The organism is Pseudobacillus wudalianchiensis, assembly GCF_001685015.1.
Taxonomy (GTDB): Bacteria; Bacillota; Bacilli; order Bacillales; family Domibacillaceae; genus Pseudobacillus; species Pseudobacillus wudalianchiensis.
Map to the genome: position 1 here is coordinate 396,474 of NZ_MAYT01000023.1, position 57,671 is coordinate 454,144.

General features: G+C 41.6%; 56 protein-coding genes (2 of these 56 cut by a window edge). 18 read left to right on the forward strand and 38 right to left on the reverse strand.

The window, feature by feature from the left end:
• The 4 genes from fabF to A8F95_RS12605 form a co-directional block, all read right to left on the reverse strand.
• Window positions 1-923, reverse strand: the 5' portion of a protein-coding gene (gene fabF / locus A8F95_RS12590) for a beta-ketoacyl-ACP synthase II (RefSeq protein ID WP_065410815.1). Its footprint begins 322 nt before the window's first position; only the first 923 of its 1,245 coding nucleotides appear in the window; the start codon lies at window positions 921-923; its stop codon lies off the left edge, out of view.
• 40 nt (window positions 924-963) lie between these two features.
• On the reverse strand, window positions 964-1,896 hold the full coding sequence (locus A8F95_RS12595; protein ID WP_049660697.1) for a beta-ketoacyl-ACP synthase III: 933 nt from the start codon (window positions 1,894-1,896) through the stop codon (window positions 964-966).
• Between the two features lie 179 nt (window positions 1,897-2,075).
• Window positions 2,076-2,261 (reverse strand): ComZ family protein, encoded by a 186-nt coding sequence (locus A8F95_RS12600; protein WP_049660696.1) that lies wholly within the window; start codon window positions 2,259-2,261, stop codon window positions 2,076-2,078.
• Window positions 2,262-2,263: 2 nt separating this feature from the next.
• Window positions 2,264-3,232 carry a BMP family ABC transporter substrate-binding protein gene (locus A8F95_RS12605; protein WP_065410816.1) on the reverse strand — a complete coding sequence of 323 codons (969 nt, stop codon included), beginning with the start codon at window positions 3,230-3,232 and terminating at the stop codon, window positions 2,264-2,266.
• Between the two features lie 195 nt (window positions 3,233-3,427).
• On the opposite strand from A8F95_RS12605, the gene A8F95_RS12610 reads away from it, so the two are divergent.
• The gene (locus tag A8F95_RS12610) at window positions 3,428-3,610 is read left to right on the forward strand and encodes a YjzD family protein (protein ID WP_049660693.1); all 183 of its coding nucleotides are present in this window, start codon (window positions 3,428-3,430) and stop codon (window positions 3,608-3,610) included.
• A gap of 36 nt (window positions 3,611-3,646) precedes the next feature.
• On the opposite strand, the gene clpB is transcribed toward A8F95_RS12610, so the two are convergent.
• Window positions 3,647-6,244, reverse strand: a complete 2,598-nt coding sequence (gene clpB, locus A8F95_RS12615) for an ATP-dependent chaperone ClpB (RefSeq protein ID WP_065410817.1) — start codon at window positions 6,242-6,244, stop codon at window positions 3,647-3,649.
• A 356-nt stretch (window positions 6,245-6,600) separates the two neighbouring features.
• A complete protein-coding gene (locus A8F95_RS12620; RefSeq protein WP_065410818.1) occupies window positions 6,601-6,909 on the reverse strand; it encodes a metal-sulfur cluster assembly factor in 309 nt (102 codons plus the stop codon).
• A gap of 189 nt (window positions 6,910-7,098) precedes the next feature.
• On the opposite strand from A8F95_RS12620, the gene A8F95_RS12625 reads away from it, so the two are divergent.
• Window positions 7,099-7,932 carry a Cof-type HAD-IIB family hydrolase gene (locus A8F95_RS12625; RefSeq protein WP_065410819.1) on the forward strand — a complete coding sequence of 278 codons (834 nt, stop codon included), beginning with the start codon at window positions 7,099-7,101 and terminating at the stop codon, window positions 7,930-7,932.
• Between the two features lie 52 nt (window positions 7,933-7,984).
• Here the strand turns inward: A8F95_RS12625 and A8F95_RS12630 are convergent, their stop codons facing one another.
• On the reverse strand, window positions 7,985-8,800 hold the full coding sequence (locus A8F95_RS12630) for a YitT family protein (RefSeq protein WP_065410928.1): 816 nt from the start codon (window positions 8,798-8,800) through the stop codon (window positions 7,985-7,987).
• Between the two features lie 143 nt (window positions 8,801-8,943).
• Between A8F95_RS12630 and A8F95_RS12635 the strand changes: the two genes are divergently transcribed.
• The 3 genes from A8F95_RS12635 to A8F95_RS12645 all read left to right on the forward strand — a co-directional run bounded on the left by A8F95_RS12635 (window position 8,944) and on the right by A8F95_RS12645 (window position 11,296).
• Window positions 8,944-9,801 (forward strand): DegV family protein, encoded by an 858-nt coding sequence (locus tag A8F95_RS12635; protein ID WP_065410929.1) that lies wholly within the window; start codon window positions 8,944-8,946, stop codon window positions 9,799-9,801.
• 28 nt (window positions 9,802-9,829) lie between these two features.
• The gene (locus A8F95_RS12640; protein WP_065410820.1) at window positions 9,830-10,321 is read left to right on the forward strand and encodes a YajQ family cyclic di-GMP-binding protein; all 492 of its coding nucleotides are present in this window, start codon (window positions 9,830-9,832) and stop codon (window positions 10,319-10,321) included.
• 108 nt (window positions 10,322-10,429) lie between these two features.
• Window positions 10,430-11,296, forward strand: a complete 867-nt coding sequence (locus A8F95_RS12645) for an SDR family oxidoreductase (protein ID WP_065410821.1) — start codon at window positions 10,430-10,432, stop codon at window positions 11,294-11,296.
• 49 nt (window positions 11,297-11,345) lie between these two features.
• Here A8F95_RS12645 and A8F95_RS12650 read toward each other — a convergent pair whose 3' ends face one another.
• Together A8F95_RS12650 and A8F95_RS12655 are read right to left on the reverse strand one after the other, a co-directional pair.
• Window positions 11,346-12,845 carry an alpha-amylase family glycosyl hydrolase gene (locus tag A8F95_RS12650; RefSeq protein WP_065410822.1) on the reverse strand — a complete coding sequence of 500 codons (1,500 nt, stop codon included), beginning with the start codon at window positions 12,843-12,845 and terminating at the stop codon, window positions 11,346-11,348.
• Window positions 12,846-13,079: 234 nt separating this feature from the next.
• Window positions 13,080-14,531: an alanine/glycine:cation symporter family protein gene (locus tag A8F95_RS12655; protein WP_065410823.1), complete on the reverse strand. Its 1,452-nt coding sequence runs from the start codon at window positions 14,529-14,531 to the stop codon at window positions 13,080-13,082.
• An 879-nt stretch (window positions 14,532-15,410) separates the two neighbouring features.
• Here A8F95_RS12655 and A8F95_RS12660 point away from each other — a divergent pair.
• Both A8F95_RS12660 and aspA read left to right on the forward strand, forming a co-directional pair.
• On the forward strand, window positions 15,411-16,724 hold the full coding sequence (locus A8F95_RS12660; RefSeq protein ID WP_065410824.1) for an anaerobic C4-dicarboxylate transporter family protein: 1,314 nt from the start codon (window positions 15,411-15,413) through the stop codon (window positions 16,722-16,724).
• A gap of 35 nt (window positions 16,725-16,759) precedes the next feature.
• Window positions 16,760-18,247 (forward strand): aspartate ammonia-lyase, encoded by a 1,488-nt coding sequence (aspA, locus tag A8F95_RS12665; RefSeq protein WP_065410825.1) that lies wholly within the window; start codon window positions 16,760-16,762, stop codon window positions 18,245-18,247.
• A 71-nt stretch (window positions 18,248-18,318) separates the two neighbouring features.
• Here the strand turns inward: aspA and A8F95_RS12670 are convergent, their stop codons facing one another.
• From A8F95_RS12670 to A8F95_RS12695, 6 genes are all read right to left on the reverse strand, one after another.
• Window positions 18,319-18,681 carry a YisL family protein gene (locus A8F95_RS12670; protein ID WP_065410826.1) on the reverse strand — a complete coding sequence of 121 codons (363 nt, stop codon included), beginning with the start codon at window positions 18,679-18,681 and terminating at the stop codon, window positions 18,319-18,321.
• Window positions 18,682-18,756: 75 nt separating this feature from the next.
• The gene (locus A8F95_RS12675; RefSeq protein ID WP_065410827.1) at window positions 18,757-19,659 is read right to left on the reverse strand and encodes a fumarylacetoacetate hydrolase family protein; all 903 of its coding nucleotides are present in this window, start codon (window positions 19,657-19,659) and stop codon (window positions 18,757-18,759) included.
• Window positions 19,660-19,663: 4 nt separating this feature from the next.
• Window positions 19,664-20,857, reverse strand: coding sequence for a DUF418 domain-containing protein (locus A8F95_RS12680; RefSeq protein ID WP_065410828.1), 1,194 nt, complete (start codon window positions 20,855-20,857; stop codon window positions 19,664-19,666).
• A 146-nt stretch (window positions 20,858-21,003) separates the two neighbouring features.
• Entirely contained in the window at window positions 21,004-24,708 is a 3,705-nt protein-coding gene (addA, locus tag A8F95_RS12685) for a helicase-exonuclease AddAB subunit AddA (protein WP_065410829.1), read from the reverse strand.
• Between the two features lie 2 nt (window positions 24,709-24,710).
• On the reverse strand, window positions 24,711-28,190 hold the full coding sequence (addB, locus tag A8F95_RS12690) for a helicase-exonuclease AddAB subunit AddB (RefSeq protein ID WP_065410830.1): 3,480 nt from the start codon (window positions 28,188-28,190) through the stop codon (window positions 24,711-24,713).
• Between the two features lie 139 nt (window positions 28,191-28,329).
• Window positions 28,330-28,947, reverse strand: coding sequence for a TVP38/TMEM64 family protein (locus tag A8F95_RS12695; RefSeq protein ID WP_065410831.1), 618 nt, complete (start codon window positions 28,945-28,947; stop codon window positions 28,330-28,332).
• A 213-nt stretch (window positions 28,948-29,160) separates the two neighbouring features.
• Here A8F95_RS12695 and A8F95_RS12700 point away from each other — a divergent pair, with 213 nt between their 5' ends.
• The gene (locus tag A8F95_RS12700) at window positions 29,161-29,391 is read left to right on the forward strand and encodes an IDEAL domain-containing protein (RefSeq protein WP_049660658.1); all 231 of its coding nucleotides are present in this window, start codon (window positions 29,161-29,163) and stop codon (window positions 29,389-29,391) included.
• A 133-nt stretch (window positions 29,392-29,524) separates the two neighbouring features.
• On the opposite strand, the gene A8F95_RS12705 is transcribed toward A8F95_RS12700, so the two are convergent.
• From A8F95_RS12705 to A8F95_RS12720, 4 genes are all read right to left on the reverse strand, one after another.
• Entirely contained in the window at window positions 29,525-30,841 is a 1,317-nt protein-coding gene (locus A8F95_RS12705; protein WP_065410832.1) for a M48 family metallopeptidase, read from the reverse strand.
• 250 nt (window positions 30,842-31,091) lie between these two features.
• Window positions 31,092-32,645, reverse strand: a complete 1,554-nt coding sequence (locus tag A8F95_RS12710) for a fatty acid--CoA ligase family protein (RefSeq protein WP_065410833.1) — start codon at window positions 32,643-32,645, stop codon at window positions 31,092-31,094.
• A gap of 135 nt (window positions 32,646-32,780) precedes the next feature.
• The gene (gene lplA, locus A8F95_RS12715) at window positions 32,781-33,770 is read right to left on the reverse strand and encodes a lipoate--protein ligase (protein WP_065410834.1); all 990 of its coding nucleotides are present in this window, start codon (window positions 33,768-33,770) and stop codon (window positions 32,781-32,783) included.
• Window positions 33,771-33,783: 13 nt separating this feature from the next.
• Window positions 33,784-34,518, reverse strand: a complete 735-nt coding sequence (locus A8F95_RS12720; RefSeq protein WP_065410835.1) for an MBL fold metallo-hydrolase — start codon at window positions 34,516-34,518, stop codon at window positions 33,784-33,786.
• Window positions 34,519-34,714: 196 nt separating this feature from the next.
• Here A8F95_RS12720 and yhfH point away from each other — a divergent pair, with 196 nt between their 5' ends.
• On the forward strand, window positions 34,715-34,849 hold the full coding sequence (gene yhfH / locus A8F95_RS12725) for a protein YhfH (protein ID WP_065410836.1): 135 nt from the start codon (window positions 34,715-34,717) through the stop codon (window positions 34,847-34,849).
• Between the two features lie 87 nt (window positions 34,850-34,936).
• Here the strand turns inward: yhfH and A8F95_RS12730 are convergent, their stop codons facing one another.
• From A8F95_RS12730 to hemE, 8 genes are all read right to left on the reverse strand, one after another.
• Window positions 34,937-37,234, reverse strand: a complete 2,298-nt coding sequence (locus A8F95_RS12730; RefSeq protein WP_065410930.1) for a YhgE/Pip domain-containing protein — start codon at window positions 37,232-37,234, stop codon at window positions 34,937-34,939.
• 73 nt (window positions 37,235-37,307) lie between these two features.
• Window positions 37,308-37,880 carry a TetR/AcrR family transcriptional regulator gene (locus A8F95_RS12735; protein WP_065410837.1) on the reverse strand — a complete coding sequence of 191 codons (573 nt, stop codon included), beginning with the start codon at window positions 37,878-37,880 and terminating at the stop codon, window positions 37,308-37,310.
• Between the two features lie 213 nt (window positions 37,881-38,093).
• Window positions 38,094-38,258, reverse strand: coding sequence for a hypothetical protein (locus A8F95_RS22510; RefSeq protein WP_176713688.1), 165 nt, complete (start codon window positions 38,256-38,258; stop codon window positions 38,094-38,096).
• A 42-nt stretch (window positions 38,259-38,300) separates the two neighbouring features.
• Window positions 38,301-38,693 carry a hypothetical protein gene (locus A8F95_RS12740; RefSeq protein WP_065410931.1) on the reverse strand — a complete coding sequence of 131 codons (393 nt, stop codon included), beginning with the start codon at window positions 38,691-38,693 and terminating at the stop codon, window positions 38,301-38,303.
• Entirely contained in the window at window positions 38,686-38,883 is a 198-nt protein-coding gene (locus A8F95_RS12745; protein ID WP_065410838.1) for a hypothetical protein, read from the reverse strand. The genes A8F95_RS12740 and A8F95_RS12745 overlap by 8 nt, the downstream gene beginning before the upstream one ends.
• 134 nt (window positions 38,884-39,017) lie before the next feature.
• Window positions 39,018-40,418 carry a protoporphyrinogen oxidase gene (gene hemY, locus A8F95_RS12750; RefSeq protein ID WP_065410839.1) on the reverse strand — a complete coding sequence of 467 codons (1,401 nt, stop codon included), beginning with the start codon at window positions 40,416-40,418 and terminating at the stop codon, window positions 39,018-39,020.
• Window positions 40,419-40,439: 21 nt separating this feature from the next.
• The gene (gene hemH / locus A8F95_RS12755; protein ID WP_065410840.1) at window positions 40,440-41,381 is read right to left on the reverse strand and encodes a ferrochelatase; all 942 of its coding nucleotides are present in this window, start codon (window positions 41,379-41,381) and stop codon (window positions 40,440-40,442) included.
• Window positions 41,382-41,400: 19 nt separating this feature from the next.
• The gene (hemE, locus tag A8F95_RS12760; RefSeq protein WP_065410841.1) at window positions 41,401-42,441 is read right to left on the reverse strand and encodes a uroporphyrinogen decarboxylase; all 1,041 of its coding nucleotides are present in this window, start codon (window positions 42,439-42,441) and stop codon (window positions 41,401-41,403) included.
• 299 nt (window positions 42,442-42,740) lie between these two features.
• Between hemE and A8F95_RS12765 the strand changes: the two genes are divergently transcribed.
• Window positions 42,741-43,256, forward strand: coding sequence for an antibiotic biosynthesis monooxygenase family protein (locus tag A8F95_RS12765; RefSeq protein ID WP_065410842.1), 516 nt, complete (start codon window positions 42,741-42,743; stop codon window positions 43,254-43,256).
• Window positions 43,257-43,359: 103 nt separating this feature from the next.
• On the opposite strand, the gene A8F95_RS12770 is transcribed toward A8F95_RS12765, so the two are convergent.
• Window positions 43,360-44,583 (reverse strand): ABC transporter permease, encoded by a 1,224-nt coding sequence (locus A8F95_RS12770; RefSeq protein WP_065410843.1) that lies wholly within the window; start codon window positions 44,581-44,583, stop codon window positions 43,360-43,362.
• Window positions 44,580-45,317, reverse strand: a complete 738-nt coding sequence (locus A8F95_RS12775; RefSeq protein WP_065410844.1) for an ABC transporter ATP-binding protein — start codon at window positions 45,315-45,317, stop codon at window positions 44,580-44,582. The genes A8F95_RS12770 and A8F95_RS12775 overlap by 4 nt, the downstream gene beginning before the upstream one ends.
• A 153-nt stretch (window positions 45,318-45,470) precedes the next feature.
• Between A8F95_RS12775 and A8F95_RS12780 the strand changes: the two genes are divergently transcribed.
• Entirely contained in the window at window positions 45,471-45,890 is a 420-nt protein-coding gene (locus A8F95_RS12780) for an HIT family protein (RefSeq protein ID WP_065410845.1), read from the forward strand.
• 141 nt (window positions 45,891-46,031) lie between these two features.
• The gene (locus A8F95_RS12785) at window positions 46,032-46,550 is read left to right on the forward strand and encodes a tryptophan transporter (RefSeq protein WP_065410846.1); all 519 of its coding nucleotides are present in this window, start codon (window positions 46,032-46,034) and stop codon (window positions 46,548-46,550) included.
• Between the two features lie 49 nt (window positions 46,551-46,599).
• Here A8F95_RS12785 and yhzF read toward each other — a convergent pair whose 3' ends face one another.
• Window positions 46,600-46,788, reverse strand: a complete 189-nt coding sequence (gene yhzF, locus A8F95_RS23470; protein WP_065410847.1) for a membrane protein YhzF — start codon at window positions 46,786-46,788, stop codon at window positions 46,600-46,602.
• Window positions 46,789-46,964: 176 nt separating this feature from the next.
• On the opposite strand from yhzF, the gene A8F95_RS12795 reads away from it, so the two are divergent.
• From A8F95_RS12795 to A8F95_RS12815, 5 genes are all read left to right on the forward strand, one after another.
• Window positions 46,965-47,324 carry a YtxH domain-containing protein gene (locus A8F95_RS12795; RefSeq protein ID WP_065410848.1) on the forward strand — a complete coding sequence of 120 codons (360 nt, stop codon included), beginning with the start codon at window positions 46,965-46,967 and terminating at the stop codon, window positions 47,322-47,324.
• Window positions 47,325-47,474: 150 nt separating this feature from the next.
• Window positions 47,475-48,044, forward strand: coding sequence for an HTH-type transcriptional regulator Hpr (locus A8F95_RS12800; protein WP_049660621.1), 570 nt, complete (start codon window positions 47,475-47,477; stop codon window positions 48,042-48,044).
• Window positions 48,045-48,214: 170 nt separating this feature from the next.
• Complete coding sequence (locus A8F95_RS12805; RefSeq protein ID WP_065410849.1) at window positions 48,215-48,751, forward strand: DUF3267 domain-containing protein; 537 nt, start codon at window positions 48,215-48,217, stop codon at window positions 48,749-48,751.
• Window positions 48,752-48,890: 139 nt separating this feature from the next.
• Window positions 48,891-49,076, forward strand: a complete 186-nt coding sequence (locus A8F95_RS12810) for a hypothetical protein (protein ID WP_041100212.1) — start codon at window positions 48,891-48,893, stop codon at window positions 49,074-49,076.
• 197 nt (window positions 49,077-49,273) lie between these two features.
• Window positions 49,274-50,167: a peptidylprolyl isomerase gene (locus tag A8F95_RS12815; protein WP_049660616.1), complete on the forward strand. Its 894-nt coding sequence runs from the start codon at window positions 49,274-49,276 to the stop codon at window positions 50,165-50,167.
• Window positions 50,168-50,226: 59 nt separating this feature from the next.
• Here A8F95_RS12815 and A8F95_RS12820 read toward each other — a convergent pair whose 3' ends face one another.
• The 4 genes from A8F95_RS12820 to A8F95_RS12835 all read right to left on the reverse strand — a co-directional run bounded on the left by A8F95_RS12820 (window position 50,227) and on the right by A8F95_RS12835 (window position 53,633).
• Window positions 50,227-50,400, reverse strand: a complete 174-nt coding sequence (locus tag A8F95_RS12820; RefSeq protein WP_049660615.1) for a sporulation YhaL family protein — start codon at window positions 50,398-50,400, stop codon at window positions 50,227-50,229.
• Between the two features lie 77 nt (window positions 50,401-50,477).
• Complete coding sequence (gene yhaM / locus A8F95_RS12825; protein WP_049660613.1) at window positions 50,478-51,419, reverse strand: 3'-5' exoribonuclease YhaM; 942 nt, start codon at window positions 51,417-51,419, stop codon at window positions 50,478-50,480.
• A gap of 80 nt (window positions 51,420-51,499) precedes the next feature.
• Window positions 51,500-52,744 (reverse strand): ABC transporter permease, encoded by a 1,245-nt coding sequence (locus A8F95_RS12830; RefSeq protein ID WP_065410850.1) that lies wholly within the window; start codon window positions 52,742-52,744, stop codon window positions 51,500-51,502.
• Window positions 52,737-53,633: an ABC transporter ATP-binding protein gene (locus A8F95_RS12835; protein ID WP_065410851.1), complete on the reverse strand. Its 897-nt coding sequence runs from the start codon at window positions 53,631-53,633 to the stop codon at window positions 52,737-52,739. The genes A8F95_RS12830 and A8F95_RS12835 overlap by 8 nt, the downstream gene beginning before the upstream one ends.
• Before the next feature lie 138 nt (window positions 53,634-53,771).
• Here A8F95_RS12835 and A8F95_RS12840 point away from each other — a divergent pair, with 138 nt between their 5' ends.
• Window positions 53,772-53,954 carry a YhzD family protein gene (locus A8F95_RS12840; protein WP_065410852.1) on the forward strand — a complete coding sequence of 61 codons (183 nt, stop codon included), beginning with the start codon at window positions 53,772-53,774 and terminating at the stop codon, window positions 53,952-53,954.
• A gap of 164 nt (window positions 53,955-54,118) precedes the next feature.
• On the opposite strand, the gene A8F95_RS12845 is transcribed toward A8F95_RS12840, so the two are convergent.
• The 4 genes from A8F95_RS12845 to A8F95_RS12860 all read right to left on the reverse strand — a co-directional run.
• Window positions 54,119-55,609: a coproporphyrinogen III oxidase gene (locus A8F95_RS12845; protein WP_065410853.1), complete on the reverse strand. Its 1,491-nt coding sequence runs from the start codon at window positions 55,607-55,609 to the stop codon at window positions 54,119-54,121.
• A 112-nt stretch (window positions 55,610-55,721) separates the two neighbouring features.
• Window positions 55,722-56,585, reverse strand: coding sequence for an HAD hydrolase family protein (locus A8F95_RS12850; RefSeq protein WP_065410854.1), 864 nt, complete (start codon window positions 56,583-56,585; stop codon window positions 55,722-55,724).
• A gap of 176 nt (window positions 56,586-56,761) precedes the next feature.
• The gene (locus A8F95_RS12855; protein WP_065410855.1) at window positions 56,762-57,115 is read right to left on the reverse strand and encodes a YlbF/YmcA family competence regulator; all 354 of its coding nucleotides are present in this window, start codon (window positions 57,113-57,115) and stop codon (window positions 56,762-56,764) included.
• 67 nt (window positions 57,116-57,182) lie between these two features.
• Window positions 57,183-57,671, reverse strand: the 3' portion of a protein-coding gene (locus A8F95_RS12860) for a DUF445 domain-containing protein (RefSeq protein ID WP_065410856.1). 645 nt of this gene lie beyond the right edge of the window; the window shows 489 of its 1,134 coding nt (coding positions 646-1,134); the start codon falls outside the window, past its right edge — the gene reads right to left on this strand; its stop codon occupies window positions 57,183-57,185.

Sequence of the window (57,671 nt, forward strand, 5' to 3'; positions counted from 1 at the left end):
GGTGTACTTGTTCCATGAGCGTTAATATAGTCTACGTCTTCCGGCTTAATTCCACCGTCTTCAAGCGCTATGCTCATCGCTCTCGCTCCACCTTCTCCATCTGGTGCTGGTGCTGTAATATGATGGGCATCACCTGTGGAACCGTAACCGACAATCTCTGCATAAATGTGGGCTCCGCGCTTTTTAGCATGTTCAAGTTCTTCCAGAACAACGATACCTGCTCCTTCTCCCATAACGAAGCCATCACGATTCGCATCAAACGGACGGCTTGCTGTTTTTGGATCAGGATTTGTCGATAAAGCGGTATTCGCACAGAAACCAGCTACAGACATTTGGGTAATTGGCGCTTCACTTCCTCCTGTGATCATTGCATCTGCATCTCCGCGTTGAATCACTTTGAAGGCATCACCAATCGAGTTCGTACCAGTTGCACATGCTGTTACTGTACAAGAGTTAACGCCTTTCGCTCCTAAGAAAATAGATACTTGTCCAGCCGCCATATCTGGTATCATCATTGGCACAAAGAATGGACTGACACGGCGGTAACCGCGATCAAGGAAGGTTTTGAATTGGGTTTCGAACGTTTCCATACCGCCGATTCCAGAACCAACCCAAACACCGATGCGGTCAGCATTTGATTCATCAATTGTCAAATCAGCGTTTTTCACAGCCATCTTCGCTGCTGCAACCGCATATTGTGTAAAACGGTCCATTTTGCGGGCATCTCTTTTATCCATAAAATCTTCCGGGTTGAAATCTGTGATTTCTGCCGCTACCTTTACTGGATAGTCATCCGGATTTACTCTTGTTAACGGCTTAATGCCACTAACACCACTTAAAATATTAGCCCATGCTTCTTCTACTGTACTTCCAACGGGCGAAACAATTCCAAGCCCGGTAATTACTACTCTGCGTTTTTCCACTTTTTCCACTCCTTAGCATTGATTCAATAACTATACGAGTCTAGCGTCCCCATCTCATTGCAATCGCACCCCATGTGAGTCCGCCGCCAAAACCAACCATAATTAACAAATCATCGTCTTTAATTTTTCCTGATTGAAGCTCTTCCATTAACGTGATCGGTATAGAAGCAGATGATGTGTTTCCGTACTTGTTAATTGTGACTGACATCTTTTCTTGAGGCAAATCTAATCGCTGGCGAGCTGCCTCCATAATGCGAATATTTGCCTGATGTGGCAGTAAGAAGTCAACGTCTTCCTTTTGAAGACCTGCTTTTTCTAATACGTTTACGCAAGACTCTCCCATTTGGCGCACAGCAAATTTGAACACTTCCCGGCCGTTCATTTTAATATAATCCTTTTGATATAAATGCTTTAGACCAGAACCATCCGCACCAAGTTCAAAAGATAAAATACCGCGTCCTTCTGATACCTGGCCAAGAACAGCCGCTCCGGCGCCGTCACCGAATAAAACAGCTGTATTCCGGTCTGACCAATCCACTGCTTTTGTTAGTTTCTCCACACCTACAACAAGGACATACTTATAATCATTCGTTTCAATGAATTGCTTTCCCGTTACAATCCCGTACATGAAACCGGCACAAGCTGCACTAATGTCCATAGCCGCCGCATTTTTTGCACCAATTTGATGCTGAATCATCGTCGCAACGGAAGGGAAACGGTAGTCTGGAGTCACGGTCGCCACAATAATTAAATCAATTTCCTCCGGAGAAATTCCTGCATTCTTCACAGCTTGCTCGGCTGCTTTTACTCCCATATCGGATGTATCTGTATCATCATCTGCGATTCTTCGAGATTCAATTCCTGTTCTTGTCCGAATCCATTCGTCTGACGTATCCATTATTTTTTCTAAATCAAAGTTTGTCACTTCTTTTTCAGGCACAAATTGGCCCATTCCAATAATCCCTGCGTTCATCAGGTTCCCTTCTTTCAACTGCTTATTAGTATATAATCAATTATTAAGACTTGGTACTAATTTTACTGAAAAAAGGCTGATTTTGCAATAGGTGAATCCTGTCATTTTACGGCGTGTGAGGGATGATCCTGTCTACAAAAAAGGGGCGGCTCCGTGTTTGGAGCCGCCCCTTTTTACTTTTAATCCTGTTGTGCGTCTTTTTTGCCTAACTCATATGCTTCATTCATCACGTTCAAGAACATGCTCATGAATGGTTCTATTAAATCCATTGAAAACTCAATGCCCGACTCTTTTAGTTTTTCTTGCGCTTCCGGCAAGTATTTCATCGCAATTTGCATGAATTCCATGTTTTTGTTTTCGTTCATTTTTATTCCTCCATTTGCTTATTCGGCAGCTTGCCAGTTTTGATATACTGGTCAATATACCCTTTTATTTTCTTTTGAAAAGCTTTATCTACTTCCGGGCTAAACGGACTTAAGGAAATTACTCCGTCCGCAAAGTCAAAATGAAGATTGCCAGATTTCAATTTTCCTTTAACGAATTCGTCAGCAACGAGCAAGTACAGTTGATCTACGTGCTGAACTGTACTCGTTAAGACCGTATCTCTTCCAAGATCTGACTGATCCGATACATACCCAATTGCATACAGCCCTCTTGCTTTTAGCCTTTCAATAACAGGTACATTATAGCCATCTCCGGCTGGATAGACAACATCGGCGTCCTCTTCTGTTACTTTATCGAGCAGCTGCAGTGCTTTATCGGTGTTATCCCAATTTTCAACGTACTCGGTGACGACGCGAATGTCTTTGCGTTCGAATTCTGCACCTTCCACAAATCCTTTTACTTCCGGCTGCCATTTATAAGTTGCTACCACACCAATGGTCCCTGTTTTAGAAAAATGAGCGGCTGTCATTCCCCCAAAGAACCCCATCGCATGGGCTTCAAATTTCAAACTTGTTGTATTTTTCTCGTTAGCATTGCCATTAAAACTAACAAAGTGCATATGAGGATAATCAGGAGCGAGCTTGTTGAAATAGTCGGCGTATTCACTGCTATGGCCAAATACAATATTGACCCCTTTATGTGAAAACTCCTCGACAGCCCGTTCTACTAGTATTTGAGAATGAATGTTTTCTTTATAAAAAATGTCTACTCCATACTTATCTTGAATTTTCAACATTCCCCTGTATCCGTTTGTTCCCCACACTTGATCGTTAATTGTATCAGGAACAAGCAAGCCGACTCTCTCCAGTTTGTCTTCTTTTTTCTCTGAACAGCCTGGAAGAACTATAAGTAAACAAATCCCTAGTATAATTAGTAATCTTTTGTTGAACATGTTCTTTCTCCTTTTATAGACAAACACCCACCTTCCTTTATCTTAACTGTATTTAGTAAGAAGAAAAAGTTTTTTTACGTAAGATGAATAAAAATGTTAATAATAATGACAAAAATTCATTTAAATCTGTTTCTTTATTGTGCTATGATTAGTGTTGGCTTATATACATATCTTCTTTCGAAGGAGGGATATTCCATGCAATATATCATGACTTTCTTTTGGACTTTCTTATTAACGGAAATGTTAACATATGTTGTTAGCTCAATGAACGGCTCTGAATTCAGCTTCATGACGGGCTTAATGCTTTCAATTCTTGCTACTATCATTCTGTTTATTCTTTCTACACTTATCACAGACGAGCATGCCGGACAACATTAATTAAAAAAAGCAGCTGCAAATGCAGCTGCTTTTCTTTTATATAATAACAAGCTCTTCATTTTCAACATCGACTGTCGCTTCACTGTGAGGAGGAATAGCCCCGGAAATAATTGCACGAGCAAGCTTCGTTTCAATTTGATGCTGAATAAAACGCTTTAATGGCCGTGCTCCATATACAGGATCGAACCCCTCTTTTGCAATAAATTCCTTTGCTTTTTCTGTAAGCGTCAAATTAATTTGCTGATCCTCAAGCCGTTTTCTCAAGTCATTGACCATTCTTTCTGCAATCCCTTTAATATTTTCGAGACTTAATGGCTTAAAGAGCACGATATCATCTACACGATTTAAAAACTCAGGGCGGAAATGGCTTCTTAGCTGCCGCAGTACTTTTTCTTTTGTTTCCTCTTGAATTTCTTCTTCATTTTCTTTGCGATCAAGCAAATATTCAGAGCCAATATTAGACGTCATAATCACGACTGTATTTTTACAATCAACAGTCCGGCCTTGTGAGTCGGTAATCCGCCCATCGTCCAGCATTTGCAGCAAAATATTAAATACTTCTGAATGCGCCTTCTCGATTTCATCAAGCAGCACAACAGAGTATGGCTTTCTGCGCAAAGCTTCTGTCAGCTGACCGCCTTCTTCAAAACCGACATATCCGGGAGGTGCACCGATTAAGCGAGAAACCGCATGTTTCTCCATGTACTCCGACATATCAATACGAATCATTTGCTCTTCGCTGTCAAACAATGTACTAGCCAGCGTCTTCGCCAGCTCGGTTTTTCCTACACCAGTCGGACCTAGGAAAATAAATGAACCGATTGGACGGTTTGGATCTTTAATTCCAGCACGAGCACGAAGGACTGCATCGCTGACGAGTTGAACAGCTTCATCCTGTCCGACAACGCGCTCGTGCATAATGCTTTCTAAGCGAAGCAGTTTCTCCCGTTCTCCTTCCACGAGCTTTGTTACAGGTATGCCTGTCCAGCGCGCTACGATATCGGCAATTTCCTCCTCTGTCACTTCTTCACGGAGTAAGCGGTTATCGCTTTTATTGGCTTGCTCCATTTCTTCCTCTAACCGGGCAAGCTCTTTCTCGACAGCCGGGATTCTGCCGTGGCGAAGCTCAGCAGCCTTATTTAAATCATAACGGCTTTCCGCATCTTCTAATTCTCTTCTAAGCTTTTCAAGCAATTCTCTTTTTTCCTGTACCTGCCCAATCGCTTCTTTTTCAGCAGACCAGCGCGCTCTCATTTCATTTGCTTTTTCTTTTAAATTCGCCAATTCTTCCTGCAATTGCTCTAATCTTTCTTTACTCGAGAGATCCGTCTCTTTTTGAAGAGCCGCTTCTTCAATTTCTAACTGCATGACACGACGGGTTACTTCATCCAGCTCGCTTGGCATTGAGTCGATTTCCGTTCGGATTGTTGCACAGGCTTCATCCACAAGATCAATGGCCTTATCCGGCAGAAAACGGTCGGTAATATACCGATTGGACAATACGGCGGCGGCAACGAGTGCGCGATCGTGAATTTTTACCCCGTGATGGATCTCAAACCGCTCCTTTAATCCCCGCAAAATGGAAATAGTATCTTCAGGTGTCGGCTCTTGAACGAGTACTTGTTGGAAACGACGCTCTAATGCTGGATCTTTTTCAATATATTTTCGATGCTCTTCAAGTGTGGTTGCACCAATACAATGCAGTTCTCCCCGTGCAAGCATTGGCTTTAACATATTGCCGGCATCCATAGCCCCTTCTGTTTTTCCAGCTCCAACAATCGTATGCAGCTCGTCGATGAACAGTAAAATACGGCCGTCACTTTTTTTAATTTCATTCAATACGGCCTTTAGTCTTTCTTCAAACTCTCCGCGAAATTTTGCGCCGGCAATAAGCGCACTCATATCAAGCGCAAAAATCGTTTTATCCTTTAATCCTTCTGGCACATCTTTACGAACGATTCTTTGTGCCAATCCTTCAACGATCGCCGTCTTTCCGACCCCTGGTTCACCGATGAGAACTGGATTGTTTTTTGTTTTCCGGGAAAGAATGCGAATGACATGGCGAATTTCATTGTCACGGCCAATCACGGGATCAATCTTTCCGGAACGAACTTCCTCCACTAAATCACGGCCATATTTTTTTAATGCTTCATAGCCTGCTTCCGGCTGTTGTGATGTCACTTTTTGATTCCCCCTTATCTCTTTAATTGCTTCATTTATTTTGTCTTTCGTCAGTTGTTCCTTTTCTAAAAACTTCTTTACTGCGTAATCGCTTGTCACAGGCAGAACCGCAGCAATATGTTCAACCGATAAATACTCATCCTCCCACTTTTCCTTTAGCCGCTCCGCTTCATTCAAAGCAGATTGCAAAGCTGCTGAAAGGTAGGCTCCGTACTTTACTCCCGCTCCAGCAATCGATGGTTTCTTTGCGAGCTCTTCCCGCAAAAATGAAATCCATCTATCATTATTACTGCCTGCTCGTTCTATAATTCTTGCCATAAGGCTGTCAGGCCGGTCGATCAGAGCCAGCAGAAAATGGGCAAGATCGATTTCTGTGTGTTGGTTTTCTTCTGCAATTTTTTGCGATTGAGCCAATGCTTCCTGCACTGACAATGTCATCCGTTCGATATCCAAATTGCTCTCCACCTCTCTTGACCTTTTTTGACCTTTGATTAGATTATATTTCCTTCTAGCTAAAAATGTAAAGCAATAAGGAAAATGAAGGATAAATTTTAAGTGGATGATTCTTTTATCAGAAAAGAGGATCTTTATATTCTCTTTCCCAATTACACTGCATTATAAAAGTGAAATGAACGAAACGGAGAATGCTAAAGAGGAAAATGATTGTATACGATTAAAATGAGGGTTGGCAGATTAATTGCTTTATTTACCTGCCATGACGGGTTATTTACTCTCACAGCACTTTTCCTTTCTGATTAAAATCAACAGGCACCAGCTTCTGAGAAACCGGTGCCTGTTGGGTCATTACTTTATTGAATGCCAAGAGCAATCTTAGCGTAGCGTGACATCATGTCTCGTGACCATGGCGGGTTCCAAACAATGTCCACTTCTATCTCTTTCACTTCTGGAATATCTGCGAGCGCTGCTTTCACCTGATCTACAATAATGCCGGCCAGCGGACAGCCCATTGAAGTTAATGTCATGGTTACTTTCGTTTTACCTGCTTCGTCCATATCCACATCATATACGAGCCCAAGATTGACAATATCAATGCCAAGCTCAGGGTCAACGACTTGCTCAAGCGCTCCTAAAATATTTTCTTTCAGATCCTGATCCATTCTTCTTCCTCCTTCTAGCTTTGGGTTACTCCTATGATAACAAAGCAACGGACAAATTATCACCTAGAACGCTTATTTTCCAACAAAGCGGTAAATTTAATGTAAATATCTATGCTTTATTGGACATAAGTATGGAAGTAAGCGTACACTGAAAGAAGAGAAACGATGAAAGGGAGTGTCTGCAAGTCAATGGCTGAAAAACATTTAATTGTCGTCGATTTAGATGGAACACTGCTTACGGATGATAAACAGATCTCCACCCGTACAAAACAAGTGTTAAAAAAAGCAATGGAGCAAGGCCATGAAGTCATGATTGCGACAGGGCGTCCGTATCGCTCCAGCGGACTTTATTACCATGAGCTGGGATTAGTAACGCCTATCGTCAATTTTAATGGCGCCTTTGTTCATCATCCGAGAAACAATAACTGGGGAATCTATCATGAACCAATGAACATCAAAACAGCTGCCGAAATCGTAGAAGCATGCCACGATTTTGATTTTCATAACATTATTGCAGAAGTTCAGGATGATTTGTATTTCCACTACCATGATGAACGGCTGATTAACTTATTTAATTTAGGGGAACCTTCTATTACCACTGGCGACTTGCGCCAAATACTTATGGATGATCCTACCTGTATGCTCATCCATGCCACTGAAAAAACAGCCCCTCTCATTCGCGATCATTTAAGCGAGGTTCATGCCGAAGTCATTCATCATAGACGTTGGACTGCCCCATGGCATGTGATTGAGCTAGTTAAATTAGGCCTGAATAAAGCAATAGGCATCCAGCGGGCAGCTGCTGACTTGAATATTCCTAAAGAACGGATCATTGCTTTCGGTGACGAGGACAACGATTTGGAAATGATTGAATATGCAGGCACCGGGGTGGCAATGGGCAATGCGATCAATGAATTAAAAAACATTGCCAACGAAGTGACCTTAACGAATGAAGAAGATGGAGTAGCGATCTTTTTAGAGGATAAACTAAACATTACCATTGATGAAAAATCAGTGATTTAAAAAGAGCCGGCATTGCACGCTATCCTTGCGTACAAGCCGGCCCTTTCTATCTTTAATCCTTCCTGAAAAAACCAAAAATACCTGCTGTTTCTACAATGTTGGTGAAAGCATTTGGGTCTACTTCTTTTATAATTCGTTCTAAATCGTAAAGCTCATATCGTGTAATGACAATCATCAACATTTCACGCTCATGACCTGAGAAAGCCCCTTTTGCCGGCAGCACTGTGATTCCCCGCACAAGCTTAGCATGAATCGCCTTTTTCATTTCTTGGGATTTATCGGTAATAATCATGGCGGTCAATTTAGCGTGGCGGGTATGAATCGCATCGACTACGCGTGTAGAGACATATAATGCTACGAGCGTATATAACGCTTTTTCCCAGCCAAAAATGATACCTGCCAACAAAATGATAATCCCATTCATTACGAGGAAATAGTTCCCGATTGGCCGATCCTTCATTCTAGAAAGAATCATCGCTACGATATCAAGCCCACCAGTTGATGCCCCCCACTTTAACGTGAGCCCAACACCTGTAGCCCCAATGACACCGCCAAAAACAGCATTTAAAATAATATCTTCGGATACCGCTTTTACCGGGATCAATTCAAGAAAAATGGTAGAAATCACAACTGATAAAAAACTGAAAACCGTAAAAGACTTTCCTACTTTGAACCAGCCTAGAAGCGCTACAGGAATATTTAATAAGACCAGTAAGAATCCTACAGATACATTAATTGGCGTAAAAGAAGTAAAAATATTGGACAGCAGCTGAGCTACGCCTTGGAAGCCGCTTGCATATACATTTGCTGGGATTAAGAACAAGTTCATGGATAGGGCATTTAAAAAAGCACCAATAATTACAATCATTACTTTCTTTGATAAACTCCAAACTGACTCTTTTACCAACTTCTCTCCTCCTCGTTCTGCTGCTAAGCAGCTGGGGTTAAATTTAATTGTTATTTTCCGGTGAAGCCTTTACAATTATTACAGATAAAGGGGGTATTCAACAAATGAAGCTATTCGCTGATTCAGGGTGCGATCTGCCACTCCATTTTTTTGAAAGCCATCAGGTCACACTCATTCCGCTTCATGTTCATTTGTATGGCAAAGATTATGAAGATATAAAAGGCATCGATCCAAAAGAAGTATACAAGGCTATTCGTCAAGGTGAAATGCCGAAAACGTCCCAAATTTCCCCGCTTCTGCTCGAAAAACTATTTACAGAACTTGCGGAAAGCGGCGAACCGGGTATTTATCCTGCCTTCTCTTCTGCCCTTTCCGGTACATATCAGACAGCCGTCATGGTTCGCGATCAAGTAAAAGAAAAGTACGCTGACCTTGATCTAACTATTATCGATACGAAGGCCGCCTCCTTAGGCTATGGCTTAATCGTCATGAGGGCCGCTGAAAACTTACAAAAAGGCTGGTCAAAAGAAAGCATTATAGCGGACATCGAATTCTATTGTCAACATATGGAGCATATTTTCACCGTTGAAGATTTGAATCACCTTGCTAAAGGCGGCAGACTCTCAAGCGGCGCCGCTTGGATTGGCGGATTGTTAAACATTAAGCCAATTTTACACGTAAGTGAAGGAAAACTCATCCCTATTGAGAAAATTCGCGGTCGTAAAAAGGCATTTAACCGGATGCTCGATATGATGGAGCAGCGCGGAGAACAGCTTAACAAGCAACGAATCGCGATTAGTCATGGTGATGATCCTGAAGCAGCCGAACTGCTAAAAAAGATGATTGATGAACGTTTTCATTCTCAAGAAATTTTTACCCATATTATCGGTTCAGCAATCGCTTCTCATGCAGGACCAGGCACAATTGCCCTATTTTTCTTAAATAAAGTACCATCATCCTAAATTGAACAAATAGAAAGGTGGAAAAGACATGTCAAAAGAAAACTCATTTGATATTGTGTCAAAAGTAGATTTTTCGGAGGTAACGAATGCCATCACCCAAGCGTTAAAGGAAATTCAGACACGCTATGATTTTAAAGGAAGCAAAAGCGACCTTTCACTCGATAAAGAGGAACTCGTTCTTATTTCAGACGATGAATTCAAATTGGAACAACTAAAAGACGTACTAATCAGCAAGCTCATTAAACGTTCTGTACCTGTAAAAAATCTCGACTATGGAAAAATAGAAGGAGCCTCGGGCGGCACTGTCCGTCAACGCGCCAAACTGGTACAGGGCATTGATAAAGAGACTGCTAAGAAAATCAATTCACTTATTAAAGACAGTGGACTAAAGGTAAAATCACTAATTCAAGGAGACCAGCTGCGGGTAACAGGCAAAAGCAAAGATGACCTTCAAAAAGTCATGTCTCTTGTCCGTGAAGCCGATTTGGCTGTAGATGTGCAATTTGTTAATTTTCGTTAATCCTTATGTTAACCGGATGGAACTACTCCATCCGGTTTTTTTATGGTTAAACACAGATATGCCGGGTAAACATAACGTGGACATAGAATTTATATAAGGAGTGATTCGATGAGTCAGCAAGAACAAAAGCAAACTTTTCCAAAACAACATCAAGACGTGCATTCGGGAAAAACAGAGCTGATGCATCCGCAGCCTGATCATGTGGACAGTGACTATAAAGGCAGTGGCAAACTGGAAGGCAAAAAAGCATTGTTAACCGGTGCGGACAGCGGAATCGGCCGGGCAGCAGCTGTTTACTTTGCCCGCGAAGGTGCCGATGTTGCCATCGTTTACTTAGAGAACCATGAGGATGCAGAAGAAACGAAAAAACTCATTGAACAAGAAGGCCGGCAATGCCTCCTCATCGCAGGAGATATTGGCTCTGAGGAATTTTGTCAAGAAGCCGTGCAAAAAACACTCGATACGTTTGGAAGAATCGATGTTCTCGTGAACAATGCGGGTGAACAGCATCCGCAAAACAGCCTGCTTGATATTACAGCCGAGCAGCTCGAAAAAACGTTCCGCACGAATATCTTTGGCTACTTTTACATGACGAAGGCTGCGCTTCCTCATCTCCAAAAAGGAGCAAGCATTATTAATACAGCCTCGATTACTGCCTATAAAGGAAATCCAACATTGATTGATTATTCAGCAACGAAGGGAGCGATTGTTTCCTTTACACGATCTCTTGCTGCCTCGCTTGCTAAAGATGGTATTCGTGTAAATGGCGTAGCACCAGGTCCTATTTGGACACCGCTCATCCCTTCTACTTTCTCTGCGGAAAAAGTGTCCAAGTTCGGTGCTGATACACCATTTGGCCGTGCCGGACAGCCTTACGAGCTGGCACCTGCTTATGTTTTCTTAGCAAGCAATGACTCCAGCTATGTCTCCGGCCAAATGATTCATGTGAACGGAGGAACGGTTGTAAACGGGTGATAACGAAACAAAAAGGGACTGCTTACTATGCAGTCCCTTTTTGTTAATTTTATTGGCGAGATGCTTTTCCCCTCTTCCATACAAGATAGAGGAAAGCCATAAAAATAATATAGACAGCAGCGAGAGCCGCGATAAATAACTTATTCACTCCTACCTTCTCAGTAAGTGCATATATTTCTGCTGTCTCCCTATCGAGTATGAGAGAAAACTTTTCTTCTTCCGGACGAGCCAGTCCTCCTTCAAGCAAACCCCGCAATTCTTTATTGCGATCGAGCTCTTCAGCTGGAATCGTTACCTTTTGCGTTTTATTTGAATTATTGACTGCCACAATCAGTGTTTCATCTTTATACTGACGTTTAAATACCGTCATACCATCTTTATCATAAATCGGTTCATAGGAGCCGCGTGTTAACGCTGGAAGCTTTTGACGCAATTCCCCAATTTCTTTCATATGATCAATTAATTCCTGATCTTCTTTGAAGCTGAGCAGACGATGACTTTCCGGACCTTTTTCCCCATTAAGGGCCACTTCTGAGCCATAATAAACAACCGGCACGCCTGGCACGGTATATAAATAGGTTAAGGCCATCATCCATCTTGTACCTGGAAACATGTTTTCTTCTACCGTTTTTTTCGTAAAGCGATCGGTCTTGCTAGAATCTAGATAGTTGGCTAGCAACAGCGAACTCTCTTCCGACTCTTTCTTTAAAAGGGCAGCACTTTGATTAGAAGGTTCATTTACATTTTTAAATTGCTCTTGAAGCAAGCCCGCAAGTTCTGCATTCATCACACTATCAAGACCAGATTTTTCAAAGTGCTTAATATCCGTTTTTCCATCATTGCCGCCAAGCAAAAAGAAGTTTTTCTGTTGCTGCTTCAGTTGGGCAGAAAAATCTTGCAGGAAAGAAACGGGGGCGTTGGCAGAATCGCTTAAGTAGTACCCATCAATATCCGCTTTCTTCATCCACCACTGACCAACTTTGATCAATTCCTGCTTCACCGCTTCATTTTCAAGGTTTAGCACAGCCATTTGACCGAGCCACTTTTCTTCTGCATGGCCACTTTTTGTAACAAACCAATCTGCTTTTGCTGCATCCTTTACCCATGGGTGAGATGGGCTCACCTGCATAATAGGAAAATCAACAATGACTTTCATATCCCGGTCATGCGCTTCCTTGACGAGATGATTGAGTTCTTTCAGGGAACCGAACTGTTTATTCGTTTTATAGAAATCAGTGATCCAGTAGCCATGATAACCACCCTTTGCGTTTTCAAAAACTGGGCTAATAATGATAGAAGTAATCCCCATATCATGCAAATAGTCCAGCTTCTCAGCCGCACCAGTGAAATCCCCGCCTTGATAGGCTCGCAGATCATGATTATTAATCTCTTTATCATTCTTATTATCACCATTATGAAAACGATCGGTCATTACATAATACATTGTTTCATCTTGCCACGTTCGTTCTTCTTTTTCTACAGCGCTAACAGGTAAGGCGTATAAAAGAAGAAACGGCAATAAGACGAGCGAAAATAATGTTTTTTTCACTTCCGCTTCCCCCTCCAAAAAATGATCGTACCGCTTCTAAGATTACGCTTTTCCGGGACAGCCGTCAAACGCAAAAAAAGAAAATTCAACAAATCTACAAGAAATAGGCAGTCAAACAAAAGTAAACAACCAGTCGCCGGCAGATTGCCAACAACTGGTTGTGCAAAAGGTATTTTAATTCCTGTCTTAAAACCAGGCGTTAGTCCCTTAAAATAGGTTACATTTTTTAAAGTTTTAAGAGACTTGTTCTTTATTGTCCTTATATTCCTTCTCCCAATAATCTGCATTTTTAATACCTAATGCTTTAGGATTGAAAACAGGATCCAAGCCTTGCTTTTTTTGTTTCTCGTAATCCTTTAGTGCCACAATAGCTGGCTTTGCCAGAATCACAATCGCGATAACATTTAGCCATACCATGATTCCTAATCCTACGTCTCCAAGTGCCCAAGCTAAGGAAGCCGTTTTAACAGAACCATAGAATGTAGCAGCCATGATGACAATTCTTAAAGCAAATGTTGCCCATTTATTGTTATTACGAATCAAGTAGGCAATATTTGTTTCGGCAATATAATAGTAGGCCATGATTGTAGTAAAGGCGAAGAAGAATAAAGCAATGGCAACGAAGCCTGCACCGAAGCCTGGGATCACGCTGTCAATGGCAGCCTGTGTGAACGCCGGCCCTACTTCTACTCCTTTTAGGTTTTCAACAATGAAAGAACCGTCTTCTGCTTGCGTGTTATACATGCCCGTGAACAAAATCATGAATGCTGTTGCTGAACAAACGAATAATGTATCAATATATACGGAAAATGCCTGAACCAAGCCTTGTTTAGCCGGATGTGACACCTCTGCTGCTGCAGCTGGATGCGCACCAGTTCCCTGGCCGGCTTCATTTGAATAGATACCGCGCTTTACTCCCCAAGAAATGGCCATTCCGATCAGACCACCAAACGCTGAATCTAATGCAAAAGCACTTCTGAAAATAAGAGCAAGCACGCTAGGAAGCTCTGAGATGTTCATCAATACGATAACCACTGATAATAGAATGTAGCCTAGTGCCATGAATGGAACGATAATTTGGGCTGCATTTGCAATCCGCTTTACTCCGCCAAAAATAATGAATCCTAATAAAAGAACAATGATAAGACCTGTAACAGCAGGATTAATCCCGAAAGCGTTTTCAATTCCTGCCGCGATGGAGTTTGATTGCACACCAGGCATAAGAATAGCCATCGCGACTAATGCGGCAAATGCAAACAATACAGCAAACCACTTCCAGCCAATCCCTTTTTCAATATAGTAGGCCGGACCACCTCGATATTGTCCATCCTGTTTTACTTTGTAAATTTGCGCAAGAGTTGATTCAATAAACGCGCTTGACGCTCCGATGAAGGCAATAGCCCACATCCAAAATACAGCCCCAGGCCCCCCAAATGCGATAGCCGTAGCTACACCAGCAATATTTCCTGTTCCGACACGTCCTGAAAGTGCAATCGAAAGTGCCTGGAAGGATGATACACCCGCTTCAGAGCTTTTCCCCTGAAACATTAGCATGATCATTTCTTTAATGTGCCTTACTTGCAAAAAACGAGTAAGAATGGAAAATATAAGTCCTACCCCAAGCAAGGTATAGATGACCGGTGTGCTCCACAAGATGCCGTTTAATCCATTAACAAATTGCTCCACCTAGATACTCCCCCTTTAATTGGTTTTATGTCCTTTCTCCTACATTATAAGTAGAAGCGGACAATTAAGACAACAATTTTATTTGAAAAGTTTAAATATTTTATATATTGAATATTTATACTATATGCTAAAGGAGCTTTTGAAGAACAAAGACACAGGTTTTAGTACTGAGATTCTGAAATATTTACAAGTAGTCTATAAATCAAGGATATAGGGATACTATTATTCTAAAAAAAGAGTATAACTAGTGTGAAAAATCAATTTTTATGCAAATGCTTTTATAGAGAAGCCGCTCGATTGGACGTCTTCTTCCCTCTTTCATCACCCTTTTGGTGAAAAGGGCTTCTATTGGATCGGTGATGCCTTTGTCGTTGATTATCTACTTTAACATGAGATATCCCTGATCACCTCCTCATAAAGAGGGGAGCATTCCCTGAACAGTTAAAGAGAAAATAAGCAGAGGCATTTCATTGAATAAAAGTAAAGCTCTATGGGGATCACAAACTGTAAGCCTAACAGTACCTTCCAATTCACCATTAGTCTGATAAAGCTATATTGAAATAAGTGCAGCCAAAGATGATTTCTCAATTTCTGAACATGTTTCCTGGCTTGGATCCTTCTCCGAATACCGTACTCTCATTACACAAAAGACCATGTTATTCATGGTTCAAGCATGTATATCAGGGACCATACGCCTCCTTTTTTTGTATAGCAAACTTTAAAGAACAGGGGCTATTTTTATTTATCTATTTTACTACCCCTGCTTTCCGTTTATTCAGACTTTCATCTTTTGAAAAAATGGGACTTTTTCTCTCGAGAACGATTATTTATCGTTCTCTTGTGGAAACATGTAGAAAATAAAAAAGGGAGGGAACAGCCATGTTTTGGCTACAGTTTCTTATCTTGCTTCTATGTATTTTTATTGGAGCAAGACTAGGTGGAGTCGGACTTGGGGTCATGGGTGGCGTTGGCCTCTCGATTTTCGTTTTCGGCTTTGGATTACAGCCGACGGAGCCGCCGATTGACGTTATGCTCATGATTGTTGCGGTGATCACCGCTGCCAGTTCACTGCAAGCAGCTGGAGGGATGGATTATCTCGTCAGCATTGCAGAAAAAGCACTTCGAAAAAATCCAAAGCATATCACATTTATAGCACCGATGGTTACCTATTTATTTACTCTTTGCGCCGGGACAGGTCACGTCGCCTATTCTGTGCTTCCTGTTATCGCCGAAGTGGCGCGTGAATCGAAAGTGCGGCCAGAACGGCCGATGTCAATCGCCGTCATTGCCTCCCAACAAGCGATCACAGCTAGCCCAATTTCAGCGGCCACAGTAGCGCTAGTCGCTTTGTTAGCGGATTTTAATATTAATCTAATAGATATCTTACTAATTTGTATCCCTTCCACTTTCATTGCTTGTATGATTGCAGCATTTGTTGCCAGCAAAATGGGGAAAGAATTAGAAGAAGATCCAATCTATCTGGAACGTTTGGAAAAGGGCATAACTCCACTTATTTCAGGGGAAAAAGAAATACATGTAACAAAAAAAGCCAAACTATCGGTCGCTTTATTTTTATTAGGGGCTGTTTTAGTTGTATTGCTCGGTTCCGCCGAATCACTCCGTCCCGGCTGGACCATTGAAGGTGAATTCGTAAGATTATCTATGCCCCATACAATCGAGATGGTCATGTTAACGATTTCAGCTCTTATTATTATTATTTGTAAACCAGACGTAGAAGAGATTGCTTCCGGTACTGTTTTCAAAGCAGGTGTCACAGCGGTTGTGGCGATTTTCGGAATTGCCTGGATGGGTGATACCTTCTTTAATGGGAATATGGCTTTAATTCAAGAATCGATTCACGAGATGGTTACCTCGGCTCCATGGCTGTTCGCCTTTGCTCTATTTATACTGTCGATCCTGCTGTATAGTCAGGCGGCCACTGTCCGCGCCTTAATGCCGCTCGGGATCTCATTAGGAATCGCTCCATCGCTGTTAATCGCCATGTTCCCAGCAGTCAACGGGTATTTCTTTATACCGAATTATGGAACAGTAGTAGCAGCCATTAACTTTGATCAGACCGGGACTACCAGGATTGGAAACTATATCTTGAACCATAGCTTTATGATTCCCGGCCTTGTCGCTACAATTGGTGCAGTAGGCATTGGACTGCTGATCTCCTCTCTCTTGTTTTAATTGTTCAAAAAATAAATTGATAGGAGGAATGAACATTGAATACTGATGAATTATTTCGCATAGAAAAAGATTTCCTTGGAGAAAAAAAGGTACCACTTGGCGCTTATTATGGTGTCCAAACCTTGAGAGCTGTCGAGAATTTTCCGATCACTGGCTACAGAATCGATGATAGCCTGATTAAGGCGATCGCTATCGTTAAAAAATCAGCTGCCCAAGCCAACCGGGATATTGGACAGCTGGATCCCAAAATCGCCGATGCTATTATAGAGGCAGCTGAGGAAGTGATAAATGGAAGTCTTCATGATCAGTTTATTGTCGATCCTATTCAGGGAGGAGCCGGCACTTCCATTAATATGAACGCTAACGAAGTAATCGCCAACAGGGCTCTTGAATTGTTGGGCGAACAAAAGGGATCTTATAAGATTGTTAGTCCTAACTCTCATGTGAATATGGCCCAATCAACAAATGATGCCTTTCCGACAGCCATCCATTTAGCAGTCATCTCTCAAGTAAATAAATTACTGGAAGTGATGGAGGAACTGTCCAACGCTTTTCATAAGAAGGCCGTTGAATTCAATCCTATTTTAAAAATGGGCCGTACCCATCTACAGGATGCCGTACCGATCCGTCTCGGTCAGGAATTTGAAGCGTATGCTCGTGTTTTAGGGCGGGATATTCAGCGCGTTGATGTGTCGCGCCAGCATTTATATGAAGTAAACATGGGGGCAACTGCTGTAGGAACAGGATTGAACGCTGAGCCTTTATATATCGAGAAAGTAGTCGGATATTTAAGAGAAAACAGCGGATTCCCTATCTTGAAAGCATCCCATTTAGTCGACGCCACACAAAACACCGATGCTTATCTTGAAGTGTCTGCAGCTCTCAAGGTATGTATGATGAACATGTCAAAGGTGGCGAATGACTTGAGATTGATGGCATCTGGTCCACGGGCAGGATTAGGAGAAATCACCTTACCAGCCCGCCAGCCCGGCTCCTCTATCATGCCAGGCAAGGTCAACCCTGTCATGGCGGAAGTGCTGAACCAAACTGCCTTCCAGGTAATTGGAAATGATCATACTATATGCCTCGCTTCCGAAGCAGGCCAGTTTGAATTGAACGTCATGGAACCCGTTCTTGTTTTTAACTTACTGCAGTCCATCAAGATCACAACGAATGTATTTACGGTTTTTCGCAAATACTGTGTGGAAGGCATTCAGGCCAATACCGAGCGGATGCAGGACTATGTTAATAACAGCGTCGGCATTATCACAGCAATCAACCCCCATGTCGGCTATGAAACTGCTGCCTCGATCGCCAAAGAGGCCATCGACACCGGCAAGTCTGTCAGGGAAATTTGTATCGAGCGCGGAGTCTTAAGTGAAGCAGAGCTCGACATTATCCTTCATCCATACGAAATGACCGATCCTGGTATTTCCGGACGCGAACTGATAGAAGTAAAGCGATCACTAGGCTTACAAACTAAGTCTCTTCCCCAGAAAGAGAATGACATTAACCCAGAATAATAATCGAGCCCCGCTTAAACATATAAAAGCTGTACCTGAGCGAATTCAGGTACAGCTTTTTTATTTCCAAATTAGGCAAAGAAATTCAAGCCCATTGGCAGTTTAAATCCTAAGTAAAGTGTTACGATCAGCAAAACAATAGCACCGATCAATACCTTGCTCGTATCTTTTCCCTTTTTCTTGCGGACTAGCACCATTTCCATTAGTCCAATTGTTAGGATACCAGCAAGCATCTTCATACCATACAGCATGTCATTAATGCCATGGTGTCTGATAAAGAGCAGCAAGCCAGTGATTAATACGAGAATATAAAACAATCTTAATGCCATATGAGCACCCGTAGAGTATTTGCTAACAGCGATAAAAAATAAGATAATCGCGATCACCCAAGTTGTAATATGTAAATGGGTACTGTTAAAAAATAAACTTTCCATGTCAGTCCCCCTCCTTTCTGCTTTTCTTTTCTATAGTATCATTTTGCTAGAAGAGAAGGAAATGTTGTGCCAAGATTATTGGACTTTGTTTGATAATGTGCCAATTTGTTCAATATTAATGTCAATGGTATCGCCTGATTTCAAAAGTCCTGGAGGATTCATTCCTTGTCCGACTCCTGCAGGTGTACCTGTAGCGATCACATCTCCTGGCTCAAGTGTCATCCCTTTTGAAAGCGTTGAAATAATTTCATCAATCGGGAAAATAAAGTGCTTTGTGTTAGATTGCTGGCGAACTTCCCCGTTCACTTTCGTTTCAATATTCAAATTGTGCGGATCTTTAATGTCGTCTTTTGTGACAATCCATGGGCCCATCGGACAAGTGCCGTCTAAGCTTTTTCCAAGGAAAAATTGCTTGTGGCGCTTTTGAAGATCACGCGCTGTCACATCATTAATAATCGTATAGCCGAAAATATAGTCAAGTGCTTCTTCTTTAGAAATCCCTTTCCCTTTTTTGCCAATAATGACTCCAAGCTCTCCTTCATAATCGAGTGCGTTCGTTAAGCCTTCATGGGAGGGGATTGGTTCATTTGCTGCAATCACAGCAGTCGGTGATTTCGTGAATACCATTAAATCAGTGGGGATGCTTTCTTCTCCACCCATTTCAATCGCATGATCACGATAATTTTTACCGATACACATAATGTTCTTTGATGGACGAGGAATTGGAGCGAGCCATTCTATTTCCTCTGCAGAGACAGCAGCGGCTTCCTTTTCCTTGTCTCCGGCTGTCTCAAGCCATTGCTTTGCTCGCTCCGTGAATTCTTCTCCAGCAGCAATGGCGGCAAGCAGTGTATCAGGCAGTGTTTTTTCACCTGTGATACTTTCTTCAAGTGACGGTAAGTTCCAAATCATATTTTCCATCTCTTCATATACTCCATATGTATCCCTTTGGTTAACACGATAGCTCACTAACTTCATCACTTTATCCTCCTTTGATGTTCCTCTGTTCTCTTTCTTTTTGAAATCCATAGGTAACTTTTCGCCATAAAGCTTCCATTGGTCCACGCTTAAACTTAGACAGCCAGAATTCCGATAAAATCATTTGACCAACAAAGATCGCTACAGCAATCCACACGCCGGTAGAAAGTTTTATTTGTCCGTATAGCCCTAATCCATAATGGTAAAAAACCAGCGTCCCAATCACCGATTGCAGCAAATAATTCGTTAAAGACATTCTGCCTGCCGCTGCAAACGGCTTCAACAGCTTGCTTCCATTTTTCATAGAGCTGATGCCAATGATAAGTGCCGCATAACTAACAGCCAGCAATGGGCCGCCAATCGAATCTTGGACATGTACATAAGCTAGATTAGGTTCAATCATATACGGCAGCGACTTTAACACGACACCGACTGCAAAAAAAGTAACGAACGTGATAAAAGCAGCAGCAGGGCGAGCCTGGCCTCTTGTAAAGATTCTCAGCTTTTGAGCACCCGCGCCAATTAGAAAGTGGGGGAAAATGGAGATGACCTGTGCCCACCAGACACTTGGTTCATTTCCTGTAAGCCAGTCTGCCACTCGTTGCTGAGTAATTTCAGCAAACGTCCCGCTTCCATAAGCAGCGATGGATTTCTCGATTCCGGCGATATCTGTCCAATGCACTGCACTTGTTGGGTCAACTGTTGCCAAAAGAATGAGCAAAATACCCAGAAAAGTGTTCGGCAACAGCAGCAAAATACTGCCAATGATAATTAATATTTTTCCAGAAAGCCGTAGAAACAGCAACAGAAAAAGTCCAAAAATGGCATAATTTATTAATATATCACCCGGCCAAATAAGAAAAGCGTGAATCATACCGATCACTAGCAAAAAGGAAAAGCGGCGAATTCCTACCGGCGTGAATGCCTGGCCTCTCTTTATTGCATTCTCCCGCTGCATAGCCGTGCCAAAGCCAAACATCATCGCGAACAATGGGTAGAAGCTTCCCTGCACAAAAATATCAATCCAGCGATAATGCCACAAGTTTTCCGGCTCTTTCCACCATTCATAAGGATCATAATAAAAATAAGGCGAATGAAACGAAATCATATTCACTAAAAAAATGCCTAAAAGAGCCAAACCTCGTAAACTATCTAATGTTATAATCCGCTCTTCCTGTTTCAATGGCGCTAACTGCACACTCTTCTTTCCCCTTTCTTCCTTATATCATCTTTCCCATCATATCACACAGCGCTAGGATCGCTCGACCATACAGAAGAAACCGCAGACAAATTACATAAAAAAGCCGTTCCAACAGCCAAGAGACTGAGAACAGCTTTTTTCAATTAATCTATCGGAAGCACATGGCCTCCATCAAAGAAGAACAGCAGCTTGTGGTCGACTTTTCGCTTCCAAATTTGTTCAATAGCCTGGGCATATAAACGGATTTGCACACGATATCGTTTCTCCAGAATGGGTCTTGCTTGCTCTATTCCCCCTGGAAAACGACCAGTAATTTGATCTGTCTTATAATCTAGTAAGTACAGCTTCCCATCTTTTTCAAATAAGCAATCAATGACCCCTTGGACTAATACAGCTTCCTCAGGACCTTGCCAGTCCGGATGAATTTCGCTAGCACCTACTCCCATATTGAACGGTATTTCTCTGTAGACCTTTTCTGATTCTAATAATTCTTTTCCGATCGGAGTACAGAAAAAAGAAACGATTTTTTCGGGGTTAACGGCAGCAGCTTGTTCGTCTGTCAATAACTCGCGAGAAACCAGAGTTTTTAGCAGCTCCATAATCTCCACTGCGTCTGGCTCTCTCTGAAGAGAAACATGCTGCATGACGGTATGGAGAGCCGTTCCTGCCTCAGCTGGTGTCAGTGTTTTTTCCTGCATAAACGCCGGCCGGCGAAAAATAGGCCGCTGATATTGGCGGGACAGCTCATTCCCTGCCCCCTCATTAAAAATTTCGTTCATGCGCTTTAAGTCGGAAACAGACTGCTTAGAGCGTAAATGGGTAGCAGGCTCATACTCATACCGCCAATTCATTCGCGCCTCTACTTCTGTCTTAAATGAAGAGAAAACAGGCACACGTTCAAAGGATTGTACTTTTTCCAACAAACTGCCGTTCTCTTCTGTCTGTTCTAGATCAGCCGGCTGCAATGTATCCGCACTGATCGTTTGAATAGTCCATTTAGATGTATCATCCGCAAATACAACCGGGCGACTTTTCACTGTTTTGGTATAATCCAGATGACGGACAAGCGCCGGACCGATCCAGTCAAAATAAGACTTAGCCGCCCCTCGTGAAGCATTATCTAAAATCCATTCTTCGTTCTTTGCGGCTCTTTCCCATTTAGCCGTTTCCTTGTCTGCATCTTTTACAGTGCCAAGTAAGAACAGCTTTTCTTTCGCTCTCGTTAAGGCCACATACAGTACGCGCATTTCTTCAGCAAGCAGTTCAAACCGCTTTTTACGCTTTAAGGCAAGCTGCGGCAGTGAAGGATAACTGATTCGCTTTTCAGTATTTACATACTTTGTTCCAATGCCAAACTCTTTATCAAGCAAGTAGCTTTTATTTAAATCGGTCATATTAAAGGATCTATTTAAGCCGGCGACAAAAACAAATGGGAATTCTAATCCTTTAGAAGCATGAATTGTCATTAAACGCACGACATCTTCCTGTTCGCTTAAAGCTCCTGCTTCTCCTAAGTCCTCCCCGCGTTCCTGCATCCGTTCTACGAAGCGCAAAAAGCGGAACAATCCCCGAAAAGACGTTTCCTCATATTGACGCACTCGATCGTACAAAGCTTGTAAATTAGCCTGCCGCTGCTTTCCGCCCGGCATGCCGCCGACAAAGTCGTAAAAATGAGTATCATGATACAACTGCCATATAAGTGAGGACAAGGCACCGTGACGGCCCAGCGAACGCCAGCCTGACAATTTCTCAAGAAACTTGCTTACTTTTTCATGCAGCTTCTCATAACGTGCTTCTGGACGGTTAGAGACAAACGCCTTCACCGCTTCATAATAAGAGCCTGACTTAGCAGCGAGCCGAATAGCAGCCAAATCATTCTCGGTGCAGCCCACGATTGGAGAGCGTAAAACAGCAGCCAGCGGAATATCTTGGTATGGATTGTCAATCACGCGCAGCAACGAAATCATCACAGCAATTTCTATCGTTTGAAAATAACCGCCTGAAACTTTTGCATGCAGCGGTATACCTGCCCGTTTAAATTCTTCTTTAATCACCCCAGACCATGTTGTCGACCGTAATAGAACGACGATGTCCCGGTACTCAATTGGCCGTTCCTTTTCCGTTTTCGGATCGTAGACAAGGTGCCTTGACTCAATTAACTCTCTAATTTTTCCGGCCATCCACCTTGCTTCCAGCTCAGATTGCGCTACATCCTTCATGTCGGAATCTTCTGCTTGTCCGACTGCTCCTTGATCAATAATCGCCACTTCAATCGGAAACTCCCTGTCTTCTGGATAAGCAGCTCCCTTTACTAGTTCCGCCTGGCGGTCGTATTCAATTTCTCCAATTTTTATATCCATGATCTGCTTGAATAAAAAGTTTGTGCCAGCCAGCACTTCAGCACGGCTGCGGAAATTTTGTGCTAAATCAATGCGCAGTCCGCTGTCATGGCCATCTGTTGAAAACCGTCTATACTTGCTTAAAAATAAATTAGGCTCGGCTTGACGGAAACGGTAAATACTCTGCTTTACGTCTCCTACCATAAAGACGTTGCCGTTTTCTTCCCCTCCGCTTTTAAGCAGCTGGATAATTGATTCCTGAACAATATTAAAGTCTTGATATTCATCAAGAAATATTTCTTTAAATTGCTCTTGGTAAGCGTATGCGGCTTCAGAAGGATGTCCATCTTCTGTTAAAATAGCGAGGGTTAAATGTTCTAGGTCACTAAAGTCAACAATCCCCTTTTCTCGCTTCACTTCTTGAAATCTATTCGTAAATCGCTGGATAAGACGGGCCAGGGCAGCGATTACGTCCTTCATTTCCTTCATATTGCTTACGTAGCTTTCCGGTTGACGAGAAAAGAAGTCTTCTTTCAGCTTTTCAACGATCTTCTTAGCTTCTGTCCGCAAGTACTTGGACTGTTCTTTCAGCTCTTCATCGTATTCTTCGCCCTTATAGCTCTTTAGTGTCTTAAAGCCTACCGTCTGCATTTCTTCATAAAGGTGTTGCCAAGAAGGAAGAGCCTCACGCAGCCGGCGAACCATTTGCTGCTCGGCCAGAAACATTTCTTCTCTCGGAACGGGGCCACCCGGCATTTGAACCATATCAAGACATTCTGTCAGCATCTCTTCTGCCGCTTCCAGCTGAAGGCCGATATAAAACTTTAAAATCTCGATAAACGGCAGGCTGTCAATCGTTTCAGCCCCCTCTTTTACATCATATAATTCTGAAAGCCCGTTCAGCCACTCGTCTGGATGAGGATGTGATTGGGCAAAATCATATAATATATGAATAATTTTTTGCAGTTCTTCATCGCTGCGGTCACTGGAAAAAGTATCAACAAGCCGATAAAACTCTTCATTGCCTTCTCTTCCGTACTCTTCCTCCATAAAGTCGTCAAGCACTTCTTCGCGAAGTAACGTTAATTCGCCCTCATCCGCAATTCTAAAAGCAGGATCAATATCGATTAAATAATAATATTTCCGAATCACCTCTAGACAAAAAGAGTGAAGGGTCGAAATTGGCGCTTTATTCAACAACGTTAACTGCCGTCGCAAAAGATGGGAGGATGGATCTTTTTCCATTTCTGCTTCGAGGGCCGTGCCAATACGGTGGCGCATTTCGGCAGCCGCTGCATTGGTGAAAGTCACAATCAGCAGTTCATCAATGTTCACAGGAGCTTCATCAGTCGTAATTTTACGAATAATCCGTTCTACAAGAACAGCGGTCTTTCCCGAACCGGCAGCCGCAGCAACGAGAATATCCCGTCCTTCCGCCGTAATCGCCTTCCACTGGTCATCTGTCCAGGAAACATCTTTCGGCTTATCCGGTATAATCAGCTTGCCCATGCTTACTCTCCTCCTTTCTTTAGCTCTTCAAGAATGTCTTTTTTCGGTGCGATCAGCCGATAATTATTTTCTTCAAGCGTATCATCGAATTGACAAACTGGACGATACGAGCAAAAGCCACAGGGTGTACTTTCTTTATATTGATAAGGGGCGATGTTCACCTTTCCGCTGACAATTTCATCCCCCGACTGCTGATAGAGGCGGCGAACATGCTGTCTCATGCCATTAAATGCTTCTCTGTCAGCCGTTTTGGAAAATCTTTTATCCAGCTTTCCGGTCTTCGTAAAAGCAACAGGAATAATAGGTGAAGCACCTGCGCCCAGATTAGCATCCATAAGCTGCAGGGCTTCATCTTCCCCTAGAACTAAGCCATTCATCTTGAATTTCTTAAATAATTCCCGTTCAATTTCCTCTAGCGTCAGCAATTTTTTGCTGCTGATAAAAGGATTATGCACGTGAAAATACAATACTCCCGCCGGATGGGCTTCTGTTCCAACAAGGTGCGGCGAATACGTCCAAATAATATCTAAATAGGTTAGCATTTGCAGCGCAATCCCGTAATATACCTCTGTTAAATCCAGATCGCGGCCGCTCGACTTATAATCAATGACCCGCAGATAAATGCCATCCTCTCCTTCAGCTTGGTCAACCCGGTCAATCCGGCCGGCAAGTGCCATTTTTGCACCATTTTTCAACGTGAATGCTAAAGGCGGCAGCTTCTCCCCTGGCCCAAATCCAAGTTCAAGGCCTACCGGTGCAAAACCGCTTGCTTTCGCCTGTCCGCTCAATGCATAAGAAGCCCGCCAAATAATTTGTTCCAGTTTCCGAGTTAAATAGAGGTGGCGGTTAGAACTTAATAAAATCTGGTTTTGCAGCTGTGGTGCCAGCTGTTTGACCGCTTCGCTTGATAGTTTTCGACATTGTTCTTTTGACAATTGGGCCCACTTTAAGCCGCGTCTTTCCACCTCATCAGCAATCCATTTCAGTGCTCCGTGGAACAAGTTGCCGATATCCGGTGCCTGCAGACGGAAAACATCTCGATCCTTAAGTTTCAGTCCATGTCTGGCAAAATGAGAAAATGGACAGCTATTAAACATTTCCATCCTTGTCACGCTCGCCAGTATTTCTTCTCCGTACAACTCTGTACTCGTTACTTCATCTAGTGAAGTCGTGTCATTTTTATAAAATAGACTAGATAATACCCTTTCTGCTTTTTCCTTTTGCTGCGGATGATTGATGTAAAAGTTGTACACATCCCACCAAAAGTCATACATTGGATAATGGAAACGTTTCAGCTGCAAACGGGAAGCTAAGTATGACAGCGTCGGATCAGGATGGCACACATATTGCAACTGCTCCTCTTCACTTAATTCAGACGGATCATTCACAAATAGCCGCTCTTTCATCGTCGGGAACAGCTCTTTTATTCTTTTTATATAAAAAGAAGGAAGCAGTGCTTTGCCTTCGTTATCCGCAATAGGATAAGAGACATAAAGCCGATTCGCTGAAACCGTAAACGCTCGGTAAGCAGTAAACTCTTCATCAAGCATCCTTCGCCTGCTGCTAAGTGCCAGCGTCATTCCCTCTGCCAGCAATCTTTCCCGATCCTCGTCCGCTAAAATTCCGTCTTCCATTTGTTTCGCCGGCAATACGCCCTCATTCACCCCGATCACAAACGCCGCTTCCACCTCACTTAAACGAGAAAGCTCTAGATTCGCCACAGTTACCTGATCAGCAGCTGGAGGTACAATCGCAAACTCCATCGCTTCTAGTCCCGCATCCATGATGGCGGAGAACTTCTGCAGCGTCATCTCCTCATCATCGAGCACTTCTACATATTGATCCAGCAGCTCCATAACGGCGTTCCATGCCTGATTATGTTCTCTTGCTGTTACAAGATCCCCTCTCTCTTCTGCTTCCAAGCTAAACGCTTCTAGCTTTTCTGGAATATGCAGCTCTTCCAAATAAGAATAGAGGGCTTGAGCAAATTCTCTGCCAAGTTTCGCCTTCTTCAGTCTGCCGGCCAGTCGAGAAATAGGTTCAGAAATAAGTCGTCTAACCTCATTTAGTTCCGTTTCTATTTCTCTCTCTTCATCTGTCTGAACTTTGTTTATTTGCTCAAGCCCTCTGAAACGCCGATACTTCCAATTATCTTTTTCGGTCCAGCGATTTCCTTTTATTCCATAGGCTAATACATAGTTTTCCAAGCGATCCATTTTCTCGCGGAGTAGTTGCCAATTTTCATTGATAGGGAAAAGCAAGTCTGTTTTTACGGCACGAAATACAGACTCATACCGCCAGTTACTCGTTACGGTTTCTACCGTAGCACGAATCAGTTCAATAAGAGGGTGATTCATCATAGGACGCTTTTGGTCAATGAAAAAGGGAATATCGTAATCTCGCATAACCGTTTCAATTAATTGCTGATAGTCTTTTCCATTACGGACAAGCACCGCCATTTGCTTGAAGCGAAATCCTTCTTCACGAGCAAGCCGCCGGATTTCTCTCGCCACTCCTTCAATTTCTGCTCTTCTGCTTGCCGCCTTTATTAAACAAAGATTATCTGACGGTTCAAAAGGGACAGGCGGACGGCGATCAAAGTATGCTTCTAAATGCTTTAAGCTTTCTTCCTTATAACGTTCTCCCATTGTTAAAAGAATATCTTCTTCTACTTGTATGCCATTTTCCGATGCCAGCTCATATACACGGGCATACGTGTCGCCAGATAAACGGAATAAATGTGTTTCTTCCGGCGGCATCGAACGAAACGGAGCATCAACAGTTAAGGCGATGGTCACCTTCTTTGCCTGTTTCATTAACTGCAAAAGCACAGCATGTTCCTGCGGTGTAAAACTGTGGAAGCCATCTACATAAATCTCTGCCTTTCTTATATAGTCGGAGATCGCTGCTGCTTCTGCTAAAAGACGCAAATAATCCTCCGAATCGACGTACTTGCCGATCAGCGCTTCTTCAAAATCACTGTATATTGTCTGTAAATCGTGGAGCTTATCTTTCAATGCTTTTGAACCCGTACTTTGTACAAGCTCTTCCTGCTTCTTTGCTAACTCTTCTGGCGTCACACAATACCGTTTAAACTCTGTCAACATGCTTTCGACATGGCTGACAAACCCGTTTTTGTCAGCTGCACCAGCAAATATTTTTAAGTCTTCTTTCTTGTCTTCAATAATTTTACGAATGAGCATATTTAAGCCGGAGGAAGTAATATGCTGTCTGCTCATTCCTCCCGTTTCCTGAAGCACTCGCCAGGCAAGCCGTGTGAAGCTGTATACTTGGGCGCGTATAATACCACCAAGCTCCAAGTCCGATGCTAGCGTGTATTCAGATAAAAACGTCATTTGTTCCGGCACAAGATAAATAATAGGATCGCCTATCGGCTTTTCTATCAAGTTATTTTTTATCTCATCAATCATTCGTCTCGTTTTGCCAGTCCCTGACCGGCCGATTATAAATTGGACAGACACATTCTTTCCCTCCAGTAAATTTCCGGCATTCTTCCTGCTGCTGCATGATCTATCCCTTTATCATAATACAGATCATACGTTCTGTCATCTTCCTAAAATTTAAAAGGAAACGATAATTCAAAAAAGAGCGCGGCTTGCTTTAGCCTCTCGCTCTTTCTTTCTTTTCCTTCTTATTAAGGTGTCTCTCAATTTGTTTTCCAACTGCCCACAAAACGAAAATGATGACACCAAGAATCGTCGTACGTATTGGCTCTTTTATTAATGAAAAGAAATCATAGCCAATAAAGCTGATAGTAAAAATCATGACCACTTTTCCCGCCATCACCGCAAGCAAGTACTGCCTAATGCTAATATTAGACAAACCAGCCACAATATTGACTACAGCTGAAGGAGTAAACGGAAAACATAAAAGCAAAAAGACAGGACCAAAACCATGGCGGTCCACCCAATTCATTAATTTTTTCACTTGGTGATGCCTATGTAAAAAGGATAATACCTTTCGTTGCCCATAATTCCTCACAAGCAGAAACACGAGAATGGCGCCAGTAACCGATCCTCCCCATGATAGTAAAAACCCCCACCACAATCCAAAAGCACTGGCATTGGCCATTACAAATACAACAAGAGGCAAAAAAGGCAAAAAAGCTTCAATTAATGGCAGAAGAAAACCAGGAATAGGCCCAAATGATTCGTATTTTTGAATGACATCCATTATATTTTCAATCGTAAACCATTCTTTCAGGCTTGTAACATCCATATTGTTCTACCCCTTATATCCGCTGACGTTCGATTTTTTTTATTTTACCACAACTAGGTGTTTCATCTTAATGGAAGAGCTTGAAAGCGGAAAAAGGGAACCCTACTTAATTAATTCTCTTAAAAAATAATTTTTCTAAATATTTTAAAAGTTTTGGTTGATTCCTTTCAGGGTATCACATATAATAAGAAAAAGGTATCTGAGGTGATGAAAATGGAAAACAATAATTACTTTGCCGAAATGATGAAGTCCCCGATGCCGCGTGAACAAGTCAAAAATGCAACAGCTGCTTACATTGACAACTTGTTAAATGATATCTTGTTTAAACAAGAAAAACAAAAGCTGATGAAAGCGATCGATCAGTCCTTGGATGAAGGAAATCGCCAATTATTTATTGAATTATCAGCCAAGTTAAATGAGTTAGAGAAAAAATTTAAACATTAATTAATTCTTCTTTAAAGCTACTCCTCTTTAATACTAAACTCCCCTTATGTCGATAAGACACTGGATCGGAGGCTGACTCGACGAAAGGCAAGTATATGGCACCTCTTTAAAAGAGGCGCCATATACTTGTGGGTTAGTCTCGGCTTTTTTGAGCGCTTGCACCGCTCCTCTCTTCTTTCCTTTTTCCTTCTTTAACTTCTAACGGATACGTTTCCATCATATAAATTCTTTCTGCCATTGCGGGATGTCCATATCGGAATATTTTTACGAGCGCTGGAGGTTTTACTTCGGATAACCCTTCTCGTGCCAGCTTTTGAAAGGCACTAATGGCTGCTTCCTTGTCTCGTGTCATTTCAATCGCATAGGCGTCAGCCTGTTTCTCTTCAAATCGGGAAATAGCATTAGAAAAAGGACTGGAAGCGAACGCCATCATGGAAATCACAAGCAGAAACAATGGCAAGGTCCTCAATTGGGACAACTCCTTAATATGCAGCTGCTTTCCATACTTGCGAACCCATCTCTCCATCCATTTGGCTGCGAGCCAAAATCCAAAAAAAGCAAAAGCCAGATAGCTGCCAATTCCAATATAGATGTGTTTTTTTACATAATGGGCCATTTCATGCGCCATAACAAACAGGACTTCCTCTTCATTCAACTTCTTTAATGTCGTATCCCACAAAACAATCCGAGCATTTCCCCCTATCCCGGTAACATAAGCATTCAAGGCGTTCGTCTCTTTTGATTTATTTACCTCATACACATGATCGGCTGGGATGTTTGCCTTGTCCGCCAAATTTAAAATTTTTGTTTCCAATTGTTTATTTTTTAATGGATAAAAGTCATTATAAAGCGGATCAATCAGTACCGGCTGTACATACATCATGAACACAGTGAACGGCACAAACAACGCCCATGCAGCCAGCCACCACTTCTTCTTAAACCTTTTAATCAAGGCATAGAGGACAAAAACAAGAACAAACATAAGTACGTAGCTAACCCAGAAATCAATAAGCTCATTTTTCATCCACTGGGGAAACGTTTGAGCGGAAATTCTGTAAACTCTTGAAAAGTGATAGCTAATATATTGAAGAGGAAATGCAAGCAGAAATGTCAGCAGAGATAAGTAAAATAAGTAAATAGCCGTTTGCCCAACTGAAAAGCGCACTGTTTGTTTCGACCATTCCTCAAATTTCTTTGAAACGCCGAAAACTAAGATAAAGAAATAAACAAGCCATTCAAATGGAACACCGAGAAAAAATAAAAAATTCTTGATCGTTGAATATTCTTTTCCTAAAGTCTGTTCTGCCGCGGTTAAGAAAACAGCTGGATCAGCGCTTGTCCCTTTATAAATTTCCGGGATTTCTCCAGGTGCCATATCATATAAATAGTAATAAATGGCCAGCGCAAATAATCCATATCCAACTAAAGCAAACACGGCCCACTTTTTCACTGTCCTCCTCACTCCTTTCTTTCTCCCTTATTATATTTAATATATATGTTGTCCACTTAGAACAGAAAAACAGAATTATCCCCCAAGCTTTTTACCTAAAAGTCCTAAAGGCGAGCAATAAGAGCACTTTTTTACAAGTCTCTTGCCTAGTTTAATCGTATTCCCTTAGAAACATGTAAATACTCCTTACATAATAAAACTGCCTGGAAGAAGCTGATTCGTATTCTTCCAAGCAGTTTCACTCTCGCATTTAATTCTTTAATACTTGCTTCTTTAAAGCTCTTCTTAATATTTTGCCTGTCGTATTTTTAGGGAGTTCTGTTAAAAATTCAATTTCTTTAGGCAGTTTGTAATCAGCTAAACGACTGCGGCAATACTCCATTAACTCTCCTTTCGTGAGCTGTTCATTTTTTGAGACAACAAAGGCGAGCACCGCTTCCCCGTAGTTAGGATCAGGCACACCAAGAACGGCTCCTTCTACGATATCCTGATGGCTATAAAGTACTTCCTCTACTTCACGCGGATAAACGTTGTATCCTCCCACAATAATTAAATCTTTTTTACGGTCGACGATATAAAAATAGCCCTCTTCATCCTGTCTAGCAAGGTCTCCTGTATACAGCCAGCCATCCTTAATCGCTGCATCTGTTTCCTCGGGCTGTTTATAATATCCTTTCATCACATTTGGGCCCCAAACAATCAACTCTCCTACTTCACCAGTTGGCACTTCTTCCCCTAGTTCATTCACTACTTTATTCTCTACATTGCTAATCGAACAACCAATGGAACCGGCTTTTCTAGGTCGGTCCAGTGGATTAAAAGCTGTTACAGGGCTCGCTTCGGATAATCCATATCCTTCCGAAACTCTTACATTGAATTTTTTCTCAAAATTCTCCAGCAGAGCTACTGGCATCGAGGAACCGCCTGAAATGCATAAGCGGATAGAAGAAAAGTCTTCCAAATGGCCCTCACTTGCTTGATAGAGAAAGTTATACATCGTTGGAACACCGGCAAAAACTGTTGCCTCATAGTGCTTAGCCTGCGCAAATACTTCTTTAGGGCTGAATTTTGGAAAAATAATCATCGTGGCACCGCTAATAAGCGGAGCGTTGAGGCACACGGTAAGACAAAATACATGAAACATCGGCAGGACTGTAATAATTCGATCTTTTCCGCTAAATTGCAAATAGGAAGCGATATCACGAGCATTGGAATATAAATTTTTGTGGCTGAGCATTGCGCCTTTCGGTTTGCCAGTCGTCCCAGAAGTATAGAGAATGACGGCTGTTTCATTCTCGTCTACAACCGGCGGATAGAATGGGAGAAGACCAATATTGATCACTTCAGAAAACGTTTTCATTTTTTCGTAAATGGAAAATTGCTTAGGCTCCCCCCTTTTTACCCGTTCATCATTCGTTTCGCAAACGATGTAATGCTCGACTAACGGCAAAGAAGCATCTAATTTATTCACGAGCGGGACTAGGATATCAAGTAAAATGACGGCTTTAGCATCGCCATTTTGAACAATGTAGCTGATTTCCTCAGGTGAATAAAGAGGATTGATCGGGATAACCGTTACCCCTGCCCGCAAAGCTCCATAAAGTGCCACAATAAAATGTGGCGAGTTTCCCGCAATTAAAGCAACATGATCCCCCTGTTCGATGCCCAACGTTTTTAAACCGGATGCAAATCGCTGAACTGCCATGTTTAACTCTTCATATGTCGCGGTTTGATCAAGAAAGTGATAAGCCGCTTTTCCCCCTTGTTTGGCAGCTGCCTGTTCTAATGCCGTCGAAAGATTCATTCCATCCACTCCCCCTTGTGAAATATGAATGAATAGTCATTCATATTTGAATTTTCAATATTTATTATAATTCAATTTTTTCCAGGCTGCAAGAAAAGAAAAAAACCGCCATTATCTATGGCAGTTTTTTACATATCAATATAATAAATCAGCAATTTCTTCTTTCGTTACGTTTCCAAAGTAGTGAGGTACATCGAGTGCCTCAAGAGCTTGTTTAATAGCATTCTTTTCATATCTAACGCCGGTAAGGCCTTTCTCCATTTCTTCTACATCGCCTACTCCAAAAAAGTCACCATATATTTTACAGCTTTGAATGAGGCCATTTTTTACATCAAGCCGAACATCAATAAGGCCAACCGGAAAGCGATGAGAACGCTGGATATTAAACGCTGGCGACTTTCCATAATTCCAATCCCAGTTTTTATAGCGCTCCTGTGAAATTTGTTCAATTACACGCCAATCTTTATCCTCAAGGTGATACTCAGGAATATGAGACTCGCCTTCAAAAATATTTTCCAACAAAAATTGACGAAACTCCTTGATCGTCATCGATTCTTTTAACAAATCAGCGATGTTGGTGACTCTGCTGCGAATAGACTTAATTCCTTTAGATTCGATTTTGTCTTTCCGTACCTTTAAGGCTGCGACGACATCATCCATGTTAGTTTGAAACATTAACGTACCGTGACTGAACATTCTTCCTTTTGTAGAGAACTGTGCATTGCCCGATATCTTTAATCCATTGGCCAGAATGTCGTTTCTTCCGCTCATTTCCGCTTCAACGCCTAATTTACGTAAAGCGGCCACGACAGGCTCAGTGAACTTTTTGAAGTTATGAAAGCTGTCGCCATCATCCTTTGTAATAAAGCTGAAGTTCAAATTCCCTAAATCGTGGTAAACCGCTCCCCCTCCAGACAGGCGGCGGACAACATGAATGTTTTTGTCTTCCACATAGTCAACATTAATTTCTTCAATCGTATTTTGATTTTTACCAATAATAATGGATGGTTCATTTATATAAAATAGTAAATACGATTCGTTGATATCTAAATATTTGACTGCGTATTCTTCAATCGCCAAATTAACCCGTGGATCGGTTATTCCTTTATTGTCGATAAACAGCATGGCTTTTCCTCCATTATAATCCTATTTCTAAATCTTCTACCGCCAGTAATACGGTACCATAAAATTCTTCCTCGGCTTCTGCTTTTAAGGTTGCCACGTCCCCAAAATGCGGAAGATGTGTTAATACGAGTGTATTGACTTCTGCGAGGCGTGCTAGTCTTCCAGCTTCAGTGCTTGTCATATGGCCAGCTGCTTGTCCATCCATCCCTTTATAAAAATTGCTCTCGCACAGAAGCAGACTGCTTCCTTTTGCAAACGGAATAAAAGCTTCCTGAAAGGCAGAATCAGCTGTATAAACGACAGATTGCCGGTGGTTGGATATTTTCATAGCATAGCAAGGCACAGGGTGCACAGTTCGCAGAAATTCTACTGTAAATGGTCCAATGACTAGCTTCTCTTCTGGTTGATAAGCCTTTCCTACTGTCAGATCTTTGTATGTAAGAGCAGCAAAGCCTGCTTCGTCTTCCTTGTGCCCATAAATCGGCAGCGGTGAAATATCTTTTCCTAGGTGTTTGCCGATTAAAAGAGCATGCTGCAGCACACCAATGTCTGCTACGTGGTCTGGATGATAATGTGACAGCAAAACAGCATCGAGTTGTTCGGGCTGTATATGGTTTTGCAAATGCGAAAGAACTCCGCTTCCGCAATCAACTAACATTTTAAATCCGCCTTCTTCAAACAAATAGCCTGAACTTGCTTCATTCACTTTTGGATAGCCGCCCCAGCAGCCAATAACCGTAACGTTCATGAAAGGGCTCCTTTCCATCAATTAGATTTTATCTTCATACGTATTGTATTCCCCAAATGTCTTTCGTTCAACTTCATGAATTATTTGATTTGTTAAAAAATTTAATGAAAAGTGGTTGACTAGCACATACTGTTATAATACAATGAATAAAAATAAGATATCAGTTATATAACAAAAAATGAGGAGGAAACATCAAATGGTTAAAAACATCGTTGACTTTTTCAAAAACTTACCGGCAAAACAATGCGCAAAGTGCGGCTCTTATATTGAGGAACAGCACGAGTGCTACGGCCATGTTTGTGATGAGTGTACTGACATTCAAGATCTTTAAGATGTCTCTATTCCTTTAGCCTCCAATTCCATATTATATAAAAAAGCAGAACCGGCTTCGCCTTGAGCTGGTTCTGCTTTTTTAATTTTATTCTTCCACCGTCTGCACACCATATTGTTTTTTAAACAACCTTTTAAAGAACAGGGCGGTAATGACTAGACAAACTGCCGCAAACGAAAGAAGGATTTGTTCGTTTGTCCACATAAAATGAAAATCACCGCTGGAAATCACGGCCTTAAAGGCCCGGACAGAATACGCCATTGGCAAAATCGAATTAAATGGCTGCAATGCCTTTGGTATTAATTCCAATGGGAACGTACCGGCACTGGCGGTTAATTGCAAAATTAAAATTAACACCGCTATAAAGCGTCCTGGATTTCCCCACAGCGTTGTGAGCATTTGAATAATCGCCATAAAGGTCAGGCTTGTAATCATCGTCGTTAAAATAAACAATGGTACACTCTGTACTTCTATTTTTAATCCAAATAATAAAACAGCTGAAACGAGCAATGACTGTGCTATTCCTGCAGTGAACATAATACCCGTCTTGCCGATAAACCACCGGAAGCCGCTCGAAGGCTGTTCCGCAGGGTCTCTAAGCGGAAAGACAATCGTTAACATGAGCGCTCCGACAAACAAGCCAAGAGACAAGAAGTAAGGAGCAATACCTGTTCCGTAGTTTGGCACATGATGCTGAACCTCTTTATCCACTTTCACAGGCTCTGCCATCATGTCGTATGTGTCGTCTTTTGCGTGTACTTCGTTTGCTTTGCCTGCCGCTTCTCCTAATTTATCATGCAGCTCTTTCGTTCCTTCTTTCAGTTTTACTGAGCCGCTTTCTAACTCCGTAGAGCCTTCCGCCAGCTTTCCAGCTCCTTCTGATAATTTAGATGAGCCATTATTTAATTCTCCTAAACCACTATTTAATGATTCAGCTCCGCTTGCCAGTTCTGCCGATCCATTTTTTGCATCAGAAAGTTTTTCCCCTACTTGATTCATGCCATTTGTGAGAGTCTCTTCTCCAGCCTGCAGCTGTCCTGTGCCAGCAGCTAATTGATCGGATCCCTCTGCTAGCTTATGGATGCCTTCTTGTAACTGTTGTTGTCCTGTTTGTACTTTCCCAAGGCCTTCATTTAATGACTTAATATTAGGGGCAAGTTGTCCGCTAATGGCTTGATTAACCGCTTTAGAACCGGAAGCAAGCTGCTGGCTTCCTTCCTGTAGTTGACCGACATTCGTTCTGATTTGCTCCGCCATTTGATTTTGCTGCTCTTTTAGTTTTTGCTTAATGAGTGCAATTTCTACAGGAGAGAATTTTTTCTCCAGCAATGGCATGTATTGTTCTAATTGCTGATTCATTGATTCATTCATGCCAGCAATCAATTGTTCTTCAAATTGCCCTAATCCGGTATTTAACTGTTCAGCGCCAGTTGAGAGCTTCTGTGTGCCTTCCGTTAATTCAGGAAGTTTGCTTTGAAACTGCTGCACGCCTTCTTTCATTTGAACCGTGCCGGAATTAAGCTCCGTCATTTTTCCATCTACGGTGTGAAGGCCCGTTTGTAAATTAGAAAGACCAGAAGCTAATTCATTCGTGCCTTTTTGTAACTCTTGACTGCCGGCTGTGAGCTTATTTTGACCCTGCTCAAGCTGTGCTAGCCCTGAGCTTAGCTTTGAAGCTCCATTTGCTAATTCTTTTGATCCTTTCCCGGCTTTTGAAATACCTTCAGAAAATTGTACAGAGCGGTCAGCTAGAATAGCTAAGTTTTCTTTTAATTGGGCGGCTCCTTCAGAAAGCTTACCTGCTCCTTCATCTAGTTCTCCGGCCCCTTTGCTTGCCGTTTCAAAGCCTTCCCCCATCGACTTCATTTTATCAAACATCGTTTCTGCATACGTTTCTGTCACGCTCTTTTGGACAGAAGCCCGAATTTCCTTCATGGCTGTTGTCCCCATTTGCGAAGAAACGAAATTGTAGCTTTCATTCGGCACATACTTCAACTCTAGCTTTTTAGGTGTATCATCTAGCAGCGTAGTAGCGTTTGCAGAAAAATCAGCTGGAATTTGGATCAGCATATAATACTCTTGATTGTCTATTCCTTTTTGTGCTTCTTTCTCGCTCACAATATGAAAATCAAAATCATCACTTTTCTTCAGTTCTTTCGTCAATTCCTTGCCAATGGCTAGCTTTTCACCATCAAAGTCCGCACCGGCATCTTTATTCACGATAGCTACCGGCAATTTATCTAATTGTGAGTACGGATCCCAAAAGGCCCATAAAAGCATTCCTGCGTATAAAAGGGGGATAAGTAAAATAGCTATCATTGAAATGAATAACATTCGATTGCCAGCAATATTTTTTAATTCTGCTATAAACATAGATCGTTTCATAATTGCCTCCATGGTAATAATAGTGACCATTTTATTCATCTGGTCAATTCAATGTAAAAGAAAAGGATTCTCCTTAAATGGATAACCCTTCAAATAAATACAACTCAAACAATTGGGAAATATCCTCTTCACTTAATGGTTCTTTTCTCTGCTCCCAATCAAAAATCAAAGAAATATAAAGCTTCAGCATAATAAATGCTGTGACCTCTGGATCGCATGGCTTAATTTCGCCTGCTTCAACAGCTACCAGGATCTTTTCCTTGATAAAAGAAAGAATCGCTTCTTCCATCATATTCATCACTTCGAGAACAGCAGGGGTTCCCATATCTTTTCCTTCTTGAAACAGCTTAATCGTTAACTGATGCTTTTTTCTGAATTGGAGAATTTGAAAAAGAGCTCTATGGACATTTTCATGAAATGTCTTAGAAGGATCGATCGCTTTTTCCGCCGCTTCTCTCATCTCAATAATAAGCGTCTGAACAATTTCATCAAACAATTCTTCCTTGTTTTTAAAGAACGTATAAATCGTCCCTTTGCCGACATTAGCAAGCTTAGCTACTTGGTCCATCGTTGTCGCTTTGTAGCCAAAGAGTGAAAAGGATTTGGTAGCCGCTTCAACAATTTGTTTTTTTCGGTCAACTGCCATTCCCTGCCCCCCATTCTGACCAAATGAACAATTTGGTCAATTCATATAAACATCATACTGCAAACAATTAAAGATAGCAAGAGCTTTAAACGAAAGCAAAAAAAAAATTCTGTACAGTCATATACAGAATTTAAAAAGATAAGTAAAACTATTTTGAACATCGCTTTTACTGAACCATTATAGACTGTAATGAAATAGTTGGCCTCTATCAGCTTACATTTTATCTTTCTGTTCTTCAAAGCTTTTATTTCTTTCTCCTCCGTCTGCTAATTCCTCTGAAAACTCCACATGCTCCTGCTGATTTTTCCTGAATGCCCTTTTTATTTCAGACGCATCCATATTGTTATTAGGAGCTGCTTGCTCATTCCACTTTCCCATATTGTTCCCCTCCTTTACTTTATAATGGCTTCATTTCTTCTATTAAGGTGATCGATATTCCGCTTCATAGGAGTTCTCTCCAGCATGGACAGAAAGCAATGTATCCGCGTAACCAACGAGCCGGTTGACTATTTCATCCGCAAGCGCATAAACCAACCTATAAAGCTTTGGTTCTCCCATTGCCCGGTCATCAAAGATAATCGTCGTATGAATAAATATATCTCGATTGCCGTAAAGGTTATAATGGATTAGCGCTTTCCCTGCTGCGCTGCCCGCTGGTCCAGCCGCAAATCCTGGCAAAAAAATATACCACTCCTCTGCCGTAGCCGAACGGAAGTTTTTCGTAAACTTTAGACCGTCTACTTCTTTATGAATACGTTCTTTCAAAACGGGATCGATCACTTCCACAACCTTATGCTTCTCGTTTTCATTCATGATTATTTTCAACAAAAGGCTGCTCCTTCATAGGGGAAGCCATTTCGTTTTTGCCTTCCGCTACTTCTCTTCTTGAAACGGATTCAAGTCCATATCCAGTTGAGCTAATTTCTAATACTTGGTCGTTGGCTTCTCTTTTTATGTGTAAATTTGTCGTTTCACCGTTCATATCTAATTTATCTCTCTCCATGCGGGAACCTCCTTTATGATTTAGTATTTCTATTGTTCCCTTTGAAGAAAAGTCATACGAAAAAGTTATTGAAAGAACTACAAAAAAAGAGACGACTTCTAAAAGCACATGCTCTCTAGAATCGTCTCTTTTCGTTATAATTTTGAAATAAACGCTGCCGCTTGCTGTGCTGCTGCTTCTCCCTGTTCTATACAATCTGGAATGCTGAGCCCTCTGAAGGAGCTGCCGGCAATAAAAAGTCCCGGCAGGTTCTCTCGTATCTGCTCTTCAATCGCATCCAGGCGTTCTTTATGACCAATCGTATATTGCGGAATTGCATGTTTCCAGCGGCTTACTACTGTAAAATCCGGCTTGGAGGATAGGGAAATGACCTTTTTCAGATCATCTATGACAATCTGTTCAATTTCAGCGTCTGACAAATCAACAATGGCTTCATCACCAGCACGGCCGACGTAACAGCGCAGCAATGCTTTTCCTTTAGGCACTGCATGCGGCCACCTCTTATTCACCCATGTACAGGCTGTAATCGTGACATCATTGTTTCGTGAGACGACAAATCCTGTTCCGTCTATGTGCCGCGAAACAACTTCTTTTGGAAAAGCCATCGCCACCGTAGCAATGGACATGGATGGCATCTCTTTTAAAGAATCAAAAAAACCGTATTGCGGCATGATAAAAGGCAGTGTAAGGTGTGAAGTCGCCAAAACGACTCCATCAGCGATGATGTTTCCGCCATCATTTAGCGACAGAACAAACTTCTCGCCTTCTCGTTTGTCAATCCTCTTTACACGTATACCTTTTAAAACCGAACCGCCTTCAAGCCGTTCTTCAATTCCTTCTACCAATTCTTCTAACCCTGCTTTCAGTGTTAGAAAACCGCCTGATTCATTAGCAAGTACAGCGGCTATCTGTTTTGCTCCTAATATTAAGCTGCGATGCTCTTGTCCTGCTTTATAAAGGTGCGGAAGCGTCGCCATTAAGCTAAGTTTATCAATATCACCCGCGTATACACGAGACAAAAGCGGCTCGATCAAGTGCTCGACCACTTCGTCGCCGAGGCGGCGCCTAAAAAATCCGCCGAGCGAAATGTCATTCTTCAACTCCATTTTTGGCAGAAAAAAGTCTGCGCCTGCCCTTACCTTTCCTGCAACAGAAAAAAGGTTCGTTGTCAGAAAAGGCGTTATTTTTGTCGGAACTCCGATGATAGACCCTTCAGGTATCGGGTGAAGCCTGCCATTCACCAATACGTATGGACGGCCTTCCTTACTGTTTACTAATTGATCGCCCAATCCTACCTCTTTTGCTAGCCGGATGGCGCTTTCTTTTCTTGCGAGAAAGGAGTCTGGGCCTTTCTCAATAATGAAGCCATTCTTCTTTACCGTTCGGATTTTGCCGCCTAGGCGAGGTGTTGCTTCAATTAATGTGACAGCTAATGGAAGCTTGTTGGTCTTGGCAGCCTTCTGCAAGTAGTAAGCCACGGTTAAACCTGTAATTCCGCCCCCTACGACAACAACCCTCTTTTTTTCGCCTAGCACAGTTTCATCGCCTTCTTTTTATCATTTTGTATTTGCTGCTAAATGTTTCAGAACTACTTCACCGAGAGCCTCAATGAACTCTGGACGAGCATTAGGCATAGGTGGACGGTAATACCCTGCACCAATTTCATCCGTCACTACTTTACATTCATAATCATTGTCATATAGAACCTCTAAGTGATCAGCCACAAATCCTGCTGGTACATAAAGAAAAGCTTGATAGCCTTTTTGTTCGAACAAATCGCGTGTCAAGTCTTGCACATCCGGGCCAATCCACGGCTCAGGAGTATTTCCTGCACTTTGCCAGCCAACCTCTACATTTGCAATGCCTGCCGCTTCAGCAATGAGCTTAGCTGTCTCCTCTAACTGCTTTGGATACGGATCTCCCATTGTGGTAATTTTCTCTGGAAGACTATGTGCAGAAACAATCATTACGAAATTCTCGCGCTCTTCTGAAGACATCTGAGCAACCGTTTCTTTAATCTTTTCCGCCCAATAATTAATAAATTTTGGCTCTTCGTACCAGCTCTCAATAGATGTAATGAGAGGTCCTCCAATTTTTTCTGCTTCTTCTTTAGCTCGGCCATTATAAGACTTTACGCTAAACGTTGAGAAATGAGGAGCGAGCACAAGCGAGACCGCTTCCTCAATGCCATCCGCTTTCATTTGCTGAACAGCGTCTTCAATGAACGGCTCAATGTGCTTTAAGCCGATATACAGTTTAAATTCAATCTCATTCTGTGCTGCATTTAAATATTCCTCTAGCTTCTCTCCCTGCTCTCTCGTAATCGAAGCGAGCGGTGAAATGCCGCCAATTGCTTCGTAGCGAGAACGTAAGTCTTCAAGCATTTCAGGCGTCGGCTTTCTGCCCCGGCGGATATGTGTGTAATACCGTTCAATATCTTCTTCCTTATATGGCGTCCCGTATGCCATGACTAATAAGCCCATTTTCTTCTTCGTCATGTCTCTCACCTCTGTTGCATTATTTTCTCTTTGCCGCACTGTATTCATGTACAAAACTTGTCAGGCGTTTTAATGTGTCCGGATTTACATCTGGGAATACCCCATGCCCCAAATTAAAGATGTGTCCTGGTTCAGCAAGACCTTCATCTAAAATAGCACGCGCTCTTTCTTCAATTACCTCCCAAGGAGCAAGCAAAATAGCCGGATCAAGATTTCCTTGTACTGTTTTTGTAATTCCCATCTCTCTAGCTTCTTTAATCGGCAAACGCCAATCTAGACCCACAACGTCAAGTGGAAGGTCATGCCATTCTTTAGCTAAATGACTAGCGCCTACACCAAACATAATTAATGGAACATTCTCTTCCCGAAGCTCACTAAAGATCCTCTCCATTACCGGTTTAATAAATAGACGGTAATCAGCTACATTTAAAGCTCCTACCCATGAATCAAAAATTTGGACAGCACGAGCTCCAGCTTTAACTTGTGCACGCACATACGTTACGGTCATTTCTGCCAGCTTATTCATCAGTGCTTGCCATGCTTTTGGTTCCGCATACATAAAAGCTTTTGTTTTGTTGTAGTTTTTAGAAGGGCCGCCTTCAATCATGTAACTGGCCAGTGTAAAAGGCGCACCGGCAAAGCCGATAAGCGGAACATCAAGCTGTTCCTTCGTTAACAAACGAATCGTATCCAGTACATATGGAACATCATTTTCTGGATCAATTTCTCCTAGCTTTTCTACGTCAGCTAAAGAGCGGATTGGATTATCAATGACGGGTCCTATGCCTGATTTAATATCGACATCTACTCCTATAGAAGGAAGCGGTGACATAATGTCTTTATAAAGAATGGCTGCATCAACGTTATATTGATCGACCGGAAGCTTGGTGACATAAGCACACAATTCAGGTTGGCGGGTAATTTCGAAGAGGGAATATTTTTCTTTTAATTTACGGTATTCTGGCTGAGAACGGCCTGCTTGTCGCATATACCAAACTGGTGTATATTCTGTCCTTTCCCCTTTTGCCGCTTTTAAAAATGTTTCATTAATTTGTCTCATAGCTGCTGCACATCCACCTTTCATCTTATAAAAATCGATCTATCACTTTATATTCATTCCGTAAACGGAGATAAGCGACGAATCCTATCTATTTATACGTTTACACTATAGTTCTTTTACGAAGAAAAGTATAGCATGGACTCTTAAATGTCATAAATTCTCCAAAGAAAACAGCTATTTCTCCTCTTTCAAGAGACTTCCTGCCCTTTCTTCTGCTCGTACAGTAGTTTAGAGAGCAGCATCTAAGTGTAAAGTATTATATTATAGAGACAATAACTATTAGTGAATGAGGTGGAGACATGTATATTTTTATTACGACGGGTACATATAACTTCATGAAGACTCTCCAAGAGAAACATGCATCTGAAAAAATCATTTTAATGGAAAATGCAGAGGGGGCTACCCTTCTACACGAAACGAATAATAAGAAGAGTATTTTTCAATCTCCGCGTAAATACGAGGTAATTGACACCTCTGGGGAATTAGCTGATCACGGCTTCGTTGTGTGCAATAACATCCCTGTGACAGATGAAGGACGCCCTATTTTCGAGTACCGTTTCAAAGGTCGAGCACGAGCGATCGAAAACACACCGGGATTTATAGCGATCCGTGTACTTCGGCCGCTTAACTCAGACACGTATGTCATCTTAACACAGTGGCAGGACCGGGAATCATTCACAAACTGGAAGGACTCTAAAGAGTTCAAACAAGCACATGAAACGAAAAAGCCGGAAGCAGGTGTCAATCAGCAACCGCACATTTTCTCTAGTCCTTCTTATGTGACAACTTATGTAGTTCCTAGTGAGAATGATTAATGGTGCCTCATGGCGCTAACAAAAAGACAGCCTGAAATCGGTGTAAACCGACTTCAGGCTGTCTTTTTGTTAGCGAACTGCTTTCGCAGCTCTGTTGCTGGCTCTATAACCGAACGATTTTATCAAGCCGCGCTGGTGCATACATTTTTGCAAAAAACAGAGCAAACACAACCCCAGCTGCCAGCACAATGCCCGCCTGGCTTATTGAATGGCCTGCCCATGCCGTCAAGCTAAATACAACGGCCTGCAGCAAAAGCAGCTGATTGATCAAACGAAGCAATGAAGCACTTTTTCGTTCAGCGGCTACAGGATATAAAGATACCCATATCTTCGTCTCATGCCGGCGAATCATCGGCAATAGCTGGAATCCGGTTAAATAGATGAACAATAAAGCGATAATGAGCTGCAAGATCGGCTGGCTGCTAAAACCAATAATCAGGGCCGCAATGATGGTAAGCCGAATGTATAGTCCAAAAAATTCATTCATCCGGACAAAGGTACGCCGAAATAAGTATGTGTATGTTTCAGCCGGCTGACAGGAAGCTTTGCCTAGCAGCTTGTCCAGCCATTTTCGCCGCTTTACAGTTCCTCGTAAATGAGGCACATCGGTAAACAAGTTAGCAAGACGGTAGAAAGCAGCCATCCGCTTTTCCTCTAACTCAACGAGCGTTTCCCATTTCAGTGCCATCTTTCTTGCTGTGTTACGAAAATACATATAATAGGCAGCCATAACAACGGCTAGAGCGACCGCAAAGAGACTCGATGCTCCTGAAAATATGAAATAAAGAAGCAAAACGTTCAACGCTAATCGGATGCCCCAATCAATTTGTCTGCTCTCTTTTTCTTGTATCTTAAGCACGTGCCAGCGAACATGTAAGTTCCAAACTTTCATGATAGCGGCCAAAAGCAGCCAAAAGAAAAAGATCTTCATCGAACCGCCTTTTACTTGTGTATATAAGGGCATAAATACAGCAAGCGCAGCGATTAGCAAGTAACTTTGAGAAAGGAAGCTTGTCCAAACAGCTTTACGAAAATAAGGAGCCATTTTCTCTTCGAGCGGGAGCAGAAACACTGTATCTGCCCTCATTAAAAATGTATATACAGGACTCCAGGACAGCAAAGCGCCCAACAAAACAGCCATGACAAGCGGCGCTGGGAATGTCTCATCTAGTGTTTTGATCCAGCCGCTGTAGTAATATAACGCTGCACCGAGCCCAAACACTAAAACAAATAGCAAATGGTCATTCAGCATATAGCGCAAGTACTTGCGCAGTTCTGCATAATAAGCAGTTATTCGTGATTTCCATAACTCCTCTACTTGTTTCATCGCTCTTCTTCCTTCGTCAATTGAATATAAATGTCATCAAGAGAAGAACCCGGCATTTGAAATTGTTCTCGAAGCTCATCAATGGTTCCCTTCGCCCGAATTTCACCATTATGTAAAATAATGAAGGAATCACAGTATTTTTCTGCTGTCGCTAGTATATGCGTTGACATGAGAATACCTGCCCCGTTATCGCGCATCGTCTTCATCCATTCAAGCAAGGACTGAATACCAAGCGGATCAAGACCGAGAAACGGTTCGTCGATGATATATAGCGAAGGTTCTGTTAGAAAGGCACTCATGATCATCACCTTCTGCTTCATGCCTTTTGAAAAATGAGCCGGGAACCAGTTCATTTTGGAATCGAGACGAAATTCCTTTAATAATCGGCCAATGCGCCGGTTATACTCTTCCTCCGTTAATCCATACGCCATCGCCGTTAATTTCATATGTTCTTCTAATGTTAGTTCTTCATATAAAATAGGGGTTTCCGGGATATAAGAGAATTGGCGCCGATATTTTTCCGGGCTATCTTGCAACGTGATGCCATTAATGGAAATCTTCCCTTTTTTCGGTTCCATCAGTCCGATAATATGTTTGATCGTTGTACTCTTTCCTGCTCCATTTAAGCCAATTAAACCAACAATACTTTCCTTGCCAATCGAAAAGGAAATATCATTTAATACCGGTTTGCGAGTATAACCGCCAACCAGTCCCTCTACCGTTAATAAAGACATAAAAAACGTCCTTTCTCATAAAGTCATACATGTATTTTAACAAAATATTCGTAGAATCTCATTGTTAAGAAACCCCTCTCTATACTTGTCTATTTAATAAAGATCGCTTTTATGATAAAATTTTGACAATTATACATAGGAAGGATGAAAAAAATGAGCGACTGTATTTTTTGTAAAATCATTAATGGAGAGATCCCTTCTGCCAAAGTGTATGAAGACGAAGAAGTGTACGCTTTTCTAGATATTAGCCAAGTAACGAAAGGTCATACTTTGCTCATCCCAAAGACCCACAAAAAAAATATTTTTGAGTTTTCTCCGGAAGAAGCAAGCCGCTTGTTTCAACGGGTACCTATTATCGCTCAAGCACTGAAAGCGGCCTATAACCCTGACGGCTTAAATATTTTAAATAATAATGGTGAAACAGCAGGACAAACTGTATTCCACTATCACATTCATCTTATTCCACGCTACGGACGCCAAGACGGTTTCCACCCTGTCTTTGAAACACATGATAGCGAATATACAGGAGAAGATCTGCAGCAAATTGCAAAAGAAATCGCCGCTCACATTTAAAAGGAACTGGTGATTGACTGAATATTCAGCTTCCTTAGTACTATTTCATATGATATACTTATTTTATCTTTTCGCTGGCGGCGATGAGCGCACGTCAGGAAAAGTCAACTCGAGAAGAGATGAGAAGAGGAGAGATGAGAAATGAATACAAAATCTTTAGTTACCCTATCACTATTAATAGGTATAGGGGCTGTTTTACACACAGTTATGCCAGGATTGTTTCTTGGAATGAAGCCCGACATGATGCTGACGATGATGTTTTTAGGAATTTTACTGTTCCCGAACGTGAAAAGTGTACTGCTTGCCGGCCTTGTAACTGGAATGATCTCTGGCCTGACAACATCCTTTCCAGGTGGACTGATTCCTAATATGATTGATAAACCAGTCACTGCTTTTGTTTTCTATGGTTTATTCATCCTGTTTGCTAAATATAGCAAAAACGCTATCGGATCAGCTGTGTTAACGGCTGTTGGCACCATTGTTTCTGGGGTTGTCTTCCTAGGCTCTGCCCTTGTTATCGTAGGCCTTCCAGGACCGTTTGCTGCTTTGTTTGTTACGATTGTTCTGCCTGCTTCGGTTGTAAACGCCGTTGTCATGCTCGTGATCTATCCAATCGTACAATCCGTGCTAAAACGTTCTAGTCTAGCTGAACAAGTGTAAACAGTCCAAAAAGACTCCTTTTAAACAAAGGAGTCTTTTTGGTATATTTCTACCTATACAGCAACAGTACGGCAATAAGTAAAATAAAGCCCCCTGCAATTCCAAGAATACGAGCCCTCTTGATTAAGAGAGGTCTCGACATAGAGATGCCCGGCCTCCATATCGATCGAATGTGATGAATCATACTGATCAAAAGGATAAAGCTCAGGGCAAATAGTCCAAAGATGATGCCTTCCATCTATGCCACTCCTTTAACCAGAATCAATCGTTTGTTTTTGATTACTTAAGGGAACTATAACAAAGCGGGGTCTTCCTACATACTATGCATCTGCCAACTGGCAATGTACCTGTCCCCTATTGAATTAGAGGAATTTTGTTTTTTAACGAGAACATTAATCAGAAGAGGTGAAAAATATGAACGCAAAATCATTATTAATCGGTATGCTTACCGGCACAGCTGTCGGGGCAGCCGCTACTTTATTGAGCACGCCCGTATCAGGTCAAGAAGCAAGACAAAAAGTAAAAGTAGCTCAATCAGCCTTAAAGAGCAATGCACAAGTAATCAAGAAAGAAGCGGGACAAGTAAAGCAAGCTGTTATCCATCTAAAAGACGTTAGCAAGGACAACATTGGAGAAGTAGCAGACGGCTTAAAAGTGAGCGCTGGTATCTGGAAGGAAAGCACAGAGCCGAATATTCAAAAATTGCAGCAGGACGTTGTGGAAGTACAAAAAACAGTAGAAGACTTGCAAAAGGCATTGCCTGCTCGAAAATAATGGAGAGCCGTCCAAGGCTCTCCATTTTTTTCGAAAATTTAGTTAATTTATATCTTTATTATTTTTTACTTTATTGGCATAATAATATTAATAGACTCTGTAACTTACTATTCATTAGGAGTGAAAGAATTCGGAAAAGAAGGTGCAAAAATGACAAATCATCAATATTCAATGAAAGAAGCGCTTATTTTTAGCCAAAGAATGGCTCAATTAAGCAAAGCGTTATGGAAAGCAATAGAAAAAGATTGGCAGCGCTGGATCAAGCCTTATGACTTAAATATTAACGAACATCATATTCTATGGATTGCTTATCACCTAAAAGGAGCTTCTATTTCTGATATTGCTAAATTTGGGGTGATGCACGTTTCTACGGCCTTTAACTTTTCTAAAAAGCTAGAAGAAAGAGGCTACTTAAGATTTTCTAAAAAAGAAACCGATAAGCGAAACACTTATGTAGAAATTACTGAACAGGGAGAACAGCTTTTACTGGACCTAATGGAAAACTTTGATCCTGCCGCAAATTCTGTCTTCACAGGCAGCGCTCCATTACGTGAACTATTTGGTAAATTTCCTGACCTTATCGAGGTAATGGCCATCGTAAAAAACATTTATGGCGAAGACTTTGTCGACATATTTGAGAAGTCTATGCATAATATTGGTGAAGACCTTGATGAAGAAGATGGAAGATTGCGAAAGAAAAAGATCGAACAAAAAGTTTAATAGCCCTTTTCAACGGAAAAGCGCTTCCTTTCTCTCTCTGGCATCCCTTTTGATTGTCTTGTCGCAAACTTTACTTATTTTTAATAAAAAATGGCTTGATTTTTCTTTGAGCACATCGTAAAGTTGTTAGGCAATAGGACGTCTTAACGTCAAACGGAGGGATGATTCCAATGAAATGCTGGCGTACATTTGATTTTGAAAGGAGATACGGCACGAATAAGATCTTGATCTATTCTCTTTTGCTGACAATGCTGTTCTTTTCCTTCAGCTTTGCTCTCATGCAATCGCTCTTTTCAAAAACTTTGTATTCAGGTTACTTTCATTTTTTTCTGATAGCTTTATTAGCCATTTATCCGCTGCATAAGCTTGTTCATCTTTTACCAATTTTGCATTACTGGCGGCAAATGAAGTGCCGATGCAAAATGACTTGTTATTGTATGCCTATCATTTCGATTAATATAAAACAGCCCGTTCCTAAGAGAACATTTATGGTGAGCCTTCTGCTCCCTTTCTTTACTATTAATCCAGCCTTGCTGATCTGTGGAATGTTGTTCCCTCATTATATTCATTACTTTACGATGCTGACTGCTTTCCATATGGGTATGTGTGCCATTGACCTGCTTTATTTAAAAGCAATGGCTGCTTCTCCGAAATATGCCGTCATCGAGGAGCATGACAGAGGATATGAAATTCTCATCCCGCAATAAAAGAGCTGCATTGTTTTCATGAGTACTTTCGAGATGTAAAGCAGAGACTCCATTCTCTGCTTTTAGCTATTTTTCTATCTTTTTAACACAATTTTTGTTATGTTTATTACATCTGAACAAAAAGGGAGGGGATAGAGTGATCTCCGTTATTATCGTATTTATTATTTTTTCAGCATTAATTCTCTACAATATCAATCGTATGACCAATATTCTTTGCGTTCAAAAAGAGATCCCGGAGGAACGCCACCCTAAAATTTTTCGTACGATTAATATCTACATCACGATTTTGTTGATTTCCTCTTATGTGGAAATACTTTTTACATAAAAGGAGCCGCTTAAAAGCTGGCTTCTTTTTTTAAATCTAATAAGTTCATCCATCTAAACAACTGGCACATTCTCGCTTTTTTGAATTGAATTTTTTGGCTGCTTCAAAAAAATATGATATAGTATGACCTGTACAAAAAATTGAAAAAGCCGTTGCTGCATGAAAGCCGGCTGATAAACCAGGGAGTTGTTTAAGAAATGAAAAAATGGATCCTGTCTGCTTCTTTACTTGCAGGGGCCGTCGGTCTGGCTGGATGCGGCGCCGGGGGAAATGATGATGTCGTTGCTACTTCGAAAGCAGGCGACGTAACACAGCAAGAGCTGTACGATGCAATGAAGGAGAAATACTCTCCACAAATGGAGCAAGCGCTTCAGGAAGTAATGTACAAAAAGGTACTTTCTGATAAATATGAAGTATCCGATAAAGAAGTGAACAAAGAGCTTAAAAAAGCGAAAGAACAGCTAGGCTCGCAATACGAAGCGTTCTTAGCTCAATATAACCTTGATGAAAAAGGGTTCAAAGAATTTCTAAAGCTGGAGCTTTTACGAGAAAAAGCAGCCCTTGCTGATGTAAAAGTAACAGATAAAGAAGTAAAAGCCTACTACGATAACTGGAAAGCCCCAGTAAAAGTGCGTCACATTCTAGTCGAGGATGAAAAGAAAGCCAAGGAAGTAGAGGACAAGCTAGCGAAAGGCGAGAAATTCGCAGACTTAGCTAAAGAATATTCTTCTGACCCGGGCTCTGCACAAAATGGCGGTGAGCTTGGATGGGTCGATAACCAAGGACGTCAACAGTTCGTTCCAGAATTCTCAAAAGCCCTTGATACATTGAAAAAAGGCGAAGTCAGCAAGCCGATCAAGTCAGAGTATGGTTACCACATTATTGAAGTGACAGACAAAAAAGCGAAAAAACCATTTAAAGAAATGAAAGCTGAAATGACAGAAGAATTGAAGAAATCTAAAGCGGATCCAGAAACGATTCAGAAAAAGTTAGATAAAGAAATGAAAGCGGCCGATGTCGAAGTCAAAGACAAAGACTTAAAAGGTGCTTTCGAAGGCGTATCTGACTCGAGTAAAAAAGAAGAAAAATAAACACCTTAAAAGAGGCTGTCCGATAAGTGGCGATCACTTATCAAACAGCCTCTTTCCTTTTAACTCTTTGCTCTCATTTCTCTTTCTTTCTCCATCCTTTGTATATAAACCTGCCCTTCCTGCTCAATAAATTCCTCATCTATCTTCTTCTCCGCTCTTGATGTTTTAATCGTCATAAATGCGCTAAAAAAAATTCCTGCGACTACTGCATAAATCCATAATGGGATTGTCATTCTAATCTCCTTTCTTATCCGCATTTGTTAAACAGTGTATTCGGGGAAAGAAAAAAACATGCCCAAATTTGGACATGTTAAGAAGAAAAATGCGGCTTATAAAAGGAACGGTTGTCGAGAGCAAATACACGCTCGGAAAACTCACCCGGCTTTGTACGCTCCAGCGCCCGGTCCAGCATATTCATTTTCGCATCAAGATTATCAATATAATGGAGAATTTCTGCCTCTTTGACCATCGGCGGCTTCGGACTTCCCCATTCTGCCTTACCGTGATGAGAAAGTACAATGTGCTTTAAAACAGTGACTTCCTCTCCTTCGATTCCAAGCTCTTCCGCTGCCTTGCCAATTTCATTCACCATGATCGTGATGTGACCAAGCAAATTCCCTTCCACTGTGTAGACAGTCGAAACAGGGCCTGATAGCTCAATCACTTTCCCAAGATCGTGTAAAATAACACCGGCATATAATAAATCACGGTTTAGTGACGGATAAAGGTCCGCAATCGATTTTGCCAGCTTGAGCATGCATACTACATGATAGGCTAGACCCGAAACGAACTCATGATGATTTTTTGTAGCAGCCGGATACTCTAAAAACTCTGTATGGTATTTATTTAATAAAAAGCGGGTAATACGCTGAATATGAGGATTTTGCATTTCAAAAATAAACTGAGTAATGGTATCCGCCATATCCTTCTGACTGATCGGTGCTGTTTCAATAAACTCACTGACCTGCTTTCCATCCTGCGGGCCAGCCGGGCGAATTTGACGGATTTTTAATTGCATACGTCCGCGATAGTTTTGAATTTCTCCCTTCACTTTTACGATCGTCTGCGGCTGGTACTGCTTTTCTGTCTCTTCCTTTGCATCCCAGAGCTTCGCTTCGATATCGCCGCTTTTATCTTGTAAAATAAGCGTTAAATAGGGATTGCCGTTTACCGCTACACTTTTTGTTGCCGATTTAATTAACAAGTAAACCTCTACACTCTGCCCTGCTTCATAATGGGTAATCCCTTGCAATTTGTTCCCCTCCTTATATTGGTTAAATCATTATAACATAACAGTTTTGGGAATCACTTTTCCCATTAGTCTACGGCTAATCAATTGTCCTTTGACAGCTCCAATGCTTTTTTCATATCTTTTAATGAATTAGACTTTCCATACATTAATACGCCACCTTTGTAAATTCGAGCCCCGATTACTCCAAAAAGCAGAATAGCTGCCACTAAAACCCCAAACCCAAGAACGACTTCCCAGACAGGGATGCTAAGCAGGCTAATACGGACGAATAAAATCATCGGTGTAAAAAACGGCACATACGAAGTAGCTGTAATAAATGGCGATTCTGGATTGCTAAGACCGTACATGGAAATAAAGAAGCCGACCATCACAAGCAGCGTCAGCGGTGTCATCATTTGCTGAACATCCTCAAGCCTGCTGACGAGCGATCCAAGCAGCGCGGCGATCGTAGCGTACAAGAAATAGCCCAGAATAAACAAGAGAACCGCATATACGATCATTGTAACGGGAATAGACTTTAACCCAATGGAGCTCACGAGTGACCCTTTCGGCTGATTCGTCATTGTAAAGTAAGCAATCGCGAACCAAATCACTAATTGAGTGAGACCGAGAAGGCCAATGCCGATGATTTTAGCAAACATCTGCTTGACTGGAGACACACTCGAAATCAAAATTTCCATGACCCTTGAAGACTTTTCAATCGCTACGTCAGATGCAATCATATTGGCATACATAATAACTGAAAAATAAATAAAGAACAACAATAGATAGACAAGAATTTGTGCCTGCATTAACTCTTCTTCTGACTTAGCTCCTTTGGCAAGAGCAATCGTATCAAATGTAACGGGTGCATTCCACATTTGGATTTGCTCACTTGTTAACTGGAGCTTCCCCGCTACCTCCATTGTTTTAAGAGCTTGCAGCGCTTGCCGAATGTCAGAAGTAATTTCACTGTTGGCAATGTTTTCTGCCTTATAGGTTCCTGCTGGCAGACCATCTGCCTCCCTTTTTAGCAAGAGATAGCCTTTGTACGTTCCCTTTGTGACTTCCTTCTTCAGCTGATTTTCTGTTTGCTCCGTTTGTACGACGGTCAAATCCTCTGTAATCGCCGCCAACTGCCCTTTAAATGGCTCATACAGCCCCCCCATTTGATCTACCACTGCAATCTTCATTTCCTTATCTTCATCATCAAAATACGAAAAAATCTTCTCCATGTTACCGGCAATCATAATCACAGCTGCAACGAGCACCGTTGTAATAATAAATGCCTTTGTCTTAAACTTGTTTATGTATGATTGTGAAAGGATCATCCAAAAGTTAGTCATAAGAGGCCCCCGCCTTTTCAATAAAAATGTCGTTCAGTGATGGCTCTTCTAACTCAAATTTTGTTACAAACCCCTTTTCTTGAAGAGCTGAGAAGATGGTTTGAGACGTTTCTTCCTTATCAATTTGCAGCAGCATCCCTTCCGCTGTTCTCTTTGTCCGTAAGACCCCTCGTATCTCCTCTAAAAAGCCAAGATCAAAATCAGCTTGTACAAATACATTTTTCCTGCCAAACGAACGCTTAATGTCACGAAGTCTGCCATGAACGACCGGTCGGCCCTTGTGCATCATACATAAATTCTCACAAAGCTCTTCTACATGCTCCATTCGATGACTCGAAAAGACGATCGTTGTTCCGCTCTCTTTTAGATCGACAACTGCTTCTTTTAATAATTCCACATTGACAGGATCAAGCCCGCTGAATGGCTCATCTAAAATAAGCAGCTGCGGTTTGTGGACCACCGAAGAAATAAACTGGATTTTCTGCTGATTCCCTTTTGACAATTCCTCCACTTTCTTTCCCGCATAGTCAGGAACGTGAAAGCGTTCTAACCAACGATCCGTTTCAATGGCCGCTTCTTTCTTATCCATCCCTCGCAATCGTGCTAGGTACACAATTTGTTCCTTTACTTTCATTTTCGGATAAAGCCCTCTTTCCTCAGGCAAATAACCGATGAGCGGACTAGATTTGTAATTAATTGGCTGACCATTCCAATGAATCATGCCTTCGTTTGCTTGTAAAATGCCTAAAATCATTCGAAACGTTGTTGTTTTTCCCGCTCCGTTCGCGCCAAGAAACCCAAACAGCTCCCGCTCCGGAATTTGCAAAGACAAGTTGTCAACGGCGGTAAATTCGTTAAACCTTTTCGTTACCCTTTCTAAAACAAGCATCTTTTATCACTCCCCTTTTTAAACATACGTCCCAACACCTAAAAAGTTCCATAAAATTATTTTGTTATAAAATATTTGGAAAAGTGCAATAGTTGTGTAAAATGAAAAGTGAATCACCTTTATCAGGGAGGGGAAAAGATGGTTTACAAACTAACGGTCTTTGAAAAGAATGGAGAAAAGTTATTGGATGAATCATTTGAAGCAAGAAATGACGAAGAGGCTAAAGAAAGAGGCCAGCAGCTGCTGCAGCAATATGCATACGAAGATCATACGCACCGCTGCACCTCCCCGCTTGGCAAACTCGTTCTATTCCACGTATAAACCGAACAGGCTGATCTAACAGACTGGGTCAGCTTTCTTTACACTTATTGACCTTCGTTTGTCGTTTCTTGCCTGTTCTTCACGTTCGCTGAGCTTTGTTCATCATTTAAAACTTGTTTTTTACGACAATAACTGAACAAAAAAAGCCGGGAACGCCCGGCTTTTTATGAAAATAACTTGTTAAGCTTGTCGATCTTCTTCTCTGTGTATTCTACAAATCGTTCATTGTATGTTTTCGGATCTTTCGGATTAGCGAAGTGTTCAATTTTTCCTGTTTTCCGGTCAATGAACTTGCTTGCGGCTCCGCAGCCGATTCCAATAATCGTTTGTACTTCTTCCATAATCATAATATTGTAGATACTTTCCTGACCAGGCTTTGAATAGCCTACATTCTCCAGATTGCCGAGAATGTTTTTCTGACGGTATAAATAATAAGGAACGTACTCATGCTCTTTCGTCCACTGCTCCGCCATGTTCATCATTTTTTCCACTTCTGTTCGGTCAGCTACTTTGTATTTCTCTTTATTTAGTGTCATTTCGGAAGCACGCTTAAATGAAAGCGTGTGGACAGTCAGCGACTCCGGCATCAGCTTTTCCGTTTCAGCGAGGGAGTGAGCAAATTCAGCTGTGCCTTCCCCCGGAAGGCCGATGATTAAATCCATGTTGATATTGTTCATCCCATGCTCTCTTGCCATATGGTATTTCTCAATCGTTTCTTCTACGGTATGATGACGGCCGATTGCTTTTAACGTCTCCTGTGTATAAGATTGAGGATTAATACTAATGCGATCAATATTCCATTTTTTGAGCACGTTCAGCTTTTCTGGAGTGATCGTATCTGGACGGCCTGCTTCCACTGTAATTTCACGGATGTTCTCTACATCCGGAAATACTTCGTACATAAGCGAATACAATTCGTCCATTTCCTCTGCCGTAATAGCGGTTGGCGTACCGCCTCCATAATAGACGGTGGTAATTGTAATTCCTTTTTCTTTTAACCAGCGTCCAATTTGCTCCATTTCATAATGAAGGCCACTTAAAAAAGAAGCGACCCTTCCTTGCTTCCCTTGAATAGCGTAGGCTGGAAACGTACAGTACGCACACTTCGTTGGGCAAAAGGGAATACCAACATACACACTGACTTCATTTTTGACTTCGTATAAATCAGGCACCATCGTCAGCTGCCGCTCAAGAATTCGCTCCATTAAATCGATTTTCTCGTCTGTAATCATATATTCTTCCCGAAGCTTCCGTCTTGCTTCTTCTGCTGGTACTTCGGCTTGATGCTGTTTATGAAGCAATTTCGTCGGTCTCATCCCTGTTAAGATGCCCCACTTTTGTGTGATTTTCGTATAATCCTGCAACACATGCAGAAATACGTGAGAAACGATATTTTTTAGTTGTTTAAATTGTTCTTTTTCATCTACAGCATCGACTGCTTTTTTAAAACTAGCCTCATAGTTTTTGCCGTTGGCTGATAGAACAGCGGCCGCACTCATCATTTCTCCTTCTTTGTTCAAGGAAAAATGAATACTAAGTTCATCATGAGAACTGTCTCCAAGCTGGATTTCCGTCTCTTCAAAAAATAAGTTGGCGATCAATTGTAATGGCCGTATGAATCGTTCATCTTCCAATCCTTTTATATAAATTAACACACTAATTCACCTTTCTATTTTTCCTCCCTTTAGCATACTGAATCCATTATCCTGTGGTCAAGACAGACTTTGTTTAAAAAATCCATAAAAAAAAGCGGCACTGTTCTGCCGCTTAATCTAATTTATTCACTTCTTCCTCTGCTACTCTTCTTTGATGCCTCAGCAATTCTTTAATGACATAAGAAATGCCATCATCTTCTTTTGTTCTTGTTACCCAATCCGCTACCTGCTTAACATTTTCCGGTGCATTCCCCATCACGATCCCTATTCCTGCTTCCCTTACAATTTCCTCATCGTCTTCATCGACTCCAATAACGGCAATTTCTGAACGGTTGATCATCATTCTTTCCGCTAAATATAAAATACTGTTCCACTTTGTGACTCCAAATGAAGTAATTTCAATTTGATCATTTCCTTTTTTAACGAAAGAAACTTCATTAAACATATTTTTCAGTGCTTGCCACACTTCGTCTCTTTCGCCTGGTTTAAAAAAGGTAATGTGAATAGATAAAGGAGAGATTGGCTCCTCAAATAAATGTTCCGATAAGAAATTAACAAAATACTGGGAATAAAGAAACTTTTGCGTTCGCTGCCACATGCTGCGCTTGACTAATGTTGCCGGCAGCCTCCCTTTGTTGCTGACAGAAAAATTCTCAGTGGAAAGAGTAATCCGACAATCAAATGATTCGAGAAACTGGACAATCTCGTACGTACACTCTTCATTAACCCGCTGAATATAAATCGGCTTATCCAGTTCAGAAGCGATGTAAGCACCATTGTGAGCGATGATGCAGCTTTCTGGAAGCAAAGATTTTGCCATCTTCTTTACAGTTGGTAATTCACGGTTAGAATAAAAACAAACGGTTACTTTTTTCTTGCGAGCGTAGTGAATTGCATCTTTTGTTGACTTGGTGATCCGGCTTTTACTTTGACCAGCGAAGGCATCTATATTAATTGCTAACAAACGGTACGCCATTTCGTTCCCTCCTCATGTTGTCCTTTTTAAAAATTATGAAGAGGAAACAGGCTTTAGAACAAGGCTTTCAAAAGTGACAGCCAAATTGGACTAATTATAAAAAAGACAAGAAAGAATAAAAGTGCCAAGCACCTCCTGCTAACAGGAGAGCTTGACACTTGCTCTAAACTTCATATTTATCCATTTATAGAGCCGTACATTTCTTCTAAAGGCTTCATAATAATCTTATTCATATCGGCTATAACCATGCTCATTCTTTGCTCAGCCTCCATTAACTGCGAGATTAGTCTATGCTGCTGAACGAGTGCCATCGTTTTTTGAGCCTGCTGCACTTCTTCTTCCGTGATATCTTGGCCCATCATTTGCTTCTCCTGCAGTCTCATCTGGACATTGCGGAAGTTTTCAAAAATGCCTCTTGCTTCTGCATTAGCATTCACTTCTTCATACATTTGTTTAAGCGTTCTATATTCTTCACTTTGACGCAATCCCTTTTCTAGCTCATAAGCCAGATCGTATAAATTAGTCGCCATTTTTTTCCTCCTTCATCTTCAACATGCCTTCACTTTATCAAACTATGCAAAAGTTGGCGAGACTTTCCTATAATAACCCGACAATAAGTCCTTGGATAAGCCCGATCGCTCCTCCTAATAGTCCTCCTAAGAGGGTAATCATTTTTAATTCACGTCGAGAAATATCCAATACAATTTGCTCAAGCCGTTGAAGTGAAAAAGTTTCCACCTGCTCGCGAACGATATCGCCAATCCGCAATTTTTGCATAACGGCTGGTATCCGGGATGCAATGATTGATCCTGCTTTTTCCACTAGAGCCGGGATTACTTCTTCCGTAATTTTCTCTTCAAATGGCTGTAAAAAATGAGCTACTGGCTTTTGGAATAAAGAAGGCAAGTCTAACTGGCGTAATACAAAGCTTTTCCCTTTTGCCAGCGCTTTTTCATCAGAAAACTGCTTTAAGACATCCTCCCATTTCCAATCGAGCAGCTTTTCCCATTCTTTTTGAAGAAGGGTATTTAGCAAGTCTTTTGTGCCGGGACTGCTTAAAAATTTAATGATCTCTGGCTGGATTTT

Excerpts from the sequence above, each read along its gene's own strand:
- A8F95_RS12595 (WP_049660697.1), bottom strand. The coding sequence starts at position 1,896 with ATGAACGCAGGGATTATTGGAATGGGCCAATTTGTGCCTGAAAAAGAA.
- A8F95_RS12600 (WP_049660696.1), bottom strand. The coding sequence starts at position 2,261 with ATGAACGAAAACAAAAACATGGAATTCATGCAAATTGCGATGAAATAC.
- A8F95_RS12605 (WP_065410816.1), bottom strand. The coding sequence starts at position 3,232 with ATGTTCAACAAAAGATTACTAATTATACTAGGGATTTGTTTACTTATA.
- A8F95_RS12610 (WP_049660693.1), top strand. The coding sequence starts at position 3,428 with ATGCAATATATCATGACTTTCTTTTGGACTTTCTTATTAACGGAAATG.
- A8F95_RS12620 (WP_065410818.1), bottom strand. The coding sequence starts at position 6,909 with ATGGATCAGGATCTGAAAGAAAATATTTTAGGAGCGCTTGAGCAAGTC.
- A8F95_RS12625 (WP_065410819.1), top strand. The coding sequence starts at position 7,099 with ATGGCTGAAAAACATTTAATTGTCGTCGATTTAGATGGAACACTGCTT.
- A8F95_RS12630 (WP_065410928.1), bottom strand. The coding sequence starts at position 8,800 with ATGATTGTAATTATTGGTGCTTTTTTAAATGCCCTATCCATGAACTTG.
- A8F95_RS12635 (WP_065410929.1), top strand. The coding sequence starts at position 8,944 with ATGAAGCTATTCGCTGATTCAGGGTGCGATCTGCCACTCCATTTTTTT.
- A8F95_RS12640 (WP_065410820.1), top strand. The coding sequence starts at position 9,830 with ATGTCAAAAGAAAACTCATTTGATATTGTGTCAAAAGTAGATTTTTCG.
- A8F95_RS12645 (WP_065410821.1), top strand. The coding sequence starts at position 10,430 with ATGAGTCAGCAAGAACAAAAGCAAACTTTTCCAAAACAACATCAAGAC.
- A8F95_RS12660 (WP_065410824.1), top strand. The coding sequence starts at position 15,411 with ATGTTTTGGCTACAGTTTCTTATCTTGCTTCTATGTATTTTTATTGGA.
- A8F95_RS12670 (WP_065410826.1), bottom strand. The coding sequence starts at position 18,681 with ATGGAAAGTTTATTTTTTAACAGTACCCATTTACATATTACAACTTGG.
- A8F95_RS12675 (WP_065410827.1), bottom strand. The coding sequence starts at position 19,659 with ATGAAGTTAGTGAGCTATCGTGTTAACCAAAGGGATACATATGGAGTA.
- addA (WP_065410829.1), bottom strand. The coding sequence starts at position 24,708 with ATGGGCAAGCTGATTATACCGGATAAGCCGAAAGATGTTTCCTGGACA.
- A8F95_RS12695 (WP_065410831.1), bottom strand. The coding sequence starts at position 28,947 with ATGGATGTTACAAGCCTGAAAGAATGGTTTACGATTGAAAATATAATG.
- A8F95_RS12700 (WP_049660658.1), top strand. The coding sequence starts at position 29,161 with ATGGAAAACAATAATTACTTTGCCGAAATGATGAAGTCCCCGATGCCG.
- A8F95_RS12710 (WP_065410833.1), bottom strand. The coding sequence starts at position 32,645 with ATGAATCTTTCGACGGCATTAGAACAGGCAGCTGCCAAACAAGGGGGA.
- lplA (WP_065410834.1), bottom strand. The coding sequence starts at position 33,770 with ATGCTGTTTATCGACAATAAAGGAATAACCGATCCACGGGTTAATTTG.
- A8F95_RS12720 (WP_065410835.1), bottom strand. The coding sequence starts at position 34,518 with ATGAACGTTACGGTTATTGGCTGCTGGGGCGGCTATCCAAAAGTGAAT.
- yhfH (WP_065410836.1), top strand. The coding sequence starts at position 34,715 with ATGGTTAAAAACATCGTTGACTTTTTCAAAAACTTACCGGCAAAACAA.
- A8F95_RS12730 (WP_065410930.1), bottom strand. The coding sequence starts at position 37,234 with ATGAAACGATCTATGTTTATAGCAGAATTAAAAAATATTGCTGGCAAT.
- A8F95_RS12735 (WP_065410837.1), bottom strand. The coding sequence starts at position 37,880 with ATGGCAGTTGACCGAAAAAAACAAATTGTTGAAGCGGCTACCAAATCC.
- A8F95_RS22510 (WP_176713688.1), bottom strand. The coding sequence starts at position 38,258 with ATGGGAAAGTGGAATGAGCAAGCAGCTCCTAATAACAATATGGATGCG.
- A8F95_RS12740 (WP_065410931.1), bottom strand. The coding sequence starts at position 38,693 with ATGAATGAAAACGAGAAGCATAAGGTTGTGGAAGTGATCGATCCCGTT.
- A8F95_RS12745 (WP_065410838.1), bottom strand. The coding sequence starts at position 38,883 with ATGGAGAGAGATAAATTAGATATGAACGGTGAAACGACAAATTTACAC.
- hemH (WP_065410840.1), bottom strand. The coding sequence starts at position 41,381 with ATGACGAAGAAGAAAATGGGCTTATTAGTCATGGCATACGGGACGCCA.
- hemE (WP_065410841.1), bottom strand. The coding sequence starts at position 42,441 with ATGAGACAAATTAATGAAACATTTTTAAAAGCGGCAAAAGGGGAAAGG.
- A8F95_RS12765 (WP_065410842.1), top strand. The coding sequence starts at position 42,741 with ATGTATATTTTTATTACGACGGGTACATATAACTTCATGAAGACTCTC.
- A8F95_RS12770 (WP_065410843.1), bottom strand. The coding sequence starts at position 44,583 with ATGAAACAAGTAGAGGAGTTATGGAAATCACGAATAACTGCTTATTAT.
- A8F95_RS12775 (WP_065410844.1), bottom strand. The coding sequence starts at position 45,317 with ATGTCTTTATTAACGGTAGAGGGACTGGTTGGCGGTTATACTCGCAAA.
- A8F95_RS12780 (WP_065410845.1), top strand. The coding sequence starts at position 45,471 with ATGAGCGACTGTATTTTTTGTAAAATCATTAATGGAGAGATCCCTTCT.
- A8F95_RS12785 (WP_065410846.1), top strand. The coding sequence starts at position 46,032 with ATGAATACAAAATCTTTAGTTACCCTATCACTATTAATAGGTATAGGG.
- yhzF (WP_065410847.1), bottom strand. The coding sequence starts at position 46,788 with ATGGAAGGCATCATCTTTGGACTATTTGCCCTGAGCTTTATCCTTTTG.
- A8F95_RS12795 (WP_065410848.1), top strand. The coding sequence starts at position 46,965 with ATGAACGCAAAATCATTATTAATCGGTATGCTTACCGGCACAGCTGTC.
- A8F95_RS12800 (WP_049660621.1), top strand. The coding sequence starts at position 47,475 with ATGACAAATCATCAATATTCAATGAAAGAAGCGCTTATTTTTAGCCAA.
- A8F95_RS12805 (WP_065410849.1), top strand. The coding sequence starts at position 48,215 with ATGAAATGCTGGCGTACATTTGATTTTGAAAGGAGATACGGCACGAAT.
- A8F95_RS12815 (WP_049660616.1), top strand. The coding sequence starts at position 49,274 with ATGAAAAAATGGATCCTGTCTGCTTCTTTACTTGCAGGGGCCGTCGGT.
- A8F95_RS12820 (WP_049660615.1), bottom strand. The coding sequence starts at position 50,400 with ATGACAATCCCATTATGGATTTATGCAGTAGTCGCAGGAATTTTTTTT.
- A8F95_RS12830 (WP_065410850.1), bottom strand. The coding sequence starts at position 52,744 with ATGACTAACTTTTGGATGATCCTTTCACAATCATACATAAACAAGTTT.
- A8F95_RS12835 (WP_065410851.1), bottom strand. The coding sequence starts at position 53,633 with ATGCTTGTTTTAGAAAGGGTAACGAAAAGGTTTAACGAATTTACCGCC.
- A8F95_RS12840 (WP_065410852.1), top strand. The coding sequence starts at position 53,772 with ATGGTTTACAAACTAACGGTCTTTGAAAAGAATGGAGAAAAGTTATTG.
- A8F95_RS12850 (WP_065410854.1), bottom strand. The coding sequence starts at position 56,585 with ATGGCGTACCGTTTGTTAGCAATTAATATAGATGCCTTCGCTGGTCAA.
- A8F95_RS12855 (WP_065410855.1), bottom strand. The coding sequence starts at position 57,115 with ATGGCGACTAATTTATACGATCTGGCTTATGAGCTAGAAAAGGGATTG.